Here is a 57116-nt window from a genome sequence, read left to right on the forward strand (position 1 = left end):
GCGGCGGCGGCCGACGCGCGCTGGCTCGTCCCGAGCCACCACGACCTGTTCGCCGTCAACGCCGAGTCCGTCACCACGTTCGTCGACACGCTCGACCGCCGGTTCCCCGACCAGGAGTACCTCGTGCCGAAGGTCGGCCGGCCGGTCGTGCTCGGAGTCTGAGAGAGGTCCGTCCATGCACACGTCCACGTCCACCCCGACCGGCGGCCGCGGGAGGTGGCGGCCATGCGCGGGCTGATCGGCAAGAACGTCCTGATCACGGGCGGCACCAGCGGGATCGGGGAGGCCGCCGCGCAGCGGTTCCTGCAGGAGGGCGCCCGGGTCTTCGTCTGCGGGCTCGACCGTGTCGAGGAGGTCGTCGCCGAGCTCGGGGCCCTCGGCGAGATCTCCGGCACGGTCTGCGACGTCTCCCGCGAGGACGACGTCGCGCGCCTGGTCGCCGAGGCCGACGCGGCGCTCGGCGGGATCGACGTCCTGCTCAACAACGCCGGGACGTCCTGGCGCGAGCCGTTCCTGAAGATCACCCCGGCGCACTGGGACACGATCATCGCGGTGAACCTGCGCGGCATGTTCCTCGTCGGGCAGGCGGTCAGCAGGCACATGGTCGAGCGCGGCACCCGCGGCTCGATCGTCAACATGGCCTCCACGAACGCGCTCGGCGGCGAGGAGGACTACGCGCACTACAACGCGTCCAAGGGCGGGGTCCTCCAGCTCACGCGGACGATGGCGGTCGAGCTCGGCCGGTACGGCGTCCGCGTCAACGCGGTCTGCCCCGGCTACATCCGCACCCCGCTGAACGCGTCGATCGAGGCGAGCCTCGACCCCGGGTTCGTGGCCGCCTACCAGCGCGACCACATCCCGCTCGGCCGCGCCGGGCAGGCCGCGGAGGTCGCGTCCGCCTACGCGTTCCTCGCCTCGGACGAGGCGTCCTTCGTCCACGGAGCCGAGCTGGTCGTCGACGGCGGCCAGCTCGCGATCATGTAAGGGAAAGAGCAGTGGCACGCATCGTCTTCATCGGCGCCGGGAGCGTCGAGTTCACCAAGAACGTCCTGTCCGACATCCTGACGCTGCCGGGGCTCGGCGGCTCGACGCTCGTCCTGCACGACATCGACGCCGACCGGCTCGCTACGGCCGAGGCGATGGCGCACCGCATGGTCGCCCAGCGCGGGCTGCCCGCCAAGGTCGAGGCGCACGCTAACCGGCGCGCCGCGGTCGCGGGCGCGGACTACGTGATCAACGAGATCGCGGTCGGCGGTTTCGCCGCGACCCGGATCGACTTCGAGGTCCCGGCCAGGCACGGGCTGCGCCAGACGATCGCCGACACGCTCGGCATCGGCGGGATCTTCCGCGCGCTGCGCACGATCCCGGTCATGACGGCGCTCGGCGACGACCTCGCCGAGCTGGCCCCGGACGCCCTGCTGCTCAACTACACCAACCCGATGACGATGATCCCGAGGGCGGTGTGGGAGGGGACGTCCTTCCGCAACGTCGTCGGCATCTGCCATTCGGTGCGCGACACGCAGGCGCGGCTCGCGGAGCTGGTCGGCGTCCCCGTGGACGAGACGGCGTTCGTCACCGCCGGAGTCAACCACCAGGCGTTCGTGCTGAGATTCGAGCACGAGGGACGCGACATGTACCCGCGCCTGGCCGAGGTGGTCGCGGCGGATCCGAAGCTGCGGAACACGGTCCGGGCCGAGGTGTTCACCCGGTTCGGCCACTTCCCGACCGAGTCGAGCGTGCACGGCTCGGAGTACCTGCCGTGGTTCCTGCGGCACGACGACCAGGTGGAGAAGTTCGGCATCCACGTCGGCGCCTACCTGGAGTGGTCGGAGGAGAACCTCGCGTCCTACGAGGAGACGCGCCGCAAGCTCGCGGCGGGCGAGGACGTCGAGATCGAGCCGATGTCGGAGCTGGCCTCGGAGATCATCCACTCGATCGAGACGGGCGAGCGGCGGATCGTGCACGGCAACGTGCGCAACGACGGGTTGATCACTAACCTGCCGTCGGACGCGTGCGTGGAGGTGCCGTGCGTGGTGGACCGGGCGGGCGTACAGCCGACGCGGATCGGCGCCGTGCCGCCGCAGCTCGCCGCGCTGAACCGGACGTTCCTGAACGTGGGCGAGCTGACCGTCCGGGCAGCGCTGGAGGGCAGCCGCGAGCACGTGTACCACGCGGCGATGCTCGACCCGAACGCCGCCGCGACCCTGACCCTCGCCCAGATCCACGACCTGGTCGACGACATGATCGAGGCGCACGGCGACGCGCTCCCCGACGGCATCCGCCGCGCGCGCTGAGGAGACTCCGATGAAGCTGACCGAATACCGGCCGCGGCCGCGGCTGCGCGTGCCGGAGACGTCGGTGCCGCGCGCCGCCGTCCCGGCGATCGACGCGCACAACCATCTCGGCCGCTGGCTGACCGGCAACTGGGCCGTCCAGGACGTGGGCGCGTTACTCGCCCTCATGGACTCGTGCAACGTCCGGACGATCGTGAACCTGGACGGCCGCTGGGGCGACGAGCTGGAGGCCAACCTCGACCGCTACGACCGCGCCCATCCCGGCCGCTTCTACACCTACTGCCACGTCGACTGGGACGACATCGGCCGCGAGGGCGCCCTCGCCGACAGCCTGCGGCGCTCCGTCGCCGCGGGCGCCCGCGGCCTGAAGGTGTGGAAGGACCTGGGCCTGCACATCCGGGACTCCGCCGGGCAGCTCGTCCTGCCCGACGACCCGCGCCTCGCCGAGTTGTGGGAGACGGCCGCCGAGCTGCGGATCCCCGTCGCGATCCACACCGCCGACCCGATCGCGTTCTTCGACCCCGTCGACGAGCGCAACGAGCGGTACGAGCAGCTCCTCGCGCACCCCGACTGGTCGTTCTCCGACCCGGGCCGGTTCCCGCGCTTCGACCGGCTGATGGACGCCCTGGAGGACCTCGTCGCCGCGCACCCGCGGACGGTGTTCGTCGCCGTCCACGCGGGCTGCCAGGCCGAGGACCTCGGCCGCGTCGCCCGGATGCTGGCCGCCTACCCGAACCTGCACATCGACATCGCCGCGCGGATCGCCGAGCTCGGCCGGCAGCCGCGCGCGACGCTCGACCTGATCACCCGCTTCCCCGGCCGCGTCCTGTTCGGCACGGACGAGTTCCCGCCGAACCGCGCGACCTACACGACGCACTTCCGCTTCCTGGAGACAAAGGACGAGTACTTCCCGCACTCGGCGGAGGACCCGCCGCTGATGGGCCGGTGGCACATCAGCGGCCTCGGGCTCTCCGCGAACGTCCTGTCCTGCGTCTACGCGGACAACGCCGCCCGCCTGCTCGGCCTGTGCCCCTGACCCGTCATCCCTTCACGGCTCCCGCCAGGGCCTGCACGAACCGCCGCTGCCCGATCAGGAACACCACGAGGACCGGGACGGTCGTCAGCACCGTCCCGGCCATGATCTGCGGCCAGTCCGCGCGGTGCTGCCCCTGGAACGTGGCGAGCCCCGCCTGCACCGTGTAGTTCTCCTGGGACGAGATCGCCACCATCGGCCAGAACAGATCGTTCCAGGCGTAGATGAACGTGATGACGGCGAGCGCCGCGAGCGCGGGCCGCGCCACCGGCAGGACGACGCGGAAGAACACCCCGAACCGGGAGCAGCCGTCGATCCGCGCCGCCTCCTCCAGCTCGCGCGGGAAGTTCTGGAAGAACGACGTCATCAGGTAGACGCCGAGCGCGGACGCGAGCTGCGGCGCGATCAGCGCGCCCAGCGTGTTGATCAGATGCAGCTTGTTGAAGATCAGGAACGTCGGGATCACGGTGAGCTGGAACGGGATCAGCGTCGTCGCGATCACCAGCACCAGCGCGACCTTCCGCCCGGTGAACCGCAGCCGCGCGAACGCGTAGCCCGCCATGCTGCACAGCACCATCTGCGACAGGACGATCACCCCGGCCACGATCACGCTGTTGAGGAACCAGCGCGGGAACTGCGAGTCGGTCAGCAGCCCCCGGTATCCGGCGAGGTCGATCCCCAGCGGGATGAGCGGCGGCGGGAACCGGTTGAGCTCCGCCCGCGTCATGACCGACGCGCCGAGCATGTAGACGAACGGCACCACCATCAGCAGCGACAGCGGCAGCAGCACGAGGTGCCGCGCGCTGGGCAGCCGCCCGGTCAGACGGAGGCTCGGCCGGAGGCGGGAGAGCGGCGCGGTCGTCATAGCAGGAACCCCTTCTTGCGGCCGAACACCATGCCGACGACGATCGCGAGCAGGCTCCCCGCGAACAGCGCGTACGCGACGGCGGCGCCGTACCCGGCGGTGAAGAACTCGAAGGCCAGCTGCCAGACGTAGTAGACGATCGTGATCGTCGAGTTGACGGGCCCGCCCTTGGTGGAGGTGAACAGCAGGTCGAAGAACTGGAGGCAGTCGATCAGCCCCCAGACGGCGAGGAACAGCGAGATCGGCCGGACGGACGGGACGATGATGTGCCGGAACGTCCGCCATGCCCCCGCGCCGTCGATGGCGGCTGCCTCCAGCACCTCCTTCGGGATGTCCTGCAGCGCGGCGAGGTAGATCACCACGTTGAAGCCGAACTGCGTCCAGATGAAGATCCCGCTGATCACGATGAGGGCCTGGGACGGGTCGTCCAGGAACCCCTGCGCGGGCAGCCCGGCGCGGGTGATCAGCCCGTTGACGATGCCGAAGTCCTTGTCGAACACGAACGCCATCAGCAGGCCCTCGGCGGCGGCCGAGGCGACGAACGGGACGAGGAAGCACGCCCGGTAGAAGCCGATCCCCCGGATCGGCTTGTTCAGCAGCAGCGCGACCCCGAGCCCGAGCAGCAGCGACACCGGGATGTAGATGCCGGTCAGCTCCAGCGTGTTGCGGATCGCCTTCCAGAACACGGGGTCGTCGGCGAGCGTCCGGTAGTTGGCGAAGCCGACGCCCTGCCCCTCGCTGACGAGGTCGGAGTCGGTGAGCGACAGCCGGAACGCCCAGCCCATCGGCAGCAGCGAGAAGCCCAGCACGAGCAGCGTGGACGGCGCGGCGAACGACCATCCGGCGGCCTGGTCGCCGAGCCTGCGCCTGCTCCTGCGCTCCGGACGGGGCGGGGCCGCCCGCCGGTCGTCCTTCTTCGTCGTGACCGCCGTGCTCATTGGCCGGGCACCGCGAGCAGCGCGTCGGACTTGCGGGCCGCGTCGTCGAGGGCGCTCTTCGGGTCCGACCGGCCGAGCAGCACCGCGGCGATCGCGGTCGCGACGAACGACGACACCCGCGGGTACTTGGAGTTCACCGGCCTGATCTGCTTGGCGTTCGCGAGGTTGTCGGTGACGACCTCGATGCCCGGGAACTTCTTCACGAAGTCCTGGTAGCCGGGGAGCTTGGTGATCGACTGGCGGGTCGGCAGCGACCCGGTGTCCTTCATCCAGACGAGTTGCTGCTCCGGCCGCGTCAGCCAGGTGAGGAACTCGACCGCCGCCTTGACGCGCCGCTTCCCGTGGTCGAAGACGGCCCAGTTGTCGGGCCCGGAGACGGTCTGGTGGTCGCCGTTCGTCCCGGGCAGCGGCGCGATCCCGTAGTCGATCTTCGCGGTCTGGACGTCCGGCAGCACCCACGGGCCGGACAGGAACAGCCCGAGCCGTCCCGACTCGAACAGCTTCTGGCCCTTCTCGGCCGGGCTGGAGTCGATGTAGATGGACTTGTCCTGCGTCGCCATCTGCTGGAGGAACGTGAGCGCCTCCACCCCGGGCTGCGCGTTGAACGCGGCCTTCTTGCCGTCCTCCGACAGGATCGCTCCACCGCGCTGCCAGACGAGCGGCCACAGCGTCCAGGTGGTCTCCTCGCCGCCGCTGACCGCCCACGTGGTGCCGTAGTTCTTGTTCTTGGCGTCGGTGAGCTTCTTCGCCATGGCGCGGAAGTCGTCCCAGGTCCAGGTCGGCGCGGGCGGCTTGAGCCCGGCGTCGCGGAGCATCTTCTTGTTGTAGAGGACCGTCAGGTCGTCGACGACGGCCGGGAACCCGATCACCTTGCCGTTGACGGTCGCGGTCTGCCGGGTGTTGGGCCAGAAGTCGTCCCACTTCGTGTCCGGGCCGAGGTACTTCTTCAGGTCGGGGACCTTGGGACTGCGCGCGAGCGCGGCGCCCCACGACCCGTACATGTAGGCGATGTCGGGGTAGGTGCCCGCCGCGAACCCGGCCGTGACCTTGGGCAGCATCGCGTCGGCGGTGGTGCCGCCGGAGTCGGTCTTCACCTTGATCCCCGGATGCGAGGCGTTGAACGACTGGACGAGCTTCTCGATCGACCGCGCCGCGGCGTCGTCCTGGCCGTGCCAGACCATCAGCTCGACCGGGCCGGAGGAGTCCCCGTCCCCCGACGATGAGCATGCGGCGACGCCGACCAGCGCCGCGACGAGGACCGGGATGAGCTTGTGCACCGGAGCACCTCCGCCGATTTCCGTGATACGGAAAGCTATTCCAGATTGCGGCACAAGCTAGCAGGGGACTTTAAGGCGGGTCAAGGTTGTCAAAAGCCGCGACGCCGCCCCCGGCGAGGGACGGCGTCGCTCCTCGGGGCCCGGCTAGCCCACCTCGTGCCAGGGGATCTCGGGACGGGACGGCGCGACCACCGCGAGGGACTGGCCGCCGCGTACCCGCTCGTCCGGCGCGGCCGTCAGCCGGAACCGGGCGTTCGGACGGTGCGACTCGCCCACCGCGAGCAGGGTGCTGCCGCGGCGCAGCAGGAAGACCGCCACGTCCAGCCGGGACCACTCGCCCGCGTCGGCGGGGACGTCCACCCGGTAGAGCGTTCCATCGGTGTCCAGCGTGCTGGCGAGGTTGTGGTAGATCGCGGCGACGCCCGGGTTGCGGATCGCGACCGCGACCACGGCCGGGTCGTCGATGTCGACCGGCTCGATGTCCGGGCCGATCAGCGCGAGCGCCTCGGTGATCTCGGCGCGCCGGCCGCCGTCGTGCACCCCCGCCAGCAGGTGGACGGACGGCTCCCCGTTCCGCCGCAGGTACGCGGACACGCCGAGCGTCACCCGGACGGTCTCGTCGTCGCTCCGGCCGACGACCACGACCGTCCGGGCCGCCTCCAGGCAGGCGCGCTCGTAGGCGGACTCGTCGAACGCGACCACGTCGTACAGGGCGGGGTCGGGGTTCTCACCGGTCAGCTCGCCCGGCCAGAAGATCGTCACGACCGGGGTCCGCGCGAACTCCGGGTCGGCGCGGAGCTGGCCGATGACGGCCCGCAGCCCGTCCCGGTCGTAGCCGACCATCACGATGTGCCCGCGCTTATGGAGCCGCGCCTGCCCGGTCGCCCTCATGATGCGTCCCTTCCCCATCCAGAGCGTCAGCTCGGCGAACATCACGAGCCCCGCGGTCAGCCCCGCCACGATGATCAGCACGCCGCCGATCCGCCCGCCGGTCGTCTCCGGGGACAGGTCGCCGTAGCCCGTGGTGGTGCCGCTGACGAGGAAGTACCAGACGTACTCGTCCGGCCGCTTGATCTCGGCGCCGGACGGCTCGAACACCGCGATCAGCAGCCAGCCCGCCAGGAACGCCGCGAGGAGCACGAGGGCGGGCGCGCGCCAGGACCGCCCGGTGATCCGGTTGACCAGGCGCATCAGCACGATCGGCATCCGCGCAGCGTGCCAGCGTGCGAAATGTCGCGTCAAGCCCGAAATGCCATGGTCAGCGCGACCGAAGACGGTCAGCGCGGTGCCAGCGGGCGCTCAGCGGGCGGGGCCGCCGCGCAGGACGCGGCTCAGCGCCGCCGCGACCTCCGCGGACAGGTCGCCGTCGCCGGGCGCGGCGGGCGCCGCCCCCGAGCGCACGAGGTCGCCCGGGGCGGCGTCGCGGGTGTGGCCGCAGTCGCGGCACTCGACCTCGCCGAGGCGGCACACCAGCGCCGCCGAGCCGCACTCGGCGCAGCGGTCGAGCGCGTCCGCCCAGTCAAGAGCGGACTGGCAGCCGGGGCAGACCAGGACCTGCCGGTCCGCGCGGACCCCGCGCTTCCACGGGCTGGCGCCCCGGACGGGGTCCGTCTGCCGCGCCCCGCAGCGGAAGCAGGGCATCACACCTCCAGCGGTGCCGGGACCGGTTCCGGCCACCCCTTCCGGGGCCCGTGGGGGACGCCCCCCACGATGATCCGGTCCGATTTCGCTCAGATCTCGGCGAGCGCCTTGCGGTACTCGCCGATGTCGCGTGCGTCCGGGATCGCGTTGACGACCTTCCAGCGGACCACGCCCTCGGTGTCGATGACGAAGGTGCCGCGCACGGCGAGCCCCTTGGCGTCGTCGAACACGCCGTAGCGCTGCGCCGTCCCGCCGTGCGGCCAGAAGTCGGCCAGCAGCGGGAACTGGTACTTCTCCTGCTCGGCCCAGGCGCGCAGCGCGAACATCGAGTCGACCGACACGGCGAGGACCTGCACGTCGTCCGCGTCGCCCAGCGAGGGCAGCTCGTCGCGGACCTCGCACAGCTCGCCGGTGCAGACCCCGCTGAACGCCAGCGGGTAGAAGATCAGGACGACCTTCTTCCGGCCGCGGTAGTCCGACAGCTTCACCGGAGTGCCGTGCTGGTCCTTGAGCTCGAAGTCGGGGGCGACCTCGCCCACCTCTACCGCCAATGCAGCTCCCGTGATCCGTCCCGCGCGCGGCGGGATGCGCCCGTCCCCCACGGGCGTGGAGGACGGGTCCAGTCTGGCACCCCGCCCGCGCCCGCGGTCGCGGGCGCCCCGGTCACTCGCGGACCTCGGGCGTCACCTGCCGACCGGGCGTCACTTGCGAACCTTGGGCGCGACCAGCCGCGTCCCGGACCATTCCTTGGCCGCGCTGACGCTGCTGGTCTGCGACAGGCCGGCCGTCTGCGCGGCCTCGCCGATGTCGCTCGGCTCGACGTGCCCCTCCCGCCCCGCCTTCGGGGTCAGAAGCCAGATGTCGCCGCCTCCGGTGAGCGGGATCATCGCGTCGGTCAGCCCCTCGAACAGGTCGCCGTCCTCCTCGCGCCACCACAGCAGCACGACGTCGACCACGTCCTCGTAGTCCTCGTCGACGAGTTCGTTCTCGGTGACGGCCTCGACGGATTCACGGAGCCCCTCGTCGACGTCGTCGTCGAAGCCGATCTCCTGCACCACCTGGCCCGCCTTCAGGCCGAGCCGTTCGGCCAGGCTGCGCTCAGACTGCGCCTGACCCGCGGTCGCGCTCACGAAAGTCCTCCCATTGTCGCCATTCCGCACGGTGCCGTGCTTGTTCATTCCGGCCCCCGGGCCGGGTGGCCCGCCACACCTGTGCGGTGTTTGCGGGACAGTCCACACAAGTGAGGGCCCCTAGCGCAAGTGTCTTCCCGGCTTTTGGTGGCCTCATTGGTCCGATCTCGGAGTTCTCCGGCCCTGTGCCCGGGGTTCGCTTTCGCTCATCCTTTGAGAAAAGACAAGCGGACTTGACGGTCCGGGTTGTCCACGTTGAGGTCGACGAGGGCCACCGACTGCCACGTCCCGAGCGCCAGCCGGCCGCCCACGACGGGCAGCGTCGCGAACGGCGGGACGATCGCGGGCAGCACGTGCGACCGTCCGTGCCCGCGCGACCCGTGCGCGTGCCGCCAGCGGTCGTCGGCGGGCAGCAGGTCGCCGAGGGCCGCGAGCAGGTCGTCGTCGCTGCCCGACCCGAGCTCGATGAGCGCCACGCCAGCGGTGGCGTGCGGGACGAAGACGTGCAGCAGTCCGTCGCCGCCCGCCGCCGCCGCGAACCGCTCGCACTCGGCCGTGATGTCGTGCACGGCCTCGCGTCCGCCGGTGGCGACCCTGACCACGGTGCTCTCCATGCACCCGGTCTACCCGATCCGGGCCCCGCCTAGCGCGTGATCTCCTCGCGGGACTCGACCACCGCGTCCGGACCGGGGTAGACGAGGGTCTCGTGGCCGTCCTCGAACCGCACCACGTAGGGCGGTCCGCCGTCCGGCCCGCGCACCTCGACGATCTCCCCCGCCCGGTCCGGCTGGCCCACGACGTTGCCGTGCACGAGCAGCCGGTCTCCGACTCGTCCGTTCATCGCTCCCCCCAAGCTCGCACGTCCGCCACCGGGACGGACGGTGCCGGGCATCTGCACTTCCCAGCCTCATACGTTCCCCGCCCCCCGTCGAGGGGAATCACCCCTCCGTTCCAAGGAAGAACCGGCCGGCCGGGGGTCGGCCCCGGGCCTGACCGGGGACAATGGTTACCGGTTGGTAGAGATGCGTTAGCCGTCATAAACGGCGACGATGGATCACGTACCGAGGCGACGAACAGTCAGCCGGGGACCGAGGGCCGCCGACCCGGCGGCGGCGGTCTCACCAGCAAGGACGGTAAGGACAGAGGGGACCCCGTGGCTTCCGGACGTCAACGCTTTTCGATCATCAGCGACGGCCTGCCGAGCCAGTTGCCCGACATCGACCCGGACGAGACCCGGGAGTGGCTGGAGTCGCTGGACACGGTCATCAAGACCGAGGGCCGGGGCCGGGCCCGCTACGTGATGCTCAGGCTGCTGGAACGGGCGCGTGAGCTCCAGGTCGGCGTGCCCGGCCTGCGCAGCACTGACTTCATCAACACGATCCCGCCGGAGCACGAACCCTGGTTCCCCGGCGACGAGCACGTGGAGCGGCGCATCCGCGCCTACATCCGGTGGAACGCGGCGATCATGGTGTCGCGGGCGAACCGGCCCGACATCGGCGTCGGCGGGCACATCGCCACGTACGCCTCCGCCGCCTCGCTCTACGAGGTCGGCTTCAACCACTTCTTCCGCGGCAAGGACCACGGCGAGTCCGGCGACCAGGTGTTCATCCAGGGGCACGCCTCCCCCGGCATCTACGCCCGCGCCTACCTGGAGGGACGCCTCCCCGGCGACAAGCTCGACGGGTTCCGGCAGGAGCACTCGCACCCGGGCGGCGGGCTGTCGTCCTACCCGCACCCGCGGCTCATGCCGGACTTCTGGGAGTTCCCCACCGTGTCGATGGGGCTGACCGCCATCGACTCGGTGTACCAGGCCCGGTTCAACCGCTACCTCTACAACCGCAAGATCAAGGACACGTCCCGCTCGCACGTGTGGGCGTTCCTCGGCGACGGCGAGATGTCCGAGCCCGAGTCGCTCGGCGCGATCGGCCTCGCCGCCCGCGAGGAGCTCGACAACCTGACCTTCGTCGTCAACTGCAACCTCCAGCAGCTGGACGGCCCGGTCCGCGGCAACGGCAAGATCATCCAGGAGCTGGAGTCGTTCTTCCGCGGCGCGGGCTGGAACGTCATCAAGGTCATCTGGGGCCGCGACTGGGACCCGCTGCTCGCCCAGGACGTCGACGGCGTCCTCGTCAACCAGATGAACACCACCCCGGACGGCCAGTTCCAGACGTTCAGCGTCGAGTCCGGCGAGTACATCCGGGAGAAGTTCTTCGGCGCCGACCCGCGGCTGCGCAAGATCGTCCAGCACCTGTCGGACGACGAGCTGCGCAAGCTGTCGCGCGGCGGGCACGACTACCGCAAGGTGTACGCGGCGTTCAAGTCGGCCCGCGAGCACGTCGGCCAGCCGACCGTGATCCTCGCCCACACCATCAAGGGCTGGACGCTCGGCTCCGACTTCGAGGCCCGCAACGCCACGCACCAGATGAAGAAGCTCACCAAGGCCGAGCTCAAGGAGTTCCGCGACCGGCTCTACCTCGACATCCCCGACTCCGCGCTGGAGGGGCCGCTCCCGCCCTACTACCACCCGGGCGAGGACTCCGACGAGATCCAGTACATGCGCGAGCGCCGCGCCGCCCTGGGTGGGTTCGTACCGAGACGAGTAGTACGGGCGAAGCCGCTCAAGCTGCCCGGCGACCCGGTCTACAGCGAGCTGAAGAAGGGCTCCGGCAAGCAGAACGTCGCGACGACCATGGCGTTCGTCCGGCTGCTCAAGGACCTGATCAAGGACGAGAACATCGGCGCGCGGTTCGTCCCGATCGCCCCGGACGAGTACCGCACCTTCGGGATGGACTCGCTGTTCCCCACGTCCAAGATCTACTCGCCGCACGGGCAGACCTACGACGCCGTCGACCGCAAGCTCCTGCTCTCCTACAAGGAGTCGGAGAGCGGGCAGATGCTGCACGAGGGCATCAGCGAGGCCGGGTCGATGGCCTCGACCATCGCGGCCGGCACGGCGTACGCCACGCACGGCGAGCACATGATCCCCGTCTACATCTTCTACTCGATGTTCGGGTTCCAGCGGACCGGCGACCAGATGTGGGCGCTCGGCGACCAGATGGGCCGCGGGTTCCTCCTCGGCGCCACCGCAGGCCGCACCACCCTGACCGGTGAGGGCCTCCAGCACGCCGACGGGCACTCCCCGCTGCTCGCGGCGTCGAACCCGGCCTGCGTCCACTACGACCCGACGTGGGCGTTCGAGCTGGCCCACATCGTCCAGGACGCGCTGCGCCGCATGTACGGGACGTCCGAGGCCCACCCGAACGGCGAGGACGTCTTCTACTACCTCACCGTCTACAACGAGCCCTACCAGCAGCCCGTCGAACCCGAGAACCTCGACGTCGACGGCCTGCTCAAGGGGCTGTACCTGTACCAGGCGGCGTCGGAGGTCGGGTCCGGGAACGGCGAGACGCCGAAGGCGCAGATCCTCGCGTCCGGTGTCGGCGGCCGGTGGGCGCTCGCCGCGCAGCGCCTCCTCGCCGAGGACTGGGGCGTCGCCGCCGACGTCTGGTCGGCCACCTCGTGGAACGAACTGGCCCGCGAGGCCCGCGACTGCGACGAGTGGAACCTGCTGAACCCGGACGCCGAGCAGCGCGTCCCGTACGTGACCAGGCGGCTCGACAGCGTCGCCGGGCCGATCGTCGCGGTGACGGACTTCATGCGCGCCGTCCCCGACCAGATCGCCCCGTGGGTCCACTCCGACTTCACCGCGCTCGGCACCGACGGCTTCGGGTTCTCCGACACCCGCGCCGCCGCCCGCCGGTTCTTCCACGTGGACGCGGCGTCGATCGTCCTCGCGGTGCTCACCCGCCTCGCCCGCAACGGCGAGATCAAGCCGGAGACGCTCCACCAGGCGATCGAGAAGTACCGCCTCAACGCCGACGTCTCCGACGTCTTCGCGGGCGGCGTGAGCAGCCCCGAGAGCAACACCGGCGGCGATGCCTGACCGTGTGATCGCGGAGGTGTAGGCCGCGATCATGGGAAAGGGCCCCGAGGTTCGCCTCGGGGCCCTTTCGTTTCTCCGCGGGTCAGGACGTCGCGGGCTTGAACACGCCGAAGCGGTTGCCGGACGGGTCGTCCAGGTAGGCGAAGCGCAGGCCGTTCCCGGTCGTCTCCGGCGGGACCGCCACCTTGCCGCCGCTCTGCTCCGTCCGCGCGCAGGTCGCGTCGACGTCCTCCACCATCACGAGGAAGATCGCGTGGTTCTCGGACGCGTCCGCGCTGTGCGCGATCCCGCCGCTCGGACGCTCGGCGCCCGGGTAGGTGATGAGGTCGTAGCCGTCCTCGCCCTGGTCCTGCGCGAACTGCCACCCGAACATGTCGCCGTAGAAGCGGCGGGCCTCCTCCGGCGCGTCGGTGCCGACCTGGAACCACGTCACGGTATTGAACGCTGGAACACTCATCCGTTTTCCTCCTTGCACGCTGTCGAGACCAGCCTGGGAGGACACGGCGACAACCCTCTGTCGGAGTTTTCCCGCGAGTTCCCGAATCCGAACTCCGCCCAGACGACGGTGCGGTGGCCGTCCACCCGGAAACCCCACCGCTCCGCCAGCGCCTCGACGACCCGCAGCCCGCGTCCGCTCTCGTCGCCGCACTCCGCCTTGACGTACGGCCGCTTGCCGTCCGCCCCGTCGTCGGCGACCTCCAGGCGGTACAGGCCGGGACCGGTCAGCAGGCTGATCGTCACCCGTCCGCCGTCACCGGACGCCGTGTGGGTGATGGCGTTGCAGACGGTCTCGCTGCCGACCGTGACCAGGTCGTCCAGCAGCGGGTGACCTGGCGGCAGTATGTCCCGCAGGAACAGCCGCGCGTACCGGACGGACCGCCGAACACCCGGCAACGTGATCGCGCCCACCACGTCCTGCCCGCCGCAACCGGTCACGACGCGATCCACGACACACCGCGCCGCCGCCGCACGGCGGACTCGGAACCCTCCTTCCGCGTCGCCGGTCCCTGCGTCCTCGTCTTGGGCGCTTCCATGGAGCGCCTCCTTTCCTTTCGGAGTCGCCCGCCACATTCGCCGCCCGAAGCCCTCGCGCGCGCCCGCCTGAACGTTTAGCCACTGAACGTTCAGCCACGCACACAATCGGCCACGCTCAGTGACATTCTCGAAGGATGACTCTTAGTAACCCCCCGACCGCCCGCCAACGAAGGATCGGCTCCGCGCTCCGCAACGCCCGTGAGGGCCACAACTTGACCGTCGCCACTGTGGCCGGTCGATTCGGCCGCTCCCAAGGCTGGATGAGCATGGTCGAGAACGGGCTGCACCCCATCGCCGTCGAAGAACTCGGTAACCTGCTCGACTTCTACCGGATCCCGGACGGCCCGCTCCGTACGTCCCTCCTCCACCTGGCCACTCATAGACCCGGCACGTGGGAACGGGTCTGGGAGGGGCGCATCTCCGCCGCCGCGCTCGACCTCGCGAGCCTTGAGGAGGACGCCGCCGAGATTCGCAACTTCGAGTCCAACATCGTCCCCGGGCTCCTCCAGACTCCGGAGTACACCCGAGCGCTCATCGCCCTCGGCCCGGCTAAACACTCGCGCTACGTCAAGCCCCTGGTCGACTTCCGACAGTCCCGCCAGCGGTTGCTCAACCGACCCGATCCACCCCGATATGTGCCGCTCATCGCGGAGGCGGTCCTCCACAACCAGGTCGGAGATGATCCCGCGATCATGCGCGCGCAGATCCGGCGGCTGGCTCAAGTCGCCCAGTTCGACCACGTGGATCTGCGTGTCCTCCCCAGGACGGCCAGCGGGTATCTCTCGCTCATCACCCCATGCCTTCTCATCTCCCTGCGCCCACCCGGACAGCTCACCATTTCTGTGGGCGACCAGTTCACCAAGAGTGTCTTTGTGGAGGACGAGGAAGAGGTCTCGTCCCATGAAGAGATCTTCGAGCTACTGCTCTCGGCCACCCTGAGCAGGGCCGCTTCGCTGAACCTCATCATCGGGATAGCGTCACGTCTATGAGCACTCCCGAAGAGTCCCAGACCCGCTGGCGCAAGAGCACCCACAGTGGCGCGGTCGAAAACAATTGCGTCGAGGTCGCCGACCTGAACGGTCACATCGGCATCCGCGACAGCAAAGCCCCCGACACCGGCCACCTGAACCTCACTCGCCAGAGCTTTGCTGCTCTTGTCGTTCGGCTGGGAGGGGCTACGGGCAGGGCTTCCAGGTGAGGTGGTAGGCGGCCTGGCGTTCGTAGCCCACGCTGACGTAGTTGACCTCCGATGGATCTGACGTGCCCGCGTCGACCCACAGCTCGGATTCGATGTTGAAGGTTGGTTCTTCGTCGCACGGTTTGAAGACGAGGTCGTCGGGCGACACGCGACGCGTGGCCGTCCAAATGTGTTCCCAGGGGCTCTCGAAGGTGAGGATCTCCTCGGCGCGCGTCGGCTGACCCGAGAAGGAGAAGCCGGTCGTGTAAGCGGCCGCCGTGCGGCGAGGGCGAGCCAGGGAGGCGAAGCCGTAGTAGTCCACCGAGCTGACGGCGTAGGTGAACCCCTTCGGGACGCCCCCCACCTTTAGGGCGAGCTGGCACGCCTTGCGGGAATCCGTGGGATTGGACGAGCCGCCCACCCGAGCAATGAACTGGGCGTAGCCGACGAAGAACGCTTCCTCGTTGTCCATGTTCACCGTGTTGACCGAGCCGCGAGGGCAGCCGGAGCCGTTGACGCTCGCGATCTCGAGGGTGATCACGGCGGGCCCACGGACGACGCGCGGACTCGCCGCTGCCGGGGTGACCGACGCCGTGGCCACGGTCAGCGTCGCCACAACGGCGGAAATGGCGATACCTCTACGCATGCGACCCCCTTCGCTGGGAGCGGACGCCGCCTTCGGCGGCGGCCGCGGACAACCCGGAGGGTAACTTTCACGCCATTCACTTTCAATCGACAGTGAAACGGTCCGAACTTGTTAATTTTCACTTTCTGCGAGGCCCTGGGACAGCGAAATGGCCGGGCCCGGAAACGTGATTTTGGATCGCGCTTCCGGGCCTTTGCCGCGTTGGGCTAGCAGATGACCGTCACGGAGAACGGGCGGTCGTCGTCGACGATCTTCGGGTTTCCGGGGGCCGAGGGCGTGGCGGTGCGGACGTACAGCTCGCGCCCGTTGATCGCGCCGACCAGGATCGACGCGCTTCCCGGGCCGGGATCCGTACCGCCCTCCGTGTTGACCGTCCCGGTCAGCGCGCATCTGCTGATGTCGACACTCGCGAGGAGGTTGTAGCGCCCGCTGGAGTTGGAGTGCCTGACGTCGACGAAGCCCGACGCGGCGAGCAGTGCGCCGTTCGCGCCGACCTTGGCCCACAGCGTCGTCGCGGCGGCGCGCTGGTTGGACCGTCCATCCGTACCGGCGTCGGCCGCCGTCACCACGACGGCGAAAGCGCCGCCGGCGATGACCGCGGACGCTCCCGCCATCATGAGAAACCGTGCTGACTTTTTCACTTCTCCCCCGATCGTGAAATTCCCCCGACGCCTCTGCCGATCGCCGAAGGCATGTTCCGACTATGCGTCGCGGGGCAGGGCGGCGACATCCCGGGCAAGGGGAGTTGACAATGGCTCTCGGGGTTACCTCGGGCTTATGTCGTGCGGCGAACGGCGGTCGGAGCGGACGGTGGGTCAGACGAATTCGAGGGGACGGGCGACAAAGTCGCGCGGGGCGTCCTTGTGCATGGCTTCGGGGGCTCGTTCGGGGGCGGTCTCCTCCAGGAGGACGGCGCGGCGGACGCGGTCGGTGCGGAAGATGCGGCAGCCGCCGCGCATCCGGCACCAGGCCGTCAGGTACCAGCCGTTGGCGGACGCCGTGAACGTGACGGGCTCGACATCGCGTTCGGTTTCGGCGCCCTCCCGGTCAACGTAGGTGAGGCGGACCACCCGGCGCGTCACGATCGCCTCCTCCAGCACGGACGGGACGGACGGCACGGACGACGCGGGGTCGTCGCCGTCCGCCGGGCCGAGGAAGCGGATGCGGTCGGCCAGTTCGCGGGCGGAGGCGCTGTCGGCCGCCGACATCGCCGTGACGATCTTGTGCAGCGCGGTGCGCGCGGACCGGGTGTACGGCGAGCCGGTCGCGCGGGCCAGCGTGATCGCGACGGCGACCGCCTCGGCGGGGCTGAAGTTCAGCGGCGGCAGCGTGCGGCTCTTGTCGAGCGTGTAGCCGCCGCCCCGGCCCACGTCCGCGAAGATCGGGACACCGGCCTGCTGGAGTGCGCAGATGTCGCGCTCGATCGTGCGGGCGCTCACCTCGTACCGCGCGGCCAGCTCCCGTGCGCTGACCCGGCGCGGCGCGCAGGCCCGCAGCTCCTCCACCAGGGCGTACAAGCGGTCGGTGCGGTTCACACGGCGACCGTACGCGGCGCCTCCGACAGTTCAGCGCGACCGGACGGCCTCCGCCGCGGTCAGGGGTTGGACAGGCGGCGGAGGCGGCCGTCGTCCTGGAAGGAGACCGCCGGGATGTCCAGCAGTTCGTCCACGCCGGGGAACTCCTCGCCCGCCTGGAACGGGGTCCCGTGCACCGTCACGTTCTGCGCCGGGCCCCTGTGCATGCCGGTGTGCGCGGCGCCCAACTCCATGAGGTAGCCGCCCGCCGCGGACGGACGGCGCCGGTCGTTGGTGACGGCCTGGGCGGCGTAGGTGTTCATGGCGACGGCCCGCTGATAGAGGGCGGTCGCCTGCATCGTGGGACGGCGGGCGGGGCGGCCGTCCAGGCCCTTGACCCGCATGCCGTGCACCCGGGCGGCGTCCAGCAGGGCTCTCAGCCCGGTGGCGCCCAGGTTGTGGCCGCTGTCGTAGCGGACGACGAACGCCCGCAACTCAGGGCTCATGGTCCCGCCGGCGAGGTAGGCGTCGACGCGCGCCTGGTAGGCGTCGTCCCGGACGCTTTCCAGGTAGAGGGTACGCACACCGGCCTCCCGGATCTCAGCCATGTTCGTGCACAGGAACTCCCAGATCGCCGCCCCGGAGTGGGTGCCGCCGATGGCCACGCCCTCGTAGCGCGCCAGCAGTACGCGCAGGTCGTCCATCGCGTCCTGGGAGTCGTCGTCGGCCAGGGCCTGCTCCACGGCCTGGTGCCGCTGCCGCCGACTGTGGGGAGTCCCCGTGTACGCGTTGAGCGTGGCTCGCGCGTCGCGGCCGAGTTGCGCGTCGCGTGCGTCCTGGCGATTCCAGTAGCCGCGCGTCACCGGGTCGGCGCGGCCGATGGCCTCCAGTACCTCGTTGGGCCCGTCCAGATCGGAAATGCCCGGCGCCAGATCGCGCATGCCGCCCAGTTGGTAATGGAGCGGCTGATCGGTCTCCCGGAGCGTGGTCGGGTCCTCGTCGGTTTCCACACGCTGCTTGTAGGCGGCGGCCCGGGTGGCCGCCGGCAGGCTCTCCCATTCCTCCCGCGTCAGCTCGTTCGGTGTGCGGTCGCTCGCGCGGGAGCGGCGTGGACCCCGTATCCGCAGCGAGGGACCCTGCGGGTTCTCGTGCAATTCGTCCTGATTCATGCGCTGGACCACGGGAGCGGGACCCGAGGGCTCCGCTGTGCGCTGCACAAGGGACGGGTGCCCCTGCCCCATGATGCGGGACACCGCCGCGTTCCCCACGAGGCGCTGGAGCCGCAGCATCGACTCCGCGATTGTTCCGCCGCCGGACGAAGGCTGCCGCACGGGCCTCGCGGATCCCGGACGCTGGGTTTCTTTCCGCTGTTCCTCACCGGGCTTCTGCGCTCGCATGCGTGCGTCCCCTTCTGGAACACGGGCTGGGAACGTCCAGTGTCACTTCTCCGCCTCCGCTGCGACACGTCCGGACGGGCAGGACGGGGTGCAGGCGAATTGCCCTTTCGGCCCCTTGCTCGGCGTCAGAGTTTCGAGCGCGTCCAGCGCGTCCAGGCGAGGAGGTCGTCGGCCGGAAGGGTGTTGACGACCTGGGACTGCGGGACGGCGCAGCGTGCGGCGCGTTCGCAGCCGAAGGGCTGCCAGTCGAGTTGGCCGGGGGCGTGGGCGTCGGAGTCGATGGCGAACCGGCAGCCCGCCTCGACGGCGACGCGCAGCAGCCGTTTCGGCGGATCGAGGCGTTCGGGACGGGAATTGATCTCCACGGCGACGTCGTAGGCAGCGCAGGCGTCGAAGACGAGGGCCGCGTCGAATTCGGATTCCGGGCGCAGCCCTCCGCGCTTGCCTCCGGCTTTGACGATGCGTCCGGTGCAATGGCCGAGGACGTTCACGCGCGGGTTCGAGATCGCCGTCACCATGCGTTTGGTCATCGCCACGCGGTCCATGCGCAGTTTGGAATGGACGCTGGCGACGACCACGTCCAGGCGGTCGAGGAGGCCCGCTTCCTGGTCGAGCGCGCCGTCCTCCAGGATGTCGACTTCGATACCGGTGAGAATGCGGAACGGCGCGAGCCGTTCGTTGAGTTCGGCGACGATGTCGAGTTGTTCGCGGAGCCGGTCGGCGGACAGGCCGTTCGCCACTTTGAGGCGCGGCGAATGGTCGGTGAGCGCGAGGTATTCGTGGCCGAGTCCGCGCGCCGTCTCGGCCATTTCCAGGATCGGGGAGCCGCCGTCCGACCAGTCGCTGTGCGTGTGCAGGTCGCCTTTCAGCGCCGCGCGGAGGGCGGCCGTCGCCTCGTCCAGCGGCTGCCCCTCAGTGGCCTCCAGTCGGCGCAGGTAGACGGGCGTCTCGCCGCGCAGCGCCTCCTCGATCACCAGGGCGGTGACCTTGCCGATGCCGGGCAGCGCGGTCAGCGTGCCCTCGCGGGCGCGCGCCGCCAACTCGTCCGGGGGCGTCCGTCCGGCCAGGTCGGCGGCCGTGCGGAAGGCCCGCACGCGGTAGGTCGGCTCGTGGGCGCGCTCCAGCAGGAACGCGATGCGGCGCAGGGCTTCGACGGGCTCCACGCCTCGCACCGTACCCAGACATCCCATCTGCTCAAAGCGTGGAGCGGGCCGCACTCGGCGGCTCTATGAGGTCGCCGTCGTGTCCTCGGTGAGTCGAGGCGGACCGGTCCGCTGGAGGGCGCATGGTCAGGACGAGGACGGCCGCTCCGGCGAAGATGGCCGCCGCGACGATGCCGGTGACGTGCAGGCTGGCGGTGAACGCCTCCCGTGCGGCGTCAAGCAGGTCCGCGCCCTGGTCGGCGGGAAGGGCTCTGGCGGAGGCCACCGCCCCGGCCAGGGAGTCGGAGCCGCCGTCCATCCGATTGCGGTAGACCGCCGCGGCCACCACGCCGAGCAGCGCGAAGCCGAGCGAGCCGCCGAAGAAGTTGCCGGTCTCCGACATCGACGCCGCCGACCCGGCGCGCTCCGGCGGGACGGACCCGACGACCAGCCCGGTGCCCAGCGCGAACAGCGGACCGGTGCCGAGCGCCAGCACGGCGATGCCGATCATGACCAGCGACAGGGTGCCCGCGCCGCCGACACCGACCAGCAGCAGGCTGCCCAGCGCGGACACGCCCAGCCCGCCGGCGATCGCGGTCGTCTGCTTCATCCGCTTGGCCAGCGTCGGCGCGACCATGGTGCCGACCGCCACGCCCAGGCCCATCGGCGCGAACAGGGTCGCCGCCTCGACCGGCGAGTAGCCGAGCACGCTCTGCAGGTACTGGGTCACGAGCAGGCCCGTCCCGGCCATGGCGATCCCGGCGAGCACCAGCGCGACGATCACCGCCGTGAACGGTCGGTTGCGCAACAGTCGCAGGTCCAGCAGCGGCGTCTCCAGCCGCAGTTGGCGGCGGACGAACACGAACCCGATGGCCGCGCCGACGACGATGGCCGCCACCGGCACGGCCCGCGCGTTCTCCACGGCCGCCTGCTTGATTCCGTAGACCATCAGGAGCACCGCGGCCAAGGACAGCCCGACGCTGGCCGGGTCCAGCCGTCCGGCATGGTCGCCGCGGAACTCCGGCAGCAGGACGGGCCCGGCGAGCACCAGCAGCAGCATCGGCGGAACGGCGGCCAGGAACACCGATCCCCACCAGAAGTGCTGGAGCAGGACACCGGCGAGCACCGGTCCGAGCGCGCCGCCGGTGAACTGGCAGGTCGCCCAGATCGCGATGGCCTTCCCGCGCTGTTTCTCGTCGCGGAAGATGTTGGTGAGCAGGGCGAGGGTGCACGGTGCGAGGGTCGCGCCCGCGACGCCGAGCAGCGCCCGCGCGGCGATCAGCATCAGCGGGTCGGCCGCGAAGGCCGCCACGACCGACAGCGCCGCGAACGCCGCCGCGCCGATGATCAGGAGTCGGCGGCGGCCGATCCGGTCGGCGAGCGTGCCCATCGTGATGACCATGCCGGCCACCAGGAACCCGTAGCCGTCACTGATCCACAACTGCTCGACGCCGCTCGCGCCCAGGTCGGCGCTCAGTTTGGGGAGCGCGAGGAGCAGCGCCGTCGCGTCCGTCGCGACGATGAAGGTCGGCAGCATGAGGAGGGCCGCGCCCAGCCATGCCCGGTCGATTCGCATATCGGAGGCTTCCGTTCTCTCGACGTTTCGACGGGTGGTCGGAGCGGCCGAGCGGTTCTCGACATCGAGACCGGGGAGACCGGGGAGAATCCATCCGAAATTCTTGGCGGGGGACGTCAAGGCGGCGGCGGTGGCTCCGACCAACGGTCGACGGGGCCCAGCCGGGACCCGCGGAACGGGGCCCAGCCGGGGCCGCGAGACCACGAGGGGTACGAGATGAAGTTCCTGATCAGCATGCACATCAACCCGGCCGTGCTGGACGCGCTGACCGACGCGGAGCGGGCGGCGATCGGCGAGGGCCACGGCCGGTTCATCGAGGAGCTGAAGGCGTCCGGGGAGCTGATCACCACGCAGGCGCTCGCCGACCCGTCCCAGGCCGCCGTGGTGTCCGTGCGGGGCGGCCAGCCGGTGGTGACCGACGGCCCCTTCCTGGAGGCCAAGGAGTACCTGGGCGGTTTCTACCTGGTCGACTGCGAGGACAAGCAGCGCGCGATCGAACTCGCGGCGCAGATCCCGGACGCCGCGATCGAGGGTCTGGGGATCGAGGTGCGGCAGGTCATGTTCGCTGACGGACAATTGGAGGCATGACCAGCCCAGGCGACGAGGACCTGCTGCGTGAGCTCACGCCGCAGGTCCTCGGCACGTTGGTACGCCGGTACGGCCGCTTCGAGGGGTGCGAGGACGCCGTGCAGGAGGCCGTCCTCGCCGCCAGCGTGCAGTGGCCGGACGAGGGAGTGCCGGACAATCCGCGCGGCTGGCTCGTGACCGTCGCGTCCCGGCGGCTCGTCGACCAGATGCGCAGCGACCACGCGCGCCGCGAGCGGGAGTCGGCGACTGCCACCGAGGTCGTACCCGAGGACGTGCCGGACACCGACGACACGCTGCTCCTGCTGTTCCTGTGCTGCCATCCGACGCTCACCGCGGCGTCCCAGACCGCGCTGACGCTGCGGGCGGTCGGCGGTCTGACCACCGCCGAGATCGCCCGCGCGTTCCTGGTGCCGGAGGCCACGATGGCGGCCCGGATCAGCCGGGCCAAGCAGCGGATCAAGGCCGCGGGCAGCTCGTTCGCCCTGCCCGAGGGCGCGGAGCGGGAGGAGCGGCTCCGGGTCGTCCTGCACGTGCTCTACCTGATCTTCAACGAGGGGTACACCGCGTCCTCGGGCAGCGAGCTGCACCGGGCCGACCTCGCGCGCGAGGCGATCCGGCTGGCCAGGATGGTCCACGCGCAACTCCCCGAGGACGCCGAGGTCACCGGCCTGCTCGCGCTCATGCTGCTGACCCACGCCCGCCGGGACGCCCGTACGACGGCTACCGGAGACCTCATACCGCTGGACGAGCAGGACCGCGCGAAGTGGGACCGCGGGCTGATCGACGAGGGCACCGAGCTGATCAAGACGTCGCTGGCGGGCCCGGCGCTCGGGCCGTACCAGTTGCAGGCCGCCATCGCCGCCACGCACGCCGACGCGGCCACGGCCGGGGAGACCAACTGGGCGCAGGTGCACGCCCTCTACCTGATCCTGGAACGGATCGCGCCCAACCCGATGGTCACCCTCAACCGGGCGATCGCGCTCGCCGAGACGGAGGGGCCGCAGGCCGGGCTGACCCTGCTGTCCACGCTGGACGACGACGCGAGGATGGCCGGGCATCACCGGCTGCCGGCCGTGCGGGCGCATCTGCTGGAGAAGACCGGCGACACGGCCGGGGCGTACGAGCACTACCGGCTCGCCGCCAAGGCCACCGCCAGCATCGCCGAGCGGCGCTACCTGGAGTCGCGGGCCGCTCGGCTGAAAATGTGAGCGGCCGGTCTTCGTAACCGTCAGGTATGACGGGACGTGTCCTACCACGGTGTCATCCGGATGACGGCGGACGTTCTCTAGCCTGGGCTCATGGCCGCCGAGACCAACGTCCCGCGGCATGTCCCGCGGTACGTCCTGCGGGACGTGCTGCTGGCCGCGGCGGTCACCGGACGGGCCGATCCCGCGCCCCTCGACCGGCCCTGGCCCCGGCCGTTGCGCTGGACGCGGCACGTCGGCGTCGGGCGGCTGCCGTTCGGCTACGTGGTCAACATGCTCGGCATGGCCCTGACCGTCGTCATGGTGGGCAGCACGGTCGCGCTGCTGTCGGACGAGGCTGTCGAGCGGGGCGTCCTGCTGTCCGGCGCGACGAAGCTGTTCATCGCGGTGGCGGTGGCCGCGCCGCTCGCGCTGCGCGACCGCTGGCCGCTCGGCGCGTGGCGGTGGAGCTTCGCGGCGACGGCGCTGGTCGACCTCGGCGACTGGGTGGGCATGCCGTACGTCCCGGCGGGCGCGATCGCCGGGGTCGCCGCGCTCTACACGGTCGCGGCCCGCTGCCCGCGCGACGTCACGCTGGGCGTCGCGCTGCTGTCGCTCGGCGGCGTGTGGATCAAGGACGCCGAGACCGCGCCGAACGCGATGGTGCTGCTCCTGCTGCCGCTGGCGGTGGGCGCGGCCGTCCGGCTCCGGCAGACGTCCCGGCGCCAGCTCGCCGAGCGGGAGCGGCAGCTCGCCGAGCAGGAGCGGCGGCACCAGGACGCCGAGGCCGTGCTCACCGAGCGGCAGCGGATCGCGCGGGAGCTGCACGACGTCGTCGCCCACCACATGTCCATGATCGCGATCCAGGCGGAGGCCGCGCCCTACAAGGTCGAGTCGCTGCCCGACGAGACCCGCGGCGACCTCGCCGAGATCCGCGCGACGGCGCTCGACGCGCTGACCGAGCTGCGCCGCGTCCTCGGCGTCCTGCGCGGCGAGGACGGCGCCGAGACCGCCCCGCAGCCCGGCCTCGACCGGCTGGGCGAGCTGGTCGGCAACGCGCGGGCCGCCGGGCTGTCGGTGGAGACGCGCGTGGAGGGCGACCTCGCCGGGCTCCCGCCGGGCGTCGGGCTCACCGCGTTCCGGATCTTGCAGGAGGCGCTGAGCAACGCGATGCGGCACGCGCCCGGTTCGCACGTGCAGGTCGAGGTGACCCACGACGACGGCGTAGTGTGGCTCGGCGTCGTCAACGGGCCGCCCGGCGACGGCCAGTCCCCCGATCCGGGCATCCGGGGCGGCGGGCACGGCCTCGTCGGGATGCGGGAGCGGGCCGCCGCGCTCGGCGGCGCCCTGACCGCGCGGCACGCCCCCGAGGGAGGATTCGCCGTGACCGCCAACCTGCCCGTGCTGGCGCGGGACGCCACGTGACCGTGCGGGTCGTGATCGCCGACGACCAGGGGATGGTGCGCAGCGGGTTCGGCGTGCTGCTGAACGCCCAGCCCGACATCGAGGTCGTCGGCGAGGCCGTGAACGGCGAGGAGGGCGTGCGGCAGGTCGCGGCACTGCGTCCCGACGTGGTGCTGATGGACGTCCGCATGCCCGTGATGGACGGCCTGGAGGCGACCCGCCGGATCCTCGCCGACGCGGCCGAGGACGCGCCGAAGATCCTCATGCTCACCACCTTCGACCTGGACGACTACGTCTACGCCGCCCTGCGCGCCGGGGCCAGCGGCTTCCTGTTGAAGGACGCGTCCGCGACCGAACTGGCCGACGCGGTGCGGGTCGTCGCGGCGGGCGACGCGCTGCTGTCCCCGTCGATCACCCGGCGGCTGATCGCGGAGTTCTCCCGGCTCGGCGGCCCGCGCGCGCCGACCCCCGCGCGGGTGGACGAGCTGACCGGACGGGAGACCGAGGTCCTGGCGCTGGTCGCGCGGGGGCTGTCCAACGGAGAGATCGCCGAACGGCTCGTCGTCGCCGAGCAGACCGTTAAGACCCATTTCGGACGGATCCTGATGAAGCTCGAACTCCGGGACCGTCCGCAGGCGATCGTCTACGCCTACGAGATCGGCCTGGTCAGGCCCGGCGACTGATACCCCGGAGCGACGGCGTCGGCGGGCGGGCCATACCGAGGTGGCACCGGTGCTACCGGAGTCGCACCTCGAAAGACCACTCCGCCGGTTGATCCGCGATCGGGGGCCGGATTTCTAGCGTCCTACTCAGTGCTTCGACTCACCGAGAAGGACGGCCCGGATGCCCAGGATCCGCACGGTCGCGGCGGTGCTGTCGGTCTTGGCGGCGACCGGCTCCACCACCGCCGCGACCGCCCGCGCCGAGCTGTACGGCGCGCCCGCACCACCGCCCGAACTGACGGCGGCGACATTGGACGCCCGCTACCAGGCCACCGACCGGGAGATCGACCGCGCGCTGGCGACCGCCCGACGCGCCCATGACAAGACCAAGCTGCGGGTCCTGGCCACGTTCCTCTCGAACGGCCGCCGATTCCTGTCGTTCGACGCGCGCGGCGACGGGCAGGCCGTCGAGGTCCTCGGCGACCTGCGGCACGCCGACCGGGTCGCCGTCGTCGTGCCCGGCGCCGACAACTCCCTGGCCGACTACGACTCCCCCAAGTTCGTCGGCGGCGGCAGTCGCGCGCTCTACCGGCAGCTCCGCGCGGACGCTCCCAGCGCGCACGTGGCGGTGATCGCCTGGCTCGGCTACGACTCGCCGTCCACGCGGAGCACGGCCGTCCTGACCACCGGACGCGCCGAGTCCGGCGCCCGCGCCCTCCGCGAACTCTTAACGGACGTGCACCGCGTCAACGACCACACCCGGTTCGCGCTCCTCTGCCACAGCTACGGCTCGGTGGTCTGCGCCAAGGCCGCTCCACTTCTCGCACCCCTGCCGGTGGACGACATCGCGTTGTTCGGCAGCCCCGGCACCACGGCACGCCACGCCGCCGACCTCGGGACGTCCGCGCACGTCTGGGCGGGCCGCGCCAAGGGCGACTGGATGCGCTACGTACCGAACGTCCGCGTCGCCGGGCTCGGCTTCGGCCCCGACCCGGTCTCGTCCGGCTTCGGCGCCCTCCCCTTCGACGCGGGCACCGGCCCCCACAGCGGCTACCTGGCCCCCGGCTCCCGCGCCCTCCGCAACCTGTCCCTGATAGCCCTGGGCCGCCCCGAAGAAGTAACCCATGCCTGACCAACCCCCTTGGGCGACCCACACCACCCAGCGCGGACGGCTTGCCTGGAGGGTTGTTGGCGTCGTCGCGGTCGGCGTGCTGTACGCCGTGACGCACGGGTTCAGGAGGCTTGCGGCCGCCGGACGATCTCTGATGGTAGAAAGGCGGGGATGCCGCCACGCACGCCGACACCGCCGCGTCCTCGGCGGCTCCGCAGAGCCCTGGCCTGCGCCGTTTCCATCGCGGTGGTCATGCTCACCACCGCGGGCACCGGCCACGCCGAGCCCTACGCCCCGCCCGCCGCCGTCCCCGCGATGGCGCCCTCGACCCTGGACGCCCGGTACGCCGCCGAGCGCCACGCCATCGAGAACGCCCTGGCCACGGCGCGCGACGTCGGCGACGCCGATCGGGTTCGGGCCTTCGGCGCGTTCCTCCGTCCGGAACGCCGCTTCCTCTACTTCGACCCACGCGGCAACGGACGGGCCATCGAGGTCATCGGCGACATCGCCAGCGCGCGACGGGTGGTGGTCCTCGTCCCCGGCGCCGACACCACGCTCACCGCCTTCGACACCCGAGGCGCCAAGCCGTGGTCAACCCCGAGCGGCGGCGCCCACACCATCTACACCCAAGCCCTCCACACCCACCCCGCCGCCACCCAAACGCCCCGCGGGCAGACCCCTCAGCGGTGGGGCAGGGTGCAGGCGGGGCGGGAGTCGGTGGGGGTGGCTGTGGTGGCTTGGTTGGGGTATGCGGCGCCTCGGACGTTCAGTCGGGACGTCATCACTGATGAGCGCGCCGGTGAGGGTGCCGTGCGGTTGCGGCGGTTCTTGTGGGACGTCCACCGGGTCAACCCGTCCTCGCGTGTCGGGTTGCTCTGCCACAGTTACGGGTCGGTGCTCTGCGGTCGGGCCGCGAAGGACGGTCCCGAAGACGCGGCGTGGCGACAGGTCACCGACATCGCTCTTTATGGCAGTCCGGGCACCACGGCGTGGTCCGCCGCCCAACTCGGCCGGGGCCGTGCGCGGATCTGGTCCGGGCGTGGCGCGACCGACTGGATGGAAGACGTTCCGCACGTCCGCTTCCTGGGCCTCGGGTTGGGGCCCGACCCCGTGTCGCGCTCGTTCGGCGCGCGGGTCTTCGACGCCGGGAACGGCGGGCACAGCGACTATCTCGCGCCGGGCTCCGCGTCCCTCCGCAACCTCACCGCGATCGCACTCGGACACCCCGCCGGGGTCACCTCCGGCTGACTCCGAAGCGCGCTTCGGGCCGGTCCACGTCGTCGGGGGTGGCACCCTGGGGTGGTGGACACCGCGAACGATGCCGAAATCCGCGAGCAGACGACCCGGCGCCTGGAGAAGGCGATGGGGACGTTCGGCACCGCGGCCCTCACCCGCATGGAGGAACAACTCCCCTGGTTCCGGCGGATGCCCGCCGACCAGCGGTCCTGGATCGGGCTCGTCGCCCAGGCCGGCATCGCCGCGTTCGTCGAGTGGTTCAAGAACAACGAGCGGACCCGTCCGGCCATCGCCGGTGAGGTGTTCGGCACCGCGCCCCGCGAGCTGCTGCGCGCCATCAAGCTCCAGCACACCATCGACATGGTCCGCGTCATCATCGACGTGGTCGAGACCCGGCTGGACGAGCTGGCCGCGCCCGGCGGGGAGGCCCAGCTCCGCGAGGCCATCCTGCGCTACACGCGCGACGTGGCGTTCGGCGCCGCGCAGGTGTACGCGCGCGCCGCCGAGACGCGCGCCGCCTGGGACGCGCGGCTGGAGGCCCTCGTCGTCAACGCCGTCCTGCAGGGGGAGGTCGACGACGGCATGCACTCGTGGGCGGCCGCGCTCGGCTGGACGTCCAAGCCCGTCACCGTCATCGCCGGGTTCACCCCCGAGGACGAAGAACCCGAGGTCACCATCGACCAGATGCAGCTCGCCGCCCGCCGCGCGCGGGCCGACGTGCTGGCGGGCGTCCAGGGGCATCGGGTGATCGTCATCGTCGGCGGCGACACCGACCCGATGGACGCGGCCCGTCCGATCGCCGCCAAGTGCGGTCCCGGCCCGGTCGTCGTCGGACCGCGGGTCCCGGACCTCTACGACTCGACGCTGTCCGCGCAGGCCGCCGTCGCCGGGCTCCGCGCCGCGGCCGGGTGGCCGGACGCGCCGCGTCCCGTCCAGGCGACCGAGCTGCTTCCCGAACGCGCGCTCGACGGCGACGACGAGGCGCGCCGCTACCTGGTCGACAGCGTCTACAACCCGATGCTCGCCGCGGGCGCACCCCTGCTCGACACGCTCACCACCTACCTCGAACAGGGCTCGTCGCTGGAGGCCACAGCGCGGTTGCTGTTCGTCCACCCGAACACGGTGCGGTACCGGCTCCGGCGCGTCACCGAACTGACCGGCCTCGCCCCCACCGACGGACGCAACGCCTTCACCCTGCGCATCGCGCTGGTTCTGGGTCGCTTCCAATCCCGCTGACCCAGCCGAGGGGCGGCTCGCTGAGACGCATGTCACGAGTCTTCTTGCTGCATGGCTAGGGGGTCGTCCCCTAGGTGACCAGGGTTGTAGGGGTCGTACAAAGGGCCCTGGGCAAACTTGTGCCGTCAGGCATCGTGATGGGAGGGGCGTTGGCGGCAGGCTGGTCGAGTGATCCTCCTCGCATCGCCCGGCCAGGGCGCCCAGACCCCCGGCTTCTTGCAGCCATGGCTAGAGATACCCGGCGTCGCCGATCGCCTGGCCTGGTGGTCCGCGGTGACGGGGCTCGACCTGGTGCGCTACGGGACGGTCGCGGACGCCGAGGAGATCCGTGACACCGCCGTCGCACAGCCGCTGCTCGTCGCCGCCGCGCTGGCCGCCTACAACGTCCTGTACGAGGACGGCGCCGTCCCCGGCGCGGTGGCCGGGCACAGCGTCGGAGAGCTCGCCGCGGCGTCGATCGCCGGAGTGCTGAGCCCCGAGACGGCGCTGGTGCTCGTCCGGGAGCGGGGACGCGCGATGGCCGAGGCCGCCGCCGTCACCGAGACCGGGATGACCGCCGTGCTCGGCGGCGAGCCCGCCGAGGTCCTCGCCTCGATCGACAAGCACGGGCTCACCCCCGCGAACGTGAACGGCGCGGGGCAGGTCGTCGCCGCCGGGACGCTGGAGCAGCTCGCCCGGTTCGCCGACGAGCCGCCCGCGAAGGCCCGGCTCCGCCCGCTGTCGGTGGCCGGGGCGTTCCACACCGAGCACATGGCGCCCGCCGTCGACGCGCTCGGCCGCGTCGCGTCGGGGGCGCCCGTCGCCGACCCGCGGACGCGGCTGCTGCAGAACCGCGACGGCGCGGTCGTCGCGTCCGGCCCCGACTTCGTGGACCGGCTCGTCGGCCAGGTCAGCGCGCCCGTCCGCTGGGACATGTGCATGGAGACCATGACCGAGCTGGGCGTCACCGGCATCATCGAGCTGCCGCCCGCGGGCACCCTCACCGGCCTCGCCCGCCGCCAACTGAAGGGCATCGAACTGGTAGCCCTGAAGTCCCCCGCAGACCTCGACAAAGCACGCGAGCTGATCGAGGCGGAGGCGGCATGACCGGAGCGAAGCGAGGATCATGCCGCCGACCCTCCGGGGGCCTGGGGGTCGCCTCCCCAGAAAGGCAGAGCGGCATGACCGGAGCGAAGCGAGGATCATGCCGCCGACCCCTCGGGGGTCTGGGGGTCGTCCCTCAGAAAGGAAGTGCGGCATGAGCGGGCTTCGTATTCCTGAGGTGGCGCCGGGGGCTCGGATTCTGGCGTTCGGCGACTATCGTCCGGCGCGCATCGTCACCAACGACGACCTCGCCAAGACCGTCGAGACCGACGACGCCTGGATTCGCAGCCGGGTCGGCATCGCGGAGCGGCGCATCGCGGGCGACGACGAAGGCATCGTCGAACTCGGCGCGCACGCGGGCGGCAAGGCGCTCGCGGGCAGCGGGCTCGCCCCGTCCGACATCGACCTCGTGATCCTCGCCACCTGCTCGGCGGAGTCGCCGATGCCGGGGCACGCCGCGCAGATCGCGCACCGGCTCGGCATCGACGCGCCCGGCGCGTTCGACATCAACGCCGCGTGCGCCGGGTTCTGCTACGCGCTCGGCACCGCCAGCGCCGCCGTCCGCGCCGGGAGCGCCCGCAACGTGCTGGTGATCGGCTCGGAGAAGATGTCCCAGTGGATCGACTGGACGGACCGCTCCACCTGCATCATCTTCGCGGACGGCGCGGGCGCCGCGGTCGTCACCGCCAGCGAGACGCCGGGCATCGGCCCGGTCGTGTGGGGCAGCGCCGGCGACAAGTACGACAAGATCATCATCGATGACCGGCACTCGTTCATCCGGCAGGAGGGGCAGGCGGTGTTCCGCTGGGCGACCACCGCCATCGCCCCCGTCGCGGTCGAGGCGTGCGAGCGCGCCGGGATCAGCCCGGCCGACCTCGCCGCGATCGTCCCGCACCAGGCCAATCTCCGGATCATCGAGGCCATCGCCCGCAAGGTGAAGGCCGACAACGCCGTCGTGGCCGACGACATCGTCCACTCCGGCAACACGTCGGGAGCCTCCATCCCGCTCGCCCTGTCCCGCATGATCGAACGCGGCGACGTGCCGTCCGGCGCCCCGGCCCTGCTGGTCGGGTTCGGCGCCGGGCTGTCCTACGCTGCCCAAGTCATCCAGATCCCGTAGGCCGTCACACCTGCTCGCAGGCTCTGGACCAACCCACCGAAGGAGAAACGCAGACCATGGCAGAAGTCGCCACCGAACAGCAGATCCTGGCCGGCCTCGCCGAGATCATCGACGACATCGTCGGCATCGACAAGTCCGAGGTGACCCCGGAGAAGAACTTCATCGACGACCTGGACATCGACTCGCTGTCGATGGTCGAGATCGCGGTGGCCGCGCAGGACCAGTTCGGCGTCGAGATCCCCGACGACGAGCTGCGCAACCTGAAGACGGTGAAGGACGTCATCGACTTCGTCCAGAACCTGCAGCAGGCCCCGGTCAAGAGCTAGCACGCGGGGACGGCACGCGCCGGCCCGCGGGACCCGCCACGGCGGCGGCCCGCGGGCCGTCCGGGTAGCTGCGACCGCCCCTCACAGCCCGCAAGGAGCATCCACATGAGCAAGAGCCAGACCAGAGTCGTCGTGACGGGTCTCGGTGCAACGACCCCACTCGGTGGAGACCTGCCGTCGACCTGGTCCGCCCTGCTCGCCGGAGAGTCCGGGATCCGCACACTGGAGTGGGAGGGCGTCGAGGGCCTGCCGGTCCGGTTCGCCGCGACGCTGAAGGTGCCGCCGGACGAGGTGATGCCGCGCCAGTCGCTGCGCCGGCTCGACCGCAACCAGGCGATCGCGCTGATCGCCGCCCGCGAGGCGTGGGCGGACGCCGGGTTCGCCCCGTCCCCCGGCGGCAAGCCGCAGAAGGGCATGGAGAAGGCCGGCGTCGAGGGCGGGTTCGTCGTCGACCTCGACCGGGTCGGCGTCGTGCTGTCCAGCGGCATCGGCGGCCTGCACACGGCCCTGAACAGCTACGACGTGTACCGGGAGAAGGGCTGGTCGCGGGTCTCGCCGTTCACCGTCCCGATGCTGATGCCGAACGGCGCGTCCGGGCACGTCGGCATCGAGTTCGGCGCGACGGCCGGGTCGCACGCCCTGGTCAGCGCGTGCGCGTCCAGCGGTGAGGCGGTCGGCTACGCGATCGACATGATCCGCGCGGGCCGCGCCGACGTGATCGTCTGCGGCGGCACCGAGGCGTGCATCCACCCGCTGCAGATGGCGTCCTTCGGGATCATGCGCGCGATGTCGACGCGCAACGAGGAGCCGTCGCGCGCGTCCCGGCCCTACGACAAGAACCGCGACGGGTTCGTCCTCGGCGAGGGCGCCGCGGTCATGATCCTTGAGTCGGAGGAGCACGCCCGGCGGCGCGGCGCGAAGATCAACGGGTACGCGTCCGGGGCCGGTTACTCCAACGACGCCTACGACATCGTCCTGCCGGACCCGAGCGGCCGCGGGCAGGCCAAGGCGATGCAGCGGGCCCTGGCCGACGCGGGGCTTGAGCCCGCCGACATCATCCACATCAACGCGCACGCCACCTCGACCCCTGCCGGGGACGTGGCGGAGCTCGCGTCCATCAAGGCGGGGCTCGGCGAGGACGTCGCCCGGAAGGCCGTCATCACCGCGACCAAGTCGATGACCGGGCACCTGCTCGGCGGCGCGGGCGCGCTGGAGTCGATCTTCACGATCCTGGCGCTGAAGGAGGGGCTCGTCCCGTTCGTGGCGAACCTGGAGGACCTCGACGACGAGGTCGACCTCGACATCGTCCGCGACGAGCCGCGCAAGCTCCCGGACGGCCCGGCGGCGGCACTCAACAACTCGTTCGGGTTCGGCGGCCACAACGTCTCGGTCGCCTTCGAACGCGCCATCTGAACGACCGCACGGCACGCCGAACGGCCCGGCGAGGGAAACCTCGCCGGGCCGTTTCGCGTGTTCCGGTGGCCGCGCCGGACGGCGGGCGCCCCGCGCCGGACGTTCGCCGGGCGGGGCGCGCGAGTCGCGGGACGGGCACGCTCCACCGGGCGGCGTCGGCGGACGCCCCGGTCGTCACACGGCGGCGTGCAGCCAGCGGACGGGCGCGCCGTCCCCGGCCCGCCGGAAGGGTTCGAGCTCGTTGTCCCACGGGGTGCCGAGGAGCCGCTCCAGCTCGTGCTCCAGGGTGATCTTGCCGACCGCGGCGTTCGCCATGACGGAGCGGAGCCGGTCCTCGGGGATCATGATGTCCCCGCTGGCCCCGATGACGCCGGTGAACACCCCGAGGGACGGGGTGAAGCTGAACCGGACGCCGTCGGTGCCCGGGGTGGGATCCTCGGTGGCCTCGAAGCGCACCAGCTTCCAGGTGCGCAGCGCGGAGGTGATGCCCGCGGCGGTGCCCGGCCTCCCCTCCCAATGCAGCTCGGCGCGCAGCGTTCCCGGTGCGGCCGCCTGATCGGTCCACTCAAGGGAAACGGGCACACCGAGAACACCTGCGGCGGCCCACTCGATGTGCGGGCTCAGCGCAGGCGGCGCGGAGTGGACGTAGAAAACGCCACGTGCGGTCACCGGACCTCCTGGATCTGTACCGAGGCTCGTCTTCCCCTACGGCCTCGTACGTCCCAAGTCGGCGTCCGCGTCCCTCATTGTGCATCATCGGCACGTGTCGCACCACCGTGAGTCCGTCGTTTGTTGAACGGTGGAGGACTGGATGCACAGGGTTCACGGGCCTCCACGACAGGTTAGGGCGTGCTGGGCCGCCGTGTGGGGAAAGCCGGGCAACCGGCGGGACCGGGTCCGGTCGTGGTCGCATGTCCGTTTTCGGTCACTCTTGGTCCCCTATTCGACACGATGAGTGCCGGAGCCGGGCGACGAGAGCGAGGACCGATGTTCGATCAGCAGGCGCGGCTGGAGCGGGTGCTGGCGCGGCACCGCGACGCGGTCGTGGTGGAGGCGCTGCCGGGGCGTCCGGCGCTGATCCGCGGGGACCAGATCCTGGTGGCCGGGCGGGACGCCGCCGCGGCCGAGTCGACGGTCCGGCGCTGGCACGACGGGCGGCAGGACGAGCACGGCGTGACGCGGTTGCGGCTGCGCCCGGCGGCGAAGGTGGACGTGTGCGAGCTCGCGGCCCGGCTGCGAGCGGACGGCGTGCGCACCGCCGCGACGGGCGCGGCGCCGCGGCGGCTGAGCGTGGCGCCGAACCACCTCGTCCTCGGGCAGCCGATGTGGTGGAGCGGTCCCGCGGACCGGCCGCGTCCCGCCGGGCCGGTGCCCGCGCCCCGGCCGGCGGCGCGGGCGCGCCGGGAGGTGACGGTCGCCGTCCTGGACACGGGCCTGTCGCCGCACCCCTGGTGGGAGGACGCGGACTGGTACCGCGAGCAGCGCGACGAGGTCGCGGAGGTCCTGGACGCCGACCTCGACTACGACCTGGACGCGCAGGCAGGGCACGGCACGTTCGTCGCGGGCGAGGTGCTCAGGCAGGCGCCGTCGGCGCGGCTGCTGGCCCGCCGGGTGATCGGCGGCGACGGGGTCGGCGACGAGCTCGACGTGATCCGGGCGCTGGCGTGGATCGCCGAGCGCGGCGGCGTGGACGTGGTGAACGTCTCGCTCGGCTGCCATACCTATGACGACCGTCCGTCCCCGGTGCTCGCGCGGGCGATCGCGGCGCTCGGCCGCCGGACGGTCGTCGTGGCGTGCGCCGGGAACGCGGCGACCGACCGTCCGTTCTGGCCGGCCGCGATGAAGCCCGTGGTCGCCGTGGCGGCGCTGGACGGCGCCGACCGGGCCTCGTTCTCCAACCACGGCTGGTGGGTGGACGCCTGCGCGCAGGGCGTGGACGTGACGGGCGCGTTCGTGCGGTTCGACGGGGCGCACCCGCCCGTCCGCGGCATCGACCCCGACCTGTTCCAGGGCTACGCGACGTGGAGTGGAACGTCGTTCGCCGCGCCCACTGTGGCAGGCCGGATCGCCGCCGTCGCCGCGACGGACGGGGTGTCTGCGGTCGAGGCGGCGGACCGCGTTCTCGCCCCGTCCGCACACCCGTCCCTCCCGGACCTCGGCGTGCTCGTCGGAACGGCGGAGGCCGACGCGTCTGAGATGGCCGGGGTCGTCCACGCGGAGTGAGGTGTCGATGTCGTAGGGTGAACCATGCGGGGGGCCTCGGGAGGAGACTTCGGTGGCCCAGAAGAACGACGGTACGGACGAGCTGGTGGTCCGGGCACGCAGCGGCGACGGCGCCGCGTGGGCCCGGCTCGTGGAGCGCCACAGCGGTCTGCTGTGGTCGATCGCCCGCTCGCACGGTTTGAACGACGCCGACTCCGGCGACGTGGTGCAGACCACCTGGCTGCGCCTCGTGGAGCGGATCGACGGGTTGCGCGACCCGGCCGCCACGGGGTGCTGGCTCGCCACGACCGCGCGGAACGAGAGCCTGCGGCTCGTCCGGCTGCGCGGCCGCGACCTGCCGCTCGTGCCCGCGCCGCGGGCGCCGGAGCCGGGCCCGGACCGGGTGGCGCTGAGCCGCGAGCGGCTCGGCCTGGTCGGCGCGGCGCTGGAGGCGCTGCCGCGCCGCTGCCGGACGCTGCTGCGGCTGTTCGCGGTCGCGTCCAGCCATGCCGAGCTCGCCGCCGCGCTCGGCATCCCCGTCGGCAGCGTCGGGCCGACCAGGGCCCGGTGCCTGGACGCGCTGCGGAGGCTCGTCCCGTGAACGACGACGAGCTGATGGCGGGCGTGCGGGGCGCGTTCGAGACGCTAGACCCGGTGCCGGACGAGGTCCTCGCGGCGGCACGCGCGGCGTTCGCGCTGCGCGTGCCGTCCGCCACGCTGGCGGAGCTGTCGCACGACCGGGCCGGGCAGACGGCGGCCGGGGTCCGCGGCACGGCGGGACGCGTCCTGACGTTCGCCTGCCCGGACGGGACGGTCGAGGTCGAGGTGGAGGTGGCGGCGCACGGCCGGGACCGCGAGCTGACCGGGCGGCTCGTGCCGCCGTCCGCGGCGCTGGTCCGGGTCCGGCACCTGGAGCTCCCGCCGGACGGGATCACGGCGCGCGCGGAGTCCGCCGGGCTGTTCTGCCTGCCGGGCGTGCCCGCCGGCCTGGCGAGCCTCGTGTTCCACCTGGACGACGGCACGTCGATCGTGACGAGTTGGGTCCGGCTGTGACGCGCTCCCGCACGGACCGAGCCCGCACAGATGACGTCCGCACAGACCACGCCCGCCCTGGCGGGGACGAGACGGACGGGGACGGGAGCGCCCTGCTCCGTCTCGCCGCCGCCGACCCGGCCGCCGCGCTCGCCCAGGCACGCGCCCTGCTCGACGACGGCCTCGACGACGACGACGACGGTGGTGGTGGTGTGGGCGTGTTGCGGGCGGCCGGGCTTGCCGCGAAGGAGCTGGGACTTCTTGAGGAGGGTCTCGCCTACCTCCGCCGAGCCCTCGCCGCGGCGGACGGCTACGCGGCGGCGCAGGTGCGGATGAGTCTCGTCGGGCTGCTCACCGCGGCCGGTGAGATCGGCGAGGCGCTGTCCCACGCGGACGCGGCGGTGCCCCACCTGCACGGCCCCGACGCGGACCGCCTCGCCGCCAACCGGGCCTGCGCCCTGGCACGGGCCGGACGCCTGGACGAGGCGCACGACGTCGCCGCGCGGGCGCTCCCCCGCCTCCGCGAGGGCGACGACCCGGTGACACTCAGCGGCCTCCTCGGCAACCTGGGGCTGGCCTGTGCGTTACGCGGCGACTTCGGTGAGGCGGAGGCCGCGTTGGACGAGGCGGTCGCGGTGGGCGAGGCCACCGGGCTGCGGCACCAGACGGCGATGTCCAAGGGGAACCTGGCGTACGTGTTGTCGCGGCGTGGGGACGTCCCGCGCGCGCTTCGCCTCTTCGCTGAGGCGGAAGCCCATCTATCCGGTGAACGTCTGGCGCAGTGCCAGTTCGACCAAGCGGAGACCCTCATATCGGTGGGTCTGCCAGGTGAGGCACGTCCTCTTCTCCACGCGGCCTTGGACGCCGCCACCGCGAACGGCTACAGGTGCGACATCGCGGACGGTTTCCTCCTCCTCGCCCACGCGGAACTGGCCGACGGCAACCCCGAACAGTGCACCGACGCCGCCGAACGCGCCCGCGCCGCGTTCGCCGAGCAGGAACGCGCCGGGTGGATGCTGCTCGCCGAGCACGTCCTGGTGAAGGCGCGGTGGGCGTCCGGCGAGCGGTCGGGCGTGCTGCTGCGCACGGCGGTCGCGACGGCGGACCGGCTGGAGAGCGGCGGGTGGGGCGACGCCGCCGACGAGGCCCGGATCGTCGCCGCGCGGGTCGCGCTGTCGCTGGGCCGTCCCGCCGGGCACCTGCTGTCCCGGGTCGGACGGTCGCGCGGGCCCGCGGCCGCCCAGATCGCCGCCTGGCACGCCGTCGCGCTCGAACGCTCCGCGCGGGCCGACCACGAGGGCGCGGTGGCCGCCGTCAGGGCCGGGCTCAGGGTGACGGAGCAGTACGCGGAGGCGCTCGACGCGCTCGACCTCCGCGCGCGGACGACCGGGCTCGTCACCGACCTGGCCGACCTCGGGCTCACGCTCGCCCGCTCGGCGGGGGAGCTGCTCACGGTCGAGGAGCGGCGCCGGGCGATCGCGCGGCCGGTCCGGGTGCGGCCGCCGCGGGATCCGGAGCGGGCGGCGGCGCTGGCCAGGCTCCGCGCGTTCAGCGTGGAGCGGATGGGCGACACGGCGCGCGGCGGCGCCGGGGCCCCGCTGCCCGCCGACATGGCGGCCTTGGAGGCGACGGTCCGGGCGCGGACGCGGCACCGCCCGTCCGGCGCGTCCGGCGGGCCCTCCCCCGGCTTCGCGGAGGTCGCCGCCGCGCTCGGCGACCGGGCGCTCGTCGAGCTGGTCGCGGTCGGCGGCGACCTGCACGCGGTGACCGTCGTCGCCGGTCAGGCCCACCGCCACCGGCTGGACGCGGTCGACCAGGCCGTCCGCGACACCGGCCTGCTGCGCTACGCCGTCCGGCGCCTCGCCGAGCGGGACGACCCGCGCGCCCTCGACGCCCTCACCGACACGGCCGGACGGCTCGACCGGCGGCTGCTCGCCCCGCTGGCGCGGGTCGTCGGCGACCGCGAGCTGGTCATCGCGCCGACGGGCACGCTGCACGGACTGCCCTGGGCGGCGCTGCCGTCGCTGGACGGACGGGCGTTCACGGTCGTGCCGTCCGCGTGCGCGTGGGCGCGCGCCCGCGAACCGTCGCGCGGCGGCGGGCGCACCGTCCTCGTGGCGGGTCCCGGGCTCCGGCACGCGCGGCGGGAGATCGACGCGCTGCGGCGGCTCCACCCGCACGCCAAAGTCCTGGACGGCCCGGACGCGCGTCCCGAGGCCGTCCGCGACGCCCTGGACGGCGCGGCCCTCGCGCACGTCGCCGCGCACGGCGAGTTCCGCGAGGGCAACGCCCTGTTCTCGCGGCTGCGGCTCGCGGGCGGTCCGCTGATGGTCCACGACCTGGACGAGCTGGCCGTCCCGCCGCGCGTCGTCGTGCTGTCCGCCTGCGACATCGGACGGGCCGACGGCGGCGACGCGGCGCTCGGCATGGCGGGCGTCCTGCTCGCGCTCGGCGCCGCGACCGTGGTCGCCAGCGTCGCGCCCGTCCGGGACGAGTCGACGCCGAGTTTCATGGCGGCCTTCCACACCCGCCTGTCCGCCGGAGACCCGCCGTCACGAGCCCTCGCCGCACTCCCCCGTCCCCCGGAGCTCGCCGGCTTCCTCTGCCTGGGCGCAGGCTGACCCCGCCCAGCCCCGACCGGTCACCGCAGGCAGCGGGCGACCGGTCGGCGCGGGGGCGAGTCAGCAGTCGCCGGTGGCTATCGGGTTGGACGGGTCGGTCACCCAGTTCGACCAGGAGCCCACGTAGAGGGCGGCCGGGATGCCCGCGAGGTTCAGGGCGAGGATCTCGTGCGCGGCCGTCACGCCGGAGCCGCAGTAGGCGCCGACGTCGAGCGCGTCCGTGGCCCCGAGCTGGGCGAACCGCTCGCGCAGCAGTTCGGGGGGCAGGAACCGGCCGTCCACGCCGACGTTGCCGGACGTGGGCGCGTTCCGGGCGCCAGGGATGTGCCCGGCGACCGGGTCGACGGGCTCCAGCTCACCGCGGTACCGCTCGGCGGCGCGGGCGTCGAGCAGCACCCCGGCCGTCGCCAGCTCCGCGGCGCCCTCCGCGTCCAGGACGGGCAGCCGTCCCGGGCTCGCGACGAAGTCGCCCGGCTTGACCTCCGGCTCCGTCGTGCTCACCGGGTGGCCCGCCTCCGTCCAGGCGCGGTAGCCGCCGTCCAGGACCCGGACGCGGTCGTGCCCGAAATACCGCAGCGACCACCACACCCGCGCCGCCGACGTGGAGTCGGCGTCGTCGTAGACCACGACGAGGCTGTCGCCCGACACCCCGGCGCGGCGCATGACGGACTCGAAGGCGACCGGGTGGGGCAGCGGATGGCGGCCGCCCGGCCCCGGCGGCCCGGCGACGTCCTGGTCCAGGTCGACGAACACGGCGCCGGGCAGGTGCCCCTTGCGATACGACTCGATCCCCGGGGGTCCGCCCAAGTGCCACCGGACGTCCAGCAGGACGACGGGCGTCTGCCGCCGGAGCAGCCGGTCGAGCGCGGGCGCTTCGATGAGAGGGTGCACACCGTCAGTTTGACCGGCGTCGCCCGGATTAGGGAGGGGCGATTCCTGGTTCATCTCAAGTCCCCCGAGTGTCAGTGCCTGGACGTGGTCAGCAGCGGGACGAGCTGCTCCGCCGCCACGAGGGAGCCGTGCATGCCGACCATCCGGTCCAGCCACGGCTCCCGCTCCGACGCGACGATCGCGAGGTCGGCGTGCGGGACGGCGATCACGTCCCCGACGCGGTCGAGCATGCCGGGGCCGAGCGGGCCGAACCAGCCGTCCGCGACCGCCCGCTCGCGCGGCACGACCCACGCCCGGTCGCCGAGCCGGGCCGTCCAGGCGGCGAGGACGTCGTCGTGCGCCCCCGGCTCGCTGTAGACGTAGCGGGCGCGGGCGTCGCCGCCGAGGAGGGCGACGCCGTCCCGCAGCTCGGGGACGGCGTCGACGTCGACCCGCTCCACCGGGTCGACCATGCCGTGGTCGGCGGTCACGTGCAGGGCCGAGCCGGGCGGCAGGACGTCCGCGATCCGCTCGGCGAGCATGTCCACGAAGCGGAGCTGGTGCCGCCAGTCGGCGGACCCGGCGCCGAACCGGTGCCCGGTCGCGTCGAGGTCGGCGTGGTACACGGTGACGAACGAGCGGTCGCCCTCGCGCAGCGCCAGCTCCGTCCGGCCGACGAGCTGGCCGAGGCCGTTCGCGGCGCGGTAGCGGGCCCCGCGGACGGTGGCGCGGCTGAGGCCGGTCCCCCGGTACTGGCCGAGCGCGACGTAGGACACGGCGACGCCGTCCGCCGCCGCCCGCCCGTACACGGTCGGGACGGGCTGGAACCGGGCCGGGTCGACGGAGTCGTCCTGCCAGCGCAGGCAGTTGAGGAGGCGGCCGGTCCCCGGGATCGCCACCTGGACGCCGAGCAGGCCGTGCGCGCCGGGCGGCGCGCCCGTCGCCAGCGACCCGAGGCTGCTGACCGTCGTCGCCGGGAAGCCGGACGTGATCGGGCCGCCGTCCATCGCGGTCAGGAACGGGGCCTCGGCCGGGTGGGCGCGGAGCTGCTCCCAGCCCAGCCCGTCGACGATCAGCACGCAGACGCGCGGCACCGGGGCGAGGCCCAGCACGTTCGACGCGTCCGGGACGCCCAGCGCCGCCAGCACCGACGGCGGCAGGTCGGCGAGCGCGCCCGACCCGTAGCGCGGGACGGGCGGCGGCCCCGCCGTCCCGGCGGTCACCGGGCGGTCGCGGCGGACAGCTCCTCCGCGAACGCCAGCACCTGCGTCACGGCGTCGCGGCCGTCCGCGGCCTCGCTCACCCGCAGGGACAGGTCGTCCGCCGTCACGCTGCCCGTGTAGCCGTGGTCGGCCTCGCAGTTCTCGTCGCCGCAGGTCGCGGGCTCGAGGTCGATGTGCGCGATGGCGCCCCAGCCGATCGTCAGGACCACCTCGGTCGGCGGGACCCCCGGCACGTACGACGCCGGGTCCGGGACGACCCTGGTCACCGCGACCGACTGGACGCGCTCCAGCTTCACGGCCTCGGTGGTGGTGGACGCGTGCGGCTGCGCCATGCCCTCGCCGGGCGGGTGCTCGTCGGTGTGGCACACCAGCAGCCGGCTCGCGGACAGCACGAGCACGGTCACGTGCCGCCGCACCTCCATCGCGGGGTCGAACGTCGCCTCGTGGTGGACGACGTAGGCCACGACGGGCTCCTCCCCGACGGCCGACTCGACCGCGTCCGCGACCAGGTCCGGGTAGTAGCCGCTGCGCTCGATCGCCGTGCGCAGGCCGCCGGCGGTCGCTCGGGTTTCCCTCATGGGCCCATCCTGCCCTGTCCGGGGCCGGACGCGCACATGACCGCCGGACGCGCGGTCAGCCGCGCCCGCGCGGGGTACGGGGCGGGCATGGACGAGAAGCCGCTGCCCAAGCCGCCGCCGGTGCCGCCGCCCGGCCCCGACCCGGCGCCCGCGCCGGAACCGCTGGTCCCGCCGGTGGAGCCGCCGCCCGGACCGCCCGGACCGTCCCCGCAGCCGCCCGGGCCCGTCCCGCCGGGGCCGTCGCCCGAACCGGTCCCGCCGGGCCCGCCGCCGGAGCCGACGCCGCCCGGACCGGCGCCCGAGCCGACCCCGCCCACGCCCGACCCGGACCCGGTCCCGCCGGGCCCGGAACCCGACCCGGTACCCCCGACCCCGTCCCCGGGCCCACCTGGCCCACCCGCCTGACCCCGTACGCCCCGACCAAGAGGCCGTCAGCACCGCTGGGCGCCGCGCGACCGCCGACACGGCGCCGCGCGGCGTCGGCGCTGTGCGGCGAGGAAGGCGAGGCCGCCGGGTCAGGGAGAGAAGGCCGTCAGGACAGACGCCGCGGGCCCAGTTCGGGACGCGGACCGGGCGGCCGCTCCAGCCTGAGCGTCACGCCGCGCACCGTGGCGCCGGACGCGTCCGCCAGCACGGGGTTCAGCTCCAGCCGCGCCACCTCCGGCAGGTCGTAGCCGAGGCGGGACGCGCGCAGCAGCAACTCCTCCAGGGCGGCGAGGTTGACCGGCTCCGCGCCGCGGTGGCCGAGCAGAAGCGGCGCCGTCCGGATGGCGCGGACCATCTCCGCCGCCTCCGCGTCGGCGAGCGGCGACAGCCGGTGGGCCCGGTCGTCCAGGAGCGCGGCGGTCTCGTCCGCGATGCCGAAGGAGATCACCGCGCCGAACGAATGGTCCTCCCGGACGACGATGCGGGTGGGGACGCCGTGGCCGTCCCCCTCGTCCTCGACGTCGATGCCGTAGCAGGACAGCAGCTCGGCGGCTTGCTCCGGCGCGACGTCCGTCGCGCCGTCGCCGCCGAGCCAGGACGCGACCAGCTCCCGCGCCCGGTCGCGGTCGATCCCGTCGAACACCGGCATGCGCCCCGGCGGGCGCCGCCGCCACCGCGCGTACCCGATCACGTACGCCAGCGCCCGGACGGCGTCCTCCGGCGAGGGGTAGGACGGCACCGAGCCCTCCGCCGCCGTCCCGTCCCGGCCGGGGACGCGCAGGTCGGCGGGCATCCCCTCGGTGCCGAGGTAGGTCGCCACGATCGGCTTGCGGCCCTGCGCCGCCAGCCGCAGGATCTTCTCCGGGACGCGCACGTCGTAGCCGCCGATCGTCGGGGGCGCGAACAGCGCGACCACCGCGTCGACGGTGTCGTCGTCCAGCGCCCCGGCGAGCGCGGCCTCGTAGTCGTCGGCGTCGGCGCGCGGGCCGAGGTCGATGCGGGGCCGGACGTCCAGGCCGAGCGCGACGGCCTCGTCCTGCGCGAGCAGCCCCAGCGAGTTGGAGTTGTCGATGATCGCGACGCGGTCGCCCGCCGGGAGCGGCTGGTAGGCGAGCACCTGCGCGACGTCGAACAGCTCGGAGATGTCCTCGACGCGGATCACGCCGGCCTGCTCGAACAGCGCGCTGACCGCGTGGTCGGGCAGCGTCAGCGCCCGCGCCGCGTGCCCGATCGGGACGCCCTGCGTGCTGCGCCCGCTCTTCACCGCCACGATCGGCTTGCGGCGGCCGAGCCTGCGCGCCAGCCGCGCGAACTTGCGCGGGTTGCCCAGCGACTCCAGATAGAGGAGGACGGCCTTGGTCGCCGGGTCCTCCTCCCAGTACTGCATGAGGTCGTTGCCCGAGACGTCCGCCCGGTTCCCCGCGGAGACGAATGTGGACAGGCCGAGGCCGCGCTCGGCCGTCCGCTGCAGGATCGCGATGCCGAGCGCGCCGGACTGGGAGAAGAAGCCGACCGGGCCGCGTCCCGGCATCGTCGGAGCCAGGGTCGCGTTCAGCCTGACGTCCGGGTCGGTGTTGGCGATGCCCAGGCAGTTGGGCCCGACCACACGCATCCCGTAGGCGCGGGCGAGCCGCACCAACTCCTCTTGCCGGGCGCGTCCTTCGTCCCCGATCTCCCCGAAGCCGGACGACACGACCACCAGGCCGCGCACGCCCTTGCTCGCGCACTGCTCCACGACCTCGTGGACGGCGTCCGCCCGGACGGCGACCACGGCGAGGTCGACATCGTCCGGCACCTCCAGGACGGACGGGTACGCGCGCACCCCCGCGACCGCCACCGCCGTCGGATGCACCGGGTAGACGGGCCCGCTGAAGTCCCCGGACAGCAGGTTGCGCAGCACCGTCTGCCCGACGCTGTGCTCGGCCCGGCTCGCCCCGATCACCGCGACCGACCCGGGGAACAGCAGCCGCTGGATCGACCGCGACTCGGCCCGGTGCTCCCGCGCCGCCATCACCTCGAGCGATGTCTCGGTCGGCTCCAGGTCGAGGACGAGCTCGATCACGCCCTCCTCGAAACGCTGCTCCGCCCGGTACCCCGCCTCCCGGAACACCCTGGTCATCCGCCGGTTGTCGGGCAGGACGCTCGCCACGAACCGGCGCACCCCGCGCTCCCGCGCCGCCGCCGCGATGTGCTCCAGCAGGACGGGGCCGAGCCCGCGGCCCTGGTGCGCGTCCTCCACGAGGAACGCGACCTCCGCCGTCTCCTGCCGGTCGCCGAGCCGGTCGTACCGGACGACCGCCACCATCTCCTCGCCGATCGTGGCGATCAGCGCGACCCGCCGGTCGTGGTCGACGCCGGTGAAGTGTTCGATGTCACGGTCGGACAGATGCGGGCGCGGCGAGAAGAACCGGTAGTAGATCGACTCCGGTGACAGGCGCGCGTAGAAATCGCGCAGAATCGCGCCGTCGGCGCTCCGGATGGGGCGCAGATGGGCCGTTCCGCCGTCGCTCAGGACGACGTCGGCCTCCCACTGATCCGGGTAACGCTCGGTCACGTACCCGAGGGTAAGGCACAGGCGACCCCTGGCCCGCGATCGAAAAAATGGGCTTCCTCGGTTTCGCTGCGCGTTCGAGACCTAATCAGGGCTCGATAGCTGTTACGGTCGAGCACACGCCCAGAATTGCCGCTCGCGCGGGCCGTGTTGATCGAGGTGATGACTCCATGACGCGCGTGGTCGTGGTCGGCGATCTTATGACAGACACCGTGGCGCGTGCCGCGTTCCCTCTCGCCAAGGGTAGCGACACGCCGGCCGCGGTGACGATCCACGGGGGCGGCTCGGGCGCCAACGTGGCCGCCTGGCTCGCCGTGGAGGGGACCGAGGCCGCCTTCGTCGGACGCCGCGGCTCCGACATCGCGGGCCGGAACCGGGACATGGAACTGATGGGGTACGGCGTCGACGCCCGCCTCGTCATGGACCAGGAGCGTCCCACCGGGACCTGCGTGATCATGGTCACCCACAAGGGCGACCGCACGATGCTCTCCGACCCCGGCGCCAACGGCGCCCTCCTCCCCGAGGACATCGAGCGCTGCAAGGACCTGTTCTCGCAGGGCACGCACCTGCACCTGTCCGGGTACGCGCTGATCAACGAGGGGTCGCGCAAGGCGGCCATCCACACCCTCGACCTCGCCCGCAAGGCGCAGATGTCGGTGTCGGTGGACGGCGGCTCGTCCTCCCCGCTCAAGCGGATGGGCGCCGAGCCCTTCCTCGAATGGACGCAGGGCGCCCGCCTCCTCGTGGTCAACGCCAAGGAGGCCGAGATCCTCACCGGCCGCGACTCGCCGGAGCAGGCCGCGAAGGTCCTCACCGCCTGGTACCCGCAGGTCGTGATCAAGAGCGGCCCCGACGGCGCACTCTGGTACACCAACGGCCGCCCCGAGCCCGTCACCGTCGCCGCCGAACCCGTCGAGAAGATCATCGACGGCACCGGCGCGGGCGACGCCTTCGTCGCGGGCTTCCTGCCGCCCTGGCTGGACGGCAAACAGCCCGCCGACGCGCTCACCGCCGGGTGCCGCCTGGCCGCCCGAGCCATGCAGCACCTGGGCGCCCGCCCGACGCTGGACGTGGTGGACAACCAGATCAAGTAAGGGTGTTCGCCCAGGGGGGCGACCCCCTGGAACCCCCGTTGCTCACGAGGGGCGTGTTACGCGACGGGGGTGTAGGTGCGGACGTCCTCCTTCACCGCTGCCCACAGGCGGTTCAGGGGGTGGCCCGCGTCGTAGCGTTCGAGGTCGGCGCGGCGGACGAACGCGCCGGTCATCAGTTCGGCCTTGGGCTCCAGGTCGTCGTCCAGGGCGATGGCGCGGAGCGGGACGGTGCCGGGCTCGTCCTGCGCCGCCATGCCCCGGCCGATCGAGCCGGTCACGATCATGCAGCCGCGGACGAAGCCGGAGCGCAGCAGCGACAGCCCGTAGTGCACGTCGTCGATGTCGGCGACCACGTTCAGCCGCTCGCGGAAGTTGGACCCGTACCAGGTGATGAGCAGGTCGGCGACGAGCCCGGCGGGCGGAACGACCAGCGGCACCCCACCGAGCCTGCTCGTCTCGACCGGCGTGTCCGGCAGCTCGTTCTCCAGCAGGTTGGTCAGCAGCCACGCCTGGCCCCGCGCGTACTCGACGACCTCGTACTCCGTCAGCCGCAGGTCGCCCTCGGGGGTGCTGACGATGCTGCCGCAGATCAGATCGACCTGCCGGGTCTCCAGCCGCGACCACAGCTCCTTCGTCCGGACGTGGGCGACCTTGAACTCGACCTCGCGCTGCCGGAACTCCTCCGACACCCGGTTCCAGGCCCGCGACACGATCGGCAGCGTGAACTCCGTGGTGCCCACGGTGAGCATCCGGCCGAGCCTGCGCCTGCTCCAGTGAATGGACTCCAGCCATTTCTCGAACGTCAAGCGCGCCAGTTCGACCGTGTCTTCACCGGTCGGTGTGAACAGGAAGTCCTTGCCGCGCCCCTGCCGGACGGTGAGCACCTCGCCACACAAGGTCTGGCTGTTGCGGTTCAGGGTGTCGAGCTGCTTCTGGACGCTCGACTGCTCCCGTCCGAGCGCACGGGCCGCCCGCAGCGCGGACCCGGACTCGTGCACCGCCAGAAGGGTCCGAAGCTGATCGAACGTCATATCGAGCAGCCCGGACGGGCAGTCGAGGAGCGCGTCAAGGGTCGGTGACACGGGGTCGGACATTACTACCTGTTCCGTCGTCCCACTGAAATGGCCGAAGGGTCATCTCGCCGGGAAATGATGACATTTCCCGCTGAACTTATCTCAAGATGTTCTCCTAAACAACTGGACAGGCTTTTCTAACCTCTAGAACACTTTCGTCTTGGGCCGCTCCTCGCCGCCGTCGACCGTCCCACCCACCGACGGCGGCGCTCCCGGGCGAGCCCCGGCGGTGCCGGCCGCCGGGGCCGCCGTCCGGGGACCCGACTCCCGCTCGCCGCGGCTCTTCTCCGCCGCGGCGCCGGGACCGGACGCCGACCCGTGCGCGGGGCCGCGCGCACGGGTCGGCCACCCCACCCGCGTAACAGGGGCACGCGGGCACCGAGGTGGCGAGCGGGCCCCCTCCGGGGAGGCCCGCCCCGCCCGCCTCCCACCACTTGGTTGGCGGCTGCGTCGGGGTCAGGTCGGAGTGGACAGGGTCAGGGGGAGGACGGATCGGGCTCCGGCTTCCTTCAGGAGGCGGGTTGCCACCGCGATCGTCCAGCCGGTTTCGACGCGGTCGTCGATCAGGAGGAGGGGGCCGGGGGCGTCGGAGACGATGGCGGCCAGGTCGGGTGGAACGGTCAGCGAGTGCCAGACCGAGCGGAGACGCTGTGCGCTGTTGTGGCGGCGTGGGGCCGGATCGCCGACCGGGGTGAGTTCGCCCAGGTAGGGCAGGCGGCCGACCTCGGCGATGCGGTGGCCGAACGTGGAGACCAGGCGCGGGCGCGAGCGGGAACCGATGGTGACGACGCCGGTCGGGCGGGCGGGCCAGTCCCACGCGGCGAGGACCTGGACGACGGCGTTGAGCATGTCGGCGGGAAGGTCGGTGTCGTCACCGGCGAACAGGGCGCGCAGCCGGTTGCCCCAGCCGATGTCGGTGAGGCGTCCGAGGGCGCGGCCCACCTCGGCCTGGAGGGCGGGGTCGATGCGGCCCGCGACGCCGAGATCGTCCTTGACGCCGGTGGGCCACATGCGGCGGGGCGTGATGTCGACGCCCGGACGGTGCAGCCGCTCGCGGGCCTCGGACGCGCCCTGCCCGGTGACGTCGGCGGACCAGTGGCGTTCCGTGCAGTTGTCGCAGCGGCCGCAGGGCGCGGCGGCGGGGTCGTCGAGTTGGCGGCGCAGGTACTCCTCGCGGCACGCGGTGGTGGAGATGTAGTCGAGCATCGCCTGCTGTTCGCGCCGCCGCTCGGCGGTGACGCGCTCGTAGCGTTCGCGGTCGTAGGACCAGGGGACGCCGGTCGACGTCCAGCCGCCCTTGACGCGGCGGGCCGCCCCGTCGACGTCGAGCACCTTGAGCATCATTTCGAGCCGCGTCCGGCTGAGATCGACCTGGGGTTCGAGGGCACCGGTGGAGAGCGGGCGGCCCGCGTCCTCCAGGACGTCGAGGGTGTGACGGACGACGGGCTCCGGCGGGAAGGCGAGGCTGGCGAAGTAGGCCCAGATGTCGCGGTCCTCCCTACCGGGCAGGAGGATGACCTCAGCGCGGTCGACGCCGCGGCCCGCGCGCCCGATCTGCTGGTAGTAGGCGACCGGGGACTGCGGCGCGCCGACGTGGACGATGAAGCCGAGGTCGGGCTTGTCGAAGCCCATGCCGAGCGCGCTCGTGGCGACGAGGGCCTTGAGCTTGTTGTCGAGCAGATCCTGCTCGGCCTGGAGGCGTTCGGCCTGTTCGGTCTGCCCGGTGTAGGCGGCGACCGCGTGGCCGCGGTCGCGCAGGTAGCCGCTGATCTCGTGGGCGGCGGCGACGGTGAGGGTGTAGACGATGCCCGATCCAGGGAGGTCGTGGAGGTGTTCGTCCAGCCACGCGATGCGCTGCTCGGCGGTGGGCGGCGTGACGACGGCGAGGTGCAGGGACTCCCGTTCGAGCGGGCCGCGCAGGACGAGCGCGTCGTCACCCGCGAGCTGCTCGGCGACGTCCTGGGTGACGCGGGCGTTGGCGGTCGCGGTGGTGGCGAGCACCGGGATGCCGGGCGGCAGCTCCGCCAGGAGGGTGCGGAGCCGCCGGTAGTCGGGACGGAAGTCGTGCCCCCAGTCGGAGATGCAGTGCGCCTCGTCCACCACGACCAGGCCCGCGCCGGCGGCCAGCTTCGGCAGGACGAGGTCGCGGAACTCGGGGTTGTTGAGCCGCTCGGGGCTCACCAGCAGGACGTCGACGGCCCCCGCCTCGACCTCGGCGAACACCGCCTCCCAGTCGCCCGTGTTGGACGAGTTGATCGTCCGGGCGTGGATGCCCGCGCGCCCGGCGGCGTCGATCTGGTTGCGCATCAGCGCCAGCAGCGGCGAGACGATCACCGTCGGACCGGCGCCGCGCTCGCGCAGCAGCCGGGTCGCCACGAAGTAGACGGCGGACTTGCCCCACCCGGTGCGCTGCACGACGAGCGCCCGCCGCCGTTCGACGACGAGGGCGCGGATCGCCGTCCACTGGTCGTCGCGGAGCCGCGCGTGGTCGCCCGCCAGCGCGCGCAGGCACCGTTCGGCCTGCTCCCGGAGTCCGTCGGAATCAGTCATGCGTCCTTGGTACCAGCGCCGCCGAAGCCCCCGCACCAGAACCACGTTCTGTGGATTACGCGGTCCAGCGTTGTCGATCATGTCCGCGTGCCGAGATGTTCGTGCACGTCATGCGTCGCGCCACCCGGCAAGGCCCGGCGTGGCCAGATATCTCTGCACTCAACAAAAATGTCGCTCTATGTAACTGAACATACGCGCTAGGTTCGGAGTGGGTCGGATCCCGCAACCTCACCAGTGAGACGAGAGCAACAAGCCCGGCGGACGTGAGAACGCTTAGCACCCAGGTCAGCGGGCATCCCGCACGTGAGCGGGGCGACACCCGATCACTCGGACGCCGCCCCGCGGAGGCCGTCGTTTCTCTGTGGAGAGCCCGCCCGGCGAGGGCCGCCGAGTCGCGGCGAAAGGGTCGCGGGTAGCCTGCCAACAAGATCGATCACGGGTGCGGAAGGAACGCGGGCGGCGTAATGAGCGCGGCTGAACGCTTGCGGCGGACGTGGCGGGTCCTCATGGACCACTCACCCCCGGAGCCCCCCGAAGAGGAACCCAGTGAGATCGTCGACCCACGCGCGGTCGACCTCGTCCTGCGCGTCGGCGAACTCCTGTTGGCCAGCGGCGAGACCACCGAACGGGTGAACGAGGCCATGCTCGGCCTCGCGGTCGCCTACGAACTGCCTCGGTGCGAAGTACAGGTCACGTTGACGAGCCTCCTGGTGTCCGCCCATCCGGGGAAGGGCGCACCGCCCATGACGGGGACGCGGGCCATCCGCCGCCGCGTCCCGGCGTTCTGGCGGCTCACCGCGCTGCACCAACTCGTCCAGGACGCGTCCATCGGCATGCTCGAACTGGACGAGGCACACCGGCGGCTCGCCGAGATCAAGCGGGCCCGTCCTCCATACCCGGCTTGGCTGCTGGTCGTGTCGCTGGGCCTAATCGCCGCTTCGGGCAGTGTCCTGTCCGGCGGTGGACCGCTCGTGGCGACCACCGCGTTCATCGCCACCCTCCTCGGCGACCGCACCGCGGCCGCCCTGGCGCGCCGCGGCATCGCGGAGTTCTTCCAGTTGACCGTGGCCGCGGCCATCGGCGCGGGGGCCGCGGCGGTGGTCGTCGCCATGGGCAACCCGGGGCAGGCCGCCACCATCGTCACCGGTTCGATCCTCGCGCTGCTTCCGGGACGGCCGCTCGTGGCCAGCATCCAGGACGGCATCACCGGGGACCTCGTCAGCGCGGGCGCGCGCGTGCTCGAGGTGTTCTTCATGATCGCGGCGATCGTCGCCGGGCTGGGCGCGGTCGTGTACCTGGCGGTCAACCTGGGCGTGGAGATCGACGTCCGGCACCTGCCGACACCGGCGGCGGAGCTGCGGCCGGTCGCGGTCATCGCGGCGGCGGGGATCTCGCTGACGTTCGCGGTGTCCCTCGCCGTGCCGCGGGACGTGCTGATGGCGGCGGCACTTGGCGGGGCCCTCATCTGGGTGCTGTACGTGATAGCACGCGGGTGGCACGTTCCACCCGTCCTGGCGGCGGGCGTGGCCGCCACCGTGGTCGGCGTCCTCGCGAACTGGCAGGCGCGCAGGAGCGGACAACCCGTCATGCCCTACGTGGTGCCGTCCATCGGCCCGCTCCTGCCCGGGACGGCCCTCTACCGGGGCATGGTCGAGCTCAACTCGGGCTCCCCCGAGGCCGGTGTGCTGAGCCTCATCGGGGCCGTGTCGGTGGCCCTCGCGCTGGCCGCGGGCGTCAACCTCGGCGGCGAGCTCGTGCGCGCGTTCCAGCACGTCGGGCTGAGCGCGTCCGGGCGCTGGGCCCGTCCCGCCGCCCGCCGGACCCGCGGGTTCTAGCGCCGCGACCGGCGCGAACGGGTTCTGTCGGTGGCGGGCGCTACGTTCGCCGCATGTACCGACAGGGAGACATCCTGATCTTGCCCGTGCCGACGGAGGCGGTTCCGGTGGGCGTCCGCGACATGCCGCCCGCGCCGCGCGACGGGCGGGGCCGCATGGTCCTCGCGCTAGGCGAGGCCACCGGGCACGCGCACGCGCTGACCGCGCCCGGGACGCTGCTGCGCTCGCCCGACCCGCTCGCTCCCGACCACCTGCACCTGCCGTCCGGCGGGCGGCTCGTCCACGAGGAGCACGCGGCGATCACCCTGCCGAGGGGCTGGTACCGGGTGGTCCGCCAGCGCGAGTACGTGCCCGGCGCCGTCCGCGTCGTGGCCGACTAGGAGGACGGGATGCTCACCTCGACGGCACGTGAACCGCACTACGTGGTCGGCGACTGGCAGTCGGCCGCCTACGACACCCGTCCCGCCGACCGCGTGCGGGCCGAGGCCGGTGTCGCCGCCGCCTACGCCGCCGCCGGGCTGGCCGCGCCCGAACGGTACGTCTGGGTGCCCTCCCCCGCGCGCGGCGCGGTGGCGGCGGCGGTCGTGGCCGGGTGCGGCGGCGCGCTGCGGGCGGCGGGGCTCGGCGACCTGGTCGATCTGGCCCGCGCCGACCTCGGTGCGGTCCCGGCGGGCAGGAGCGTCCTCGCGGAGGTGCGGACCCGCCCCTGGGAGGCGGAACGCGCGGCGGCCTGCTCCGAACAGGGGCCGGAGCAGTGGCCGCGCACCTGGGCCGAGACCGGCGGGATGCTCTGGAACCAGGTGCAGGCGCTGGTCACGCGCGTGCGCGCCGCCGTGGGCGAGCACGCGCGCCGCGCCTCCTCGCCCGACCCGCGGGAGGACGAGGCCGTCGCGCTGCTGCGGGGCGCCACGCTCGACGCGGTCCTCGGCCAGCACGACGCGCCCTGGCTGGCCCTCTTCGAGACGCTCGGACGCCTCGACGGCCCCCTCGCCGGACTCGCCGAGGCGGCCCGCTCGGCGGGGTGGTGGTGGCCCTACGAGAACCTGGTGATCCTGTCGGAGCGGCCCTGCGAACTGCACCGCGACGAGCCCGGACGCCTCCACCGCGGTGACGGCCCCGCCCTCGCCTACCCGGACGGTCTCGCACTGCACGCCTGGCGCGGCATGCCGATCCCGCCCGATTTCGTCGAGTCGCTGACCGGCCTCACCCCCGACCGCATCTCGGCCGAGCAGAACGCCGAGCTGCGCCGCGTCATGCTGGAGATCTTCGGCTACGACCGCTACCTCGCCGAGACGGGCGCGCGCCCCGTGCACCGGGACGAGACGGGCGTCCTCTGGTCGATCGACCTCCCCGGCGACGAATCCGTCGTCATGGTCGAGGTGGTCAACTCCACCCCCGAACCCGACGGCACCCACCGCACCTACTACCTCCGCGTCCCGCCCGACACCCGCACCGCCCGTGCGGGCGTCGCCTGGACGTTCGGCGTAGACGAGACCGACTACCACCCCGAAAAACAAACCTGACCATCGCTAGTTGGTGTGGGTCTGGGCCCAGGTGACCTTGCCTGCTCTGGTGGGGTGGCAGCCCCAGGAGTGGGAGAGGGCGCCGACCAGCATCAGGCCCCGGCCGCTCTCCGCCTGGAGGTCCGTGGTAGGCACGGCGGGGACGTCCGGGTTGTCGTCCCAGACCTCCACCATCGCGGTCGTGGCGTCGGGCAGGGAGAGGACGACCGTGATCGCCTTCGCGTACCGGATCGCGTTGGTGACGAGTTCGCTGGTGATGAGTTCGAGGTCGCCGTCGACGTCCTCCCGGTCCCACCCCTCCATCACGGCGCGCACCGTGTCGCGCGCCGCGCGCACCGCCACCTCGGCGGGCGCGAGCGCGAGGACGAAATGGGGGTGTTGTAAATGGTCCACAAGTCCGCCTAGGTTCACCGCCGATGCCAGGGTCCGCCTTACCCCGCAGTCGCCCATGGCATTCCGCCCCCTTGCCAGGATGGGCGCTACCTGCACGGATCGGCTCTACGGGACGGTCACGAGAAAAGCACCGGAATGCGTTCGAGGACGCCTCCCGCGAACGTGTCGTAAAGGCCGAGCGGCTCCAGGTGGACATAACCGATGTGGCAGTCGCAGACATCGAGGGGGCATGGGCGCGGAGCCAGCGCGTCCAGTGCCGATCCGTCGTAGAGGTTTCCCAGCACGGCCGGGACGAAATGGCAGCGCCGGACGGTTCCGTCGCCGTCCACGGACACGACTGTGTCGCCCGTCCGGCAGGCGAGGCCGCGGCTCGGGTGCGGGCGGCGGCTCACGGGGAACAGCGGGTCGATCGCGGTCCACTGGTCGGCCTCGGCGTCGTCGTAGGCGCGGCCCTCGGCGGCGTTGACCCACAGGTAGGTGCCGGAGGGCAGGTCGGCGCGGAGGCGGCGGGCCGCGTCGAGATGGTCGGGCTGCCCGACGATCCCGACGCTGAACCGCACGCCGCGTCCCGCCAACTCCTGGCACTTGCCGAGGAACCGGTCGTAGGGCACCTGGCCGGGGTGGTAGGTCGCCCAGAGCGCGAGCCGGGCGAGGTCGGCCTCGGACGTCCACGAGACGCGGTGGCTGAGATTGGTCTGGATCGCCACGCGCTCGACGTGGGGCAGGTGGCTCAACTCGACCAGGGCGCGCCGATACCAGGAGCGGACGAGCCCCTCGCCCCACGGCGTGAACAGGACGGAAATGCGAAAACTCTGTCCCGAGACCCATTCCGTGAACCGTTCGAGGGCCGCACGGTCGGCGTGGAGTTGCTCCGTCGAGTCGCGGCGCTTGGCGAACGGACAGTAGGGGCAGTCGTAGTCGCAACTGGCCAATGGGCCCCGGTAGAGGATCGTCAGGTGCTCCATTACCGCACCTCGTAGGACTTCATCCGCGCCCGGACGTGCGGTGAGAACAATGCGGGCCCGATGGCGTCGGAGTAGGCGAGCCCTTCGGGGGTGAGGCGCAGAACCTCGCCGGTCGTCTCCAGCCATCCCCGGTCGTCGAATGAACGTAGTTCGGCGGAAAAGTGGTCGTGCGGATCTGCGTCGAAGCGCGATCGGTAGAGGCCGAGGTCGAGCCCGCTCACCTGGAGGAGCGACTGGATTAGATGGCGGCGGCGCCGTTCGTCGTCGTCCAGTTCAAAGCCGACGTGGGCGAAGCCGAAATCCTTCTCTGCCACGTATTCGTCGATGATTGAACGCACCAGCCTTGTTTCCACCGCGTATTCGAACGAGTAGTGCAGGCGGGACGTGTACGAGCGGGCTCCGCAGCCGAGGCCGACCATGCCGTCCGTCTGGCAGCAGTATTCCGTCCCGTTGGCGGTGGCTCCGGGGAGGCGGAACATCCGCATCGACACCTGCTCGTAGCCTTCGGCCAGGAGGTGGTCGCGGCCGATTCGGTAGAGGGTGAGGCGCTGGTCGTCCCATTCTCGGGTGCGATGTTCAAGCCCTGTCTTGGGGCGGACGTAGAGGGGATACAGGTAGATCTCCTCTGGCCGCCAGGCGAGTGCCGCGTCCAGGGAATGCGTCCACGTCCCGGGCGTCTGGCCGTCGATGCCGTAAATGAGGTCGATGTTGAGGGTCGGGAAACCGACTGCGCGAATCCGGTCAAGGGCGGCTTCGACTTCCGCGCGTTTCTGCGGACGGACGGCCGCCCGCGCCTCATCGTCCAGGAAGGACTGGACGCCGATGGAAATACGGCTCGTCCCGCGATCGGCGAGGACGGTCAGCCGGTCGGTGGTGGCGGTGGCCGGTGACGTCTCAACGCCCAGCGGAATCGCGCCGAATCCCGGGAACCGTCCGGCGATGTCGCAGAGCCGTTCCAGCTCGGGCGCAGTGAGAAAGGTCGGCGTGCCGCCGCCGAAGGCCGCCGTCTCGAACGCCGCGTCGCGGCCCTGCGCACCCAGCGCGTCCAGGACGGCGGTGGCCTGCCGGTCGAGCGCGTCCAGGTAGGCCCTGGTCAGCTCTTCGGGAGCACCCGTGCGGGTGAACAGATTGCAGAAGCCGCACCGCATTTCACAGAAGGGCACGTGGAGGTAGAGGAAGAGGGTGTCGAGGGGCTCGTCCGCCCACACGTCGCGCAGCGGAAGCAACGGCTCCAGCGGACGGTAGGCGGTCTTGTGCGGATAGGCGTACACATACGCCTCGTAGGGATTCACGGCAGAACGAACTCCCCGTATGGAACTGTCCAGATGACCTCATGGCCGAAACGGTGGCCGGTGTGACCGTCCTCGCCGTACGCCGTTCCGTGGTCGGAGCAGACGATGACGAAGCAGGGGCGGCGCATCAGCGCGAACAACCGGCCGATATGGGCGTCGACGTGGCGGAGCGCGGCGGCATGGCTGGCTCGCGTGTCCCCCTTCGAGCGCGCCTCCTCTTTCGAGCGCGCGGCGTCGTCCAGGTAGAACCAGTTCGGCTGGTGCAGGGACGCGACGTTCAGCAGCAGGAAAAGGCGGCGTTCGGCGGGCAGCCTCGCTACGATTTCGGCGACGCGGTCGATCTGGTTGGGCAGCGCTTCCGGGTCGGTCACGCCGAATTCGCGTTCCCAATGGCTCTCGGCGAACAACGACGGAAGCGCGCGTCCCAGTGGCGTCAACTTGTTGAAGAACCCGACACCGCCGACGCAGACCGTGTGGTACCCGGCGGTGGCCAGCCCGGACGGCAGGTCGGCAGCATCGAACGTCCACGTGCCGGATGCGGTCGTCTCGCTGCCCGGGAACGTTCCGGCGAAGAGCCGGGGGTGTGACCCGGGGGACGCGGGCGTCGGCAGGAATCCGGCCAGCATCGCGGCATGCGCGGCGTAGGTGAAACTGCCCGGCGTGTGGCGGCGTTCCCAACGCCCGCCAGGGAGAAGCCCGGTCAGATTCGGTGTCTGACCCGACTCGGCCAACTCCTCGGCCACGTCGTACCGGAGCGTGTCGAGCGTTATCAGCAGCAGGTCGTGGGTGCCGATGATGCGGTTCATGTCGTGCATGCGGTTCACGCCATACACGCGAAGGACGACGCGGCTCGAACCTGGGCGGCGTAGGTGTCGAGCCCTTCCGCCGGGCCGCCGGGGAAACCGGTCAGCCCCGGAAGCAGGTCGCCGAACGCGTTGACCTCGCCGACCTCCATGTGGCGCATGCCCTGACCGATGAGCAGGTCGACTCCCACCATCAGGCTGCCGGGGAAACAGGCGGCTGCCCGCGCGCACACGTCCATTGCCCGTCGCCACCCCGCCTCACCCAACGCGCTTTGCACAGCGGAGACATCTCCCCTGGTTCCACCCAAATGAAGGTTCGTCATCGGATGACGGCTGGTGCGGACGACCGCGTGCGTGGGTTCGGCGTCAATGACGACCACACGCAGGTCGAACACGCGCCCGCCGACCGTGGCCTTGGGCAGCCACCGCTCGACGTGCAGGCCGTCCGGGGCGAGCGCGTCGATGAGCGCGGCGACCTCGTCCTCGGTCTGGTAGGTGCGGACGCGCAGCGAGTTGACCAACCGGTCGCCCGCCATCAGGGCCGACGTGACCGCCCTGACTCGTCCCGGCGCGGTCTGCACGGCCACGACCCCCGAGGCCGACGAACCGTGCGCGGGCTTGACGAACACGCGCCGCAGCCCCGCCTCGGACATCCGGGCGCGGAGCGCCGCGTAGCCGTCCACCTGCGGCAACGCGAGCGGGACGGGCACCCCGGCGGCCCGCAGCCGCGCGTGCGTCGCCCGCTTGTCGAACATGACCCCGATCTCGTCGACGTCGCCGAGCAGGCGGGCCCCGGACGCCGACGCCGCCACGGACAGCCGCCGCAGCGCGGCCGTGAACGTCCGGTGCCAGCGCGCGCCGCCGCCCACCCGGGTGGGCGCACCCGGACCGCGCAGCAGCGCGTCGGCCTCGGCGTCCTCTCCCGGCGAGTCGACGCGGAGCAGGTCGCCGGGAGCAAGGACGATCTCGGCCCCGCGCAGCACGTCCGTCCAGGGAATGAGCCGGGGTTCGGGCAGCCCGGCCGACCGGCAGGCCGCCGCGAACAGCGCGGGACGCCGGTCGCCGGGCGTGCCGACGACGGCGAACGTCATCCCGCGCCCACGGGACGGCGCCG

At 72.2% G+C, this 57116-nt stretch carries 56 protein-coding genes (1 of these 56 only partly in view); 27 read left to right on the plus strand and 29 right to left on the minus strand.

Annotated elements, in window-relative coordinates:
- The 4 genes from FXF65_RS38810 to FXF65_RS38825 form a co-directional block, all read left to right on the plus strand.
- On the plus strand, positions 1-162 hold the end of the coding sequence (locus FXF65_RS38810; RefSeq protein ID WP_148355358.1) for an MBL fold metallo-hydrolase. It extends 687 nt beyond the left edge of the window; the window shows 162 of its 849 coding nt (coding positions 688-849); the start codon falls outside the window, past its left edge; it ends in the stop codon at positions 160-162.
- A 63-nt stretch (positions 163-225) separates the two neighbouring features.
- The gene (locus FXF65_RS38815; protein ID WP_148355360.1) at positions 226-984 is read left to right on the plus strand and encodes an SDR family NAD(P)-dependent oxidoreductase; all 759 of its coding nucleotides are present in this window, start codon (positions 226-228) and stop codon (positions 982-984) included.
- Between the two features lie 11 nt (positions 985-995).
- Positions 996-2294: an alpha-glucosidase/alpha-galactosidase gene (gene melA / locus FXF65_RS38820; protein ID WP_148355362.1), complete on the plus strand. Its 1299-nt coding sequence runs from the start codon at positions 996-998 to the stop codon at positions 2292-2294.
- A 10-nt stretch (positions 2295-2304) separates the two neighbouring features.
- Entirely contained in the window at positions 2305-3330 is a 1026-nt protein-coding gene (locus FXF65_RS38825) for an amidohydrolase family protein (RefSeq protein ID WP_148355364.1), read from the plus strand.
- A gap of 4 nt (positions 3331-3334) precedes the next feature.
- Here FXF65_RS38825 and FXF65_RS38830 read toward each other — a convergent pair whose 3' ends face one another.
- The 9 genes from FXF65_RS38830 to FXF65_RS38870 all read right to left on the minus strand — a co-directional run bounded on the left by FXF65_RS38830 (position 3335) and on the right by FXF65_RS38870 (position 10019).
- Complete coding sequence (locus FXF65_RS38830) at positions 3335-4192, minus strand: carbohydrate ABC transporter permease (protein ID WP_148355366.1); 858 nt, start codon at positions 4190-4192, stop codon at positions 3335-3337.
- The gene (locus FXF65_RS38835) at positions 4189-5130 is read right to left on the minus strand and encodes a carbohydrate ABC transporter permease (protein ID WP_148355368.1); all 942 of its coding nucleotides are present in this window, start codon (positions 5128-5130) and stop codon (positions 4189-4191) included. The genes FXF65_RS38830 and FXF65_RS38835 overlap by 4 nt, the downstream gene beginning before the upstream one ends.
- Entirely contained in the window at positions 5127-6407 is a 1281-nt protein-coding gene (locus FXF65_RS38840) for an ABC transporter substrate-binding protein (protein ID WP_148355370.1), read from the minus strand. The genes FXF65_RS38835 and FXF65_RS38840 overlap by 4 nt, the downstream gene beginning before the upstream one ends.
- A gap of 144 nt (positions 6408-6551) precedes the next feature.
- Entirely contained in the window at positions 6552-7613 is a 1062-nt protein-coding gene (locus FXF65_RS38845; protein ID WP_148355371.1) for a potassium channel family protein, read from the minus strand.
- A gap of 93 nt (positions 7614-7706) precedes the next feature.
- Positions 7707-8048 carry a hypothetical protein gene (locus FXF65_RS38850; protein WP_148355373.1) on the minus strand — a complete coding sequence of 114 codons (342 nt, stop codon included), beginning with the start codon at positions 8046-8048 and terminating at the stop codon, positions 7707-7709.
- An 89-nt stretch (positions 8049-8137) separates the two neighbouring features.
- On the minus strand, positions 8138-8599 hold the full coding sequence (locus FXF65_RS38855) for a peroxiredoxin (RefSeq protein WP_148355375.1): 462 nt from the start codon (positions 8597-8599) through the stop codon (positions 8138-8140).
- 150 nt (positions 8600-8749) lie between these two features.
- A complete protein-coding gene (locus FXF65_RS38860; protein ID WP_148355377.1) occupies positions 8750-9178 on the minus strand; it encodes a DUF3052 domain-containing protein in 429 nt (142 codons plus the stop codon).
- A 206-nt stretch (positions 9179-9384) separates the two neighbouring features.
- The gene (locus FXF65_RS38865; RefSeq protein WP_148355379.1) at positions 9385-9792 is read right to left on the minus strand and encodes a YjbQ family protein; all 408 of its coding nucleotides are present in this window, start codon (positions 9790-9792) and stop codon (positions 9385-9387) included.
- Between the two features lie 29 nt (positions 9793-9821).
- Complete coding sequence (locus FXF65_RS38870; protein WP_148355381.1) at positions 9822-10019, minus strand: DUF1918 domain-containing protein; 198 nt, start codon at positions 10017-10019, stop codon at positions 9822-9824.
- Positions 10020-10331: 312 nt separating this feature from the next.
- Between FXF65_RS38870 and aceE the strand changes: the two genes are divergently transcribed.
- Positions 10332-13121: a pyruvate dehydrogenase (acetyl-transferring), homodimeric type gene (aceE, locus tag FXF65_RS38875; RefSeq protein WP_148355383.1), complete on the plus strand. Its 2790-nt coding sequence runs from the start codon at positions 10332-10334 to the stop codon at positions 13119-13121.
- An 82-nt stretch (positions 13122-13203) separates the two neighbouring features.
- Here aceE and FXF65_RS38880 read toward each other — a convergent pair whose 3' ends face one another.
- On the minus strand, positions 13204-13578 hold the full coding sequence (locus FXF65_RS38880) for a VOC family protein (protein ID WP_148355385.1): 375 nt from the start codon (positions 13576-13578) through the stop codon (positions 13204-13206).
- The gene (locus tag FXF65_RS38885; RefSeq protein WP_187412763.1) at positions 13575-14057 is read right to left on the minus strand and encodes an ATP-binding protein; all 483 of its coding nucleotides are present in this window, start codon (positions 14055-14057) and stop codon (positions 13575-13577) included. Before FXF65_RS38885 ends, FXF65_RS38880 begins: the two co-directional genes overlap by 4 nt.
- 233 nt (positions 14058-14290) lie before the next feature.
- Here FXF65_RS38885 and FXF65_RS38890 point away from each other — a divergent pair, with 233 nt between their 5' ends.
- A complete protein-coding gene (locus tag FXF65_RS38890) occupies positions 14291-15145 on the plus strand; it encodes a helix-turn-helix domain-containing protein (RefSeq protein WP_148355390.1) in 855 nt (284 codons plus the stop codon).
- Positions 15142-15354, plus strand: a complete 213-nt coding sequence (locus tag FXF65_RS38895) for a DUF397 domain-containing protein (RefSeq protein WP_148355392.1) — start codon at positions 15142-15144, stop codon at positions 15352-15354. The genes FXF65_RS38890 and FXF65_RS38895 overlap by 4 nt, the downstream gene beginning before the upstream one ends.
- On the opposite strand, the gene FXF65_RS38900 is transcribed toward FXF65_RS38895, so the two are convergent.
- The 6 genes from FXF65_RS38900 to FXF65_RS38925 all read right to left on the minus strand — a co-directional run bounded on the left by FXF65_RS38900 (position 15332) and on the right by FXF65_RS38925 (position 21608).
- A complete protein-coding gene (locus tag FXF65_RS38900) occupies positions 15332-15979 on the minus strand; it encodes a DUF4360 domain-containing protein (protein ID WP_148355394.1) in 648 nt (215 codons plus the stop codon). The two genes, FXF65_RS38895 and FXF65_RS38900, sit on opposite strands and share 23 nt — an antisense overlap.
- Before the next feature lie 206 nt (positions 15980-16185).
- Positions 16186-16593, minus strand: coding sequence for a hypothetical protein (locus FXF65_RS38905; RefSeq protein WP_148355396.1), 408 nt, complete (start codon positions 16591-16593; stop codon positions 16186-16188).
- Positions 16594-16794: 201 nt separating this feature from the next.
- A complete protein-coding gene (locus FXF65_RS38910) occupies positions 16795-17514 on the minus strand; it encodes a helix-turn-helix transcriptional regulator (RefSeq protein WP_148355398.1) in 720 nt (239 codons plus the stop codon).
- 59 nt (positions 17515-17573) lie between these two features.
- A complete protein-coding gene (locus FXF65_RS38915; protein ID WP_148355400.1) occupies positions 17574-18662 on the minus strand; it encodes a TraB/GumN family protein in 1089 nt (362 codons plus the stop codon).
- 353 nt (positions 18663-19015) lie between these two features.
- The gene (locus FXF65_RS38920; protein WP_222868976.1) at positions 19016-20053 is read right to left on the minus strand and encodes a PHP domain-containing protein; all 1038 of its coding nucleotides are present in this window, start codon (positions 20051-20053) and stop codon (positions 19016-19018) included.
- Positions 20054-20084: 31 nt separating this feature from the next.
- On the minus strand, positions 20085-21608 hold the full coding sequence (locus tag FXF65_RS38925) for an MFS transporter (RefSeq protein WP_148355402.1): 1524 nt from the start codon (positions 21606-21608) through the stop codon (positions 20085-20087).
- Between the two features lie 216 nt (positions 21609-21824).
- Here FXF65_RS38925 and FXF65_RS38930 point away from each other — a divergent pair, with 216 nt between their 5' ends.
- The 11 genes from FXF65_RS38930 to FXF65_RS38980 all read left to right on the plus strand — a co-directional run bounded on the left by FXF65_RS38930 (position 21825) and on the right by FXF65_RS38980 (position 32971).
- Positions 21825-22196 (plus strand): YciI family protein, encoded by a 372-nt coding sequence (locus tag FXF65_RS38930; protein ID WP_148355404.1) that lies wholly within the window; start codon positions 21825-21827, stop codon positions 22194-22196.
- Entirely contained in the window at positions 22193-23404 is a 1212-nt protein-coding gene (locus FXF65_RS38935) for an RNA polymerase sigma factor (RefSeq protein WP_148355406.1), read from the plus strand. Before FXF65_RS38930 ends, FXF65_RS38935 begins: the two co-directional genes overlap by 4 nt.
- Positions 23405-23494: 90 nt before the next feature.
- Positions 23495-24805, plus strand: coding sequence for a sensor histidine kinase (locus FXF65_RS38940; protein ID WP_148355408.1), 1311 nt, complete (start codon positions 23495-23497; stop codon positions 24803-24805).
- Positions 24802-25467: a response regulator gene (locus FXF65_RS38945; RefSeq protein WP_148355410.1), complete on the plus strand. Its 666-nt coding sequence runs from the start codon at positions 24802-24804 to the stop codon at positions 25465-25467. The genes FXF65_RS38940 and FXF65_RS38945 overlap by 4 nt, the downstream gene beginning before the upstream one ends.
- 160 nt (positions 25468-25627) lie before the next feature.
- Positions 25628-26578 (plus strand): alpha/beta hydrolase, encoded by a 951-nt coding sequence (locus FXF65_RS38950; RefSeq protein ID WP_148355412.1) that lies wholly within the window; start codon positions 25628-25630, stop codon positions 26576-26578.
- A 150-nt stretch (positions 26579-26728) separates the two neighbouring features.
- Positions 26729-27805, plus strand: coding sequence for an alpha/beta hydrolase (locus FXF65_RS38955; protein WP_222868977.1), 1077 nt, complete (start codon positions 26729-26731; stop codon positions 27803-27805).
- 114 nt (positions 27806-27919) lie between these two features.
- On the plus strand, positions 27920-29029 hold the full coding sequence (locus tag FXF65_RS38960) for a PucR family transcriptional regulator (protein WP_378232902.1): 1110 nt from the start codon (positions 27920-27922) through the stop codon (positions 29027-29029).
- A 168-nt stretch (positions 29030-29197) separates the two neighbouring features.
- Positions 29198-30115: an ACP S-malonyltransferase gene (locus tag FXF65_RS38965; protein WP_148355416.1), complete on the plus strand. Its 918-nt coding sequence runs from the start codon at positions 29198-29200 to the stop codon at positions 30113-30115.
- Positions 30116-30266: 151 nt separating this feature from the next.
- The gene (locus tag FXF65_RS38970) at positions 30267-31232 is read left to right on the plus strand and encodes a beta-ketoacyl-ACP synthase III (protein ID WP_148355418.1); all 966 of its coding nucleotides are present in this window, start codon (positions 30267-30269) and stop codon (positions 31230-31232) included.
- 56 nt (positions 31233-31288) lie between these two features.
- A complete protein-coding gene (locus tag FXF65_RS38975) occupies positions 31289-31558 on the plus strand; it encodes an acyl carrier protein (RefSeq protein ID WP_148355420.1) in 270 nt (89 codons plus the stop codon).
- A gap of 105 nt (positions 31559-31663) precedes the next feature.
- Entirely contained in the window at positions 31664-32971 is a 1308-nt protein-coding gene (locus FXF65_RS38980; RefSeq protein WP_148355422.1) for a beta-ketoacyl-[acyl-carrier-protein] synthase family protein, read from the plus strand.
- Between the two features lie 174 nt (positions 32972-33145).
- On the opposite strand, the gene FXF65_RS38985 is transcribed toward FXF65_RS38980, so the two are convergent.
- Complete coding sequence (locus FXF65_RS38985) at positions 33146-33640, minus strand: DUF3145 domain-containing protein (protein ID WP_148355424.1); 495 nt, start codon at positions 33638-33640, stop codon at positions 33146-33148.
- A gap of 318 nt (positions 33641-33958) precedes the next feature.
- Between FXF65_RS38985 and FXF65_RS38990 the strand changes: the two genes are divergently transcribed.
- Genes FXF65_RS38990 through FXF65_RS39005 form a run of 4 tightly spaced genes read left to right on the plus strand, consistent with a single transcriptional unit; the run spans position 33959 to position 38826 of the window.
- Positions 33959-35194 (plus strand): S8 family peptidase, encoded by a 1236-nt coding sequence (locus FXF65_RS38990; protein WP_148355426.1) that lies wholly within the window; start codon positions 33959-33961, stop codon positions 35192-35194.
- Between the two features lie 52 nt (positions 35195-35246).
- A complete protein-coding gene (locus tag FXF65_RS38995) occupies positions 35247-35774 on the plus strand; it encodes an RNA polymerase sigma factor (protein WP_148355428.1) in 528 nt (175 codons plus the stop codon).
- Positions 35771-36226, plus strand: coding sequence for a hypothetical protein (locus FXF65_RS39000; RefSeq protein ID WP_148355429.1), 456 nt, complete (start codon positions 35771-35773; stop codon positions 36224-36226). The genes FXF65_RS38995 and FXF65_RS39000 overlap by 4 nt, the downstream gene beginning before the upstream one ends.
- Positions 36223-38826: a CHAT domain-containing protein gene (locus FXF65_RS39005; protein ID WP_246199390.1), complete on the plus strand. Its 2604-nt coding sequence runs from the start codon at positions 36223-36225 to the stop codon at positions 38824-38826. Before FXF65_RS39000 ends, FXF65_RS39005 begins: the two co-directional genes overlap by 4 nt.
- 60 nt (positions 38827-38886) lie before the next feature.
- Here the strand turns inward: FXF65_RS39005 and FXF65_RS39010 are convergent, their stop codons facing one another.
- From FXF65_RS39010 to FXF65_RS44940, 3 genes are all read right to left on the minus strand, one after another.
- Complete coding sequence (locus FXF65_RS39010) at positions 38887-39717, minus strand: sulfurtransferase (RefSeq protein WP_246199391.1); 831 nt, start codon at positions 39715-39717, stop codon at positions 38887-38889.
- Positions 39718-39788: 71 nt separating this feature from the next.
- On the minus strand, positions 39789-40919 hold the full coding sequence (locus tag FXF65_RS39015; RefSeq protein WP_222868978.1) for an alkaline phosphatase family protein: 1131 nt from the start codon (positions 40917-40919) through the stop codon (positions 39789-39791).
- Positions 40916-41497 (minus strand): DUF5998 family protein, encoded by a 582-nt coding sequence (locus tag FXF65_RS44940; protein ID WP_222868979.1) that lies wholly within the window; start codon positions 41495-41497, stop codon positions 40916-40918. Before FXF65_RS44940 ends, FXF65_RS39015 begins: the two co-directional genes overlap by 4 nt.
- 36 nt (positions 41498-41533) lie before the next feature.
- Here FXF65_RS44940 and FXF65_RS39020 point away from each other — a divergent pair, with 36 nt between their 5' ends.
- Positions 41534-41902: a hypothetical protein gene (locus tag FXF65_RS39020; protein ID WP_187412765.1), complete on the plus strand. Its 369-nt coding sequence runs from the start codon at positions 41534-41536 to the stop codon at positions 41900-41902.
- 127 nt (positions 41903-42029) lie between these two features.
- Here the strand turns inward: FXF65_RS39020 and FXF65_RS39025 are convergent, their stop codons facing one another.
- Entirely contained in the window at positions 42030-44477 is a 2448-nt protein-coding gene (locus tag FXF65_RS39025) for a bifunctional acetate--CoA ligase family protein/GNAT family N-acetyltransferase (RefSeq protein WP_148355433.1), read from the minus strand.
- A 167-nt stretch (positions 44478-44644) separates the two neighbouring features.
- On the opposite strand from FXF65_RS39025, the gene FXF65_RS39030 reads away from it, so the two are divergent.
- Entirely contained in the window at positions 44645-45568 is a 924-nt protein-coding gene (locus tag FXF65_RS39030) for a carbohydrate kinase family protein (protein WP_148355435.1), read from the plus strand.
- 56 nt (positions 45569-45624) lie between these two features.
- Here FXF65_RS39030 and FXF65_RS39035 read toward each other — a convergent pair whose 3' ends face one another.
- Both FXF65_RS39035 and FXF65_RS39040 read right to left on the minus strand, forming a co-directional pair.
- On the minus strand, positions 45625-46650 hold the full coding sequence (locus tag FXF65_RS39035) for a LysR family transcriptional regulator (RefSeq protein WP_222868980.1): 1026 nt from the start codon (positions 46648-46650) through the stop codon (positions 45625-45627).
- Positions 46651-47097: 447 nt separating this feature from the next.
- Complete coding sequence (locus FXF65_RS39040; protein ID WP_148355436.1) at positions 47098-49191, minus strand: RecQ family ATP-dependent DNA helicase; 2094 nt, start codon at positions 49189-49191, stop codon at positions 47098-47100.
- A 506-nt stretch (positions 49192-49697) separates the two neighbouring features.
- Between FXF65_RS39040 and FXF65_RS39045 the strand changes: the two genes are divergently transcribed.
- Genes FXF65_RS39045 through FXF65_RS39055 form a run of 3 tightly spaced genes read left to right on the plus strand, consistent with a single transcriptional unit; the run spans position 49698 to position 52549 of the window.
- Complete coding sequence (locus FXF65_RS39045; protein ID WP_148355438.1) at positions 49698-51026, plus strand: threonine/serine exporter family protein; 1329 nt, start codon at positions 49698-49700, stop codon at positions 51024-51026.
- 53 nt (positions 51027-51079) lie between these two features.
- Positions 51080-51406 carry a hypothetical protein gene (locus tag FXF65_RS39050; RefSeq protein WP_148355440.1) on the plus strand — a complete coding sequence of 109 codons (327 nt, stop codon included), beginning with the start codon at positions 51080-51082 and terminating at the stop codon, positions 51404-51406.
- A gap of 9 nt (positions 51407-51415) precedes the next feature.
- Positions 51416-52549 carry a DUF6745 domain-containing protein gene (locus tag FXF65_RS39055; RefSeq protein WP_148355442.1) on the plus strand — a complete coding sequence of 378 codons (1134 nt, stop codon included), beginning with the start codon at positions 51416-51418 and terminating at the stop codon, positions 52547-52549.
- 6 nt (positions 52550-52555) lie between these two features.
- Here the strand turns inward: FXF65_RS39055 and FXF65_RS39060 are convergent, their stop codons facing one another.
- The 5 genes from FXF65_RS39060 to FXF65_RS39080 form a co-directional block, all read right to left on the minus strand.
- Positions 52556-52942 (minus strand): ATP-binding protein, encoded by a 387-nt coding sequence (locus FXF65_RS39060; RefSeq protein ID WP_187412766.1) that lies wholly within the window; start codon positions 52940-52942, stop codon positions 52556-52558.
- Positions 52943-53058: 116 nt separating this feature from the next.
- A complete protein-coding gene (locus tag FXF65_RS39065; protein WP_148355445.1) occupies positions 53059-53907 on the minus strand; it encodes an STM4011 family radical SAM protein in 849 nt (282 codons plus the stop codon).
- Positions 53907-55199, minus strand: a complete 1293-nt coding sequence (locus FXF65_RS39070) for an STM4012 family radical SAM protein (protein ID WP_246199392.1) — start codon at positions 55197-55199, stop codon at positions 53907-53909. Before FXF65_RS39070 ends, FXF65_RS39065 begins: the two co-directional genes overlap by 1 nt.
- Positions 55196-56014 (minus strand): STM4013/SEN3800 family hydrolase, encoded by an 819-nt coding sequence (locus tag FXF65_RS39075; RefSeq protein WP_148355606.1) that lies wholly within the window; start codon positions 56012-56014, stop codon positions 55196-55198. The genes FXF65_RS39070 and FXF65_RS39075 overlap by 4 nt, the downstream gene beginning before the upstream one ends.
- A 5-nt stretch (positions 56015-56019) precedes the next feature.
- A complete protein-coding gene (locus tag FXF65_RS39080; protein ID WP_148355449.1) occupies positions 56020-57093 on the minus strand; it encodes an STM4014 family protein in 1074 nt (357 codons plus the stop codon).
- Between the last annotated feature and the right edge of the window lie 23 nt (positions 57094-57116).

The sequence above is a fragment of the Actinomadura syzygii genome (genome assembly GCF_008085905.1).
Classification (GTDB): Bacteria; Actinomycetota; Actinomycetes; order Streptosporangiales; family Streptosporangiaceae; genus Spirillospora; species Spirillospora syzygii.

Coding starts and splice junctions, on each gene's coding strand:
- FXF65_RS38815 (WP_148355360.1), top strand. CDS start 226: ATGCGCGGGCTGATCGGCAAGAACGTCCTGATCACGGGCGGCACCAGC.
- FXF65_RS38825 (WP_148355364.1), top strand. CDS start 2,305: ATGAAGCTGACCGAATACCGGCCGCGGCCGCGGCTGCGCGTGCCGGAG.
- FXF65_RS38830 (WP_148355366.1), bottom strand. CDS start 4,192: ATGACGACCGCGCCGCTCTCCCGCCTCCGGCCGAGCCTCCGTCTGACC.
- FXF65_RS38835 (WP_148355368.1), bottom strand. CDS start 5,130: ATGAGCACGGCGGTCACGACGAAGAAGGACGACCGGCGGGCGGCCCCG.
- FXF65_RS38845 (WP_148355371.1), bottom strand. CDS start 7,613: ATGCCGATCGTGCTGATGCGCCTGGTCAACCGGATCACCGGGCGGTCC.
- FXF65_RS38850 (WP_148355373.1), bottom strand. CDS start 8,048: ATGCCCTGCTTCCGCTGCGGGGCGCGGCAGACGGACCCCGTCCGGGGC.
- FXF65_RS38865 (WP_148355379.1), bottom strand. CDS start 9,792: ATGGAGAGCACCGTGGTCAGGGTCGCCACCGGCGGACGCGAGGCCGTG.
- FXF65_RS38870 (WP_148355381.1), bottom strand. CDS start 10,019: ATGAACGGACGAGTCGGAGACCGGCTGCTCGTGCACGGCAACGTCGTG.
- FXF65_RS38880 (WP_148355385.1), bottom strand. CDS start 13,578: ATGAGTGTTCCAGCGTTCAATACCGTGACGTGGTTCCAGGTCGGCACC.
- FXF65_RS38890 (WP_148355390.1), top strand. CDS start 14,291: ATGACTCTTAGTAACCCCCCGACCGCCCGCCAACGAAGGATCGGCTCC.
- FXF65_RS38895 (WP_148355392.1), top strand. CDS start 15,142: ATGAGCACTCCCGAAGAGTCCCAGACCCGCTGGCGCAAGAGCACCCAC.
- FXF65_RS38900 (WP_148355394.1), bottom strand. CDS start 15,979: ATGCGTAGAGGTATCGCCATTTCCGCCGTTGTGGCGACGCTGACCGTG.
- FXF65_RS38905 (WP_148355396.1), bottom strand. CDS start 16,593: ATGGCGGGAGCGTCCGCGGTCATCGCCGGCGGCGCTTTCGCCGTCGTG.
- FXF65_RS38915 (WP_148355400.1), bottom strand. CDS start 18,662: ATGAATCAGGACGAATTGCACGAGAACCCGCAGGGTCCCTCGCTGCGG.
- FXF65_RS38925 (WP_148355402.1), bottom strand. CDS start 21,608: ATGCGAATCGACCGGGCATGGCTGGGCGCGGCCCTCCTCATGCTGCCG.
- FXF65_RS38930 (WP_148355404.1), top strand. CDS start 21,825: ATGAAGTTCCTGATCAGCATGCACATCAACCCGGCCGTGCTGGACGCG.
- FXF65_RS38935 (WP_148355406.1), top strand. CDS start 22,193: ATGACCAGCCCAGGCGACGAGGACCTGCTGCGTGAGCTCACGCCGCAG.
- FXF65_RS38940 (WP_148355408.1), top strand. CDS start 23,495: ATGGCCGCCGAGACCAACGTCCCGCGGCATGTCCCGCGGTACGTCCTG.
- FXF65_RS38950 (WP_148355412.1), top strand. CDS start 25,628: ATGCCCAGGATCCGCACGGTCGCGGCGGTGCTGTCGGTCTTGGCGGCG.
- FXF65_RS38955 (WP_222868977.1), top strand. CDS start 26,729: ATGCCGCCACGCACGCCGACACCGCCGCGTCCTCGGCGGCTCCGCAGA.
- FXF65_RS38960 (WP_378232902.1), top strand. CDS start 27,920: ATGGGGACGTTCGGCACCGCGGCCCTCACCCGCATGGAGGAACAACTC.
- FXF65_RS38970 (WP_148355418.1), top strand. CDS start 30,267: ATGAGCGGGCTTCGTATTCCTGAGGTGGCGCCGGGGGCTCGGATTCTG.
- FXF65_RS38975 (WP_148355420.1), top strand. CDS start 31,289: ATGGCAGAAGTCGCCACCGAACAGCAGATCCTGGCCGGCCTCGCCGAG.
- FXF65_RS38980 (WP_148355422.1), top strand. CDS start 31,664: ATGAGCAAGAGCCAGACCAGAGTCGTCGTGACGGGTCTCGGTGCAACG.
- FXF65_RS38990 (WP_148355426.1), top strand. CDS start 33,959: ATGTTCGATCAGCAGGCGCGGCTGGAGCGGGTGCTGGCGCGGCACCGC.
- FXF65_RS44940 (WP_222868979.1), bottom strand. CDS start 41,497: ATGAGGGAAACCCGAGCGACCGCCGGCGGCCTGCGCACGGCGATCGAG.
- FXF65_RS39020 (WP_187412765.1), top strand. CDS start 41,534: ATGACCGCCGGACGCGCGGTCAGCCGCGCCCGCGCGGGGTACGGGGCG.
- FXF65_RS39030 (WP_148355435.1), top strand. CDS start 44,645: ATGACGCGCGTGGTCGTGGTCGGCGATCTTATGACAGACACCGTGGCG.
- FXF65_RS39040 (WP_148355436.1), bottom strand. CDS start 49,191: ATGACTGATTCCGACGGACTCCGGGAGCAGGCCGAACGGTGCCTGCGC.
- FXF65_RS39045 (WP_148355438.1), top strand. CDS start 49,698: ATGGACCACTCACCCCCGGAGCCCCCCGAAGAGGAACCCAGTGAGATC.
- FXF65_RS39050 (WP_148355440.1), top strand. CDS start 51,080: ATGTACCGACAGGGAGACATCCTGATCTTGCCCGTGCCGACGGAGGCG.
- FXF65_RS39055 (WP_148355442.1), top strand. CDS start 51,416: ATGCTCACCTCGACGGCACGTGAACCGCACTACGTGGTCGGCGACTGG.
- FXF65_RS39065 (WP_148355445.1), bottom strand. CDS start 53,907: ATGGAGCACCTGACGATCCTCTACCGGGGCCCATTGGCCAGTTGCGAC.
- FXF65_RS39075 (WP_148355606.1), bottom strand. CDS start 56,014: ATGCACGACATGAACCGCATCATCGGCACCCACGACCTGCTGCTGATA.
- FXF65_RS39080 (WP_148355449.1), bottom strand. CDS start 57,093: ATGACGTTCGCCGTCGTCGGCACGCCCGGCGACCGGCGTCCCGCGCTG.